This window comes from Ralstonia flaminis (assembly GCF_958415495.1).
Taxonomy (GTDB): domain Bacteria; phylum Pseudomonadota; class Gammaproteobacteria; order Burkholderiales; family Burkholderiaceae; genus Ralstonia; species Ralstonia flaminis.
In genome coordinates, this window is sequence record NZ_CATZLL010000018.1 from 1 (window position 1) to 56,617 (window position 56,617).

General features: G+C 63.8%; 55 protein-coding genes and 1 tRNA gene (1 of these 56 cut by a window edge). 36 read left to right on the plus strand and 20 right to left on the minus strand.

The genetic code is table 11. The features are described from left to right. The first annotated feature begins 355 nt into the window (after positions 1-355). Together R2N11_RS22815 and R2N11_RS22820 are read left to right on the plus strand one after the other, a co-directional pair. A complete protein-coding gene (locus R2N11_RS22815; RefSeq protein WP_316682474.1) occupies positions 356-2,008 on the plus strand; it encodes a DEAD/DEAH box helicase in 1,653 nt (550 codons plus the stop codon). 13 nt (positions 2,009-2,021) lie between these two features. Beyond that, on the plus strand, positions 2,022-3,056 hold the full coding sequence (locus R2N11_RS22820; RefSeq protein ID WP_316682475.1) for a serine/threonine protein kinase: 1,035 nt from the start codon (positions 2,022-2,024) through the stop codon (positions 3,054-3,056). A 38-nt stretch (positions 3,057-3,094) separates the two neighbouring features. Here R2N11_RS22820 and R2N11_RS22825 read toward each other — a convergent pair whose 3' ends face one another. Beyond that, entirely contained in the window at positions 3,095-3,991 is an 897-nt protein-coding gene (locus R2N11_RS22825; protein ID WP_316682476.1) for a pirin family protein, read from the minus strand. Between the two features lie 152 nt (positions 3,992-4,143). Between R2N11_RS22825 and R2N11_RS22830 the strand changes: the two genes are divergently transcribed. The 3 genes from R2N11_RS22830 to R2N11_RS22840 all read left to right on the plus strand — a co-directional run bounded on the left by R2N11_RS22830 (position 4,144) and on the right by R2N11_RS22840 (position 6,694). Continuing rightward, positions 4,144-5,061, plus strand: coding sequence for a LysR family transcriptional regulator (locus R2N11_RS22830; RefSeq protein WP_048934065.1), 918 nt, complete (start codon positions 4,144-4,146; stop codon positions 5,059-5,061). 472 nt (positions 5,062-5,533) lie between these two features. Next, a complete protein-coding gene (locus R2N11_RS22835) occupies positions 5,534-6,274 on the plus strand; it encodes a response regulator transcription factor (protein WP_199032088.1) in 741 nt (246 codons plus the stop codon). A gap of 123 nt (positions 6,275-6,397) precedes the next feature. Next, entirely contained in the window at positions 6,398-6,694 is a 297-nt protein-coding gene (locus R2N11_RS22840; RefSeq protein WP_021196586.1) for a cupin domain-containing protein, read from the plus strand. A 15-nt stretch (positions 6,695-6,709) separates the two neighbouring features. Here the strand turns inward: R2N11_RS22840 and R2N11_RS22845 are convergent, their stop codons facing one another. Then, positions 6,710-7,267 (minus strand): hypothetical protein, encoded by a 558-nt coding sequence (locus R2N11_RS22845; RefSeq protein WP_199032099.1) that lies wholly within the window; start codon positions 7,265-7,267, stop codon positions 6,710-6,712. A 20-nt stretch (positions 7,268-7,287) separates the two neighbouring features. Beyond that, entirely contained in the window at positions 7,288-8,484 is a 1,197-nt protein-coding gene (locus tag R2N11_RS22850) for an FAD-dependent oxidoreductase (protein WP_316682477.1), read from the minus strand. A 121-nt stretch (positions 8,485-8,605) separates the two neighbouring features. On the opposite strand from R2N11_RS22850, the gene R2N11_RS22855 reads away from it, so the two are divergent. The 3 genes from R2N11_RS22855 (at position 8,606) to R2N11_RS22865 (ending at position 12,026) form a co-directional block, all read left to right on the plus strand. Next, positions 8,606-9,517: a LysR family transcriptional regulator gene (locus R2N11_RS22855; protein WP_316682478.1), complete on the plus strand. Its 912-nt coding sequence runs from the start codon at positions 8,606-8,608 to the stop codon at positions 9,515-9,517. 146 nt (positions 9,518-9,663) lie between these two features. Beyond that, positions 9,664-10,995, plus strand: a complete 1,332-nt coding sequence (locus R2N11_RS22860; RefSeq protein ID WP_316682479.1) for an MFS transporter — start codon at positions 9,664-9,666, stop codon at positions 10,993-10,995. A 44-nt stretch (positions 10,996-11,039) separates the two neighbouring features. After that, positions 11,040-12,026, plus strand: a complete 987-nt coding sequence (locus R2N11_RS22865) for a M14 family metallopeptidase (protein WP_316682480.1) — start codon at positions 11,040-11,042, stop codon at positions 12,024-12,026. Positions 12,027-12,032: 6 nt separating this feature from the next. On the opposite strand, the gene R2N11_RS22870 is transcribed toward R2N11_RS22865, so the two are convergent. Next, a complete protein-coding gene (locus tag R2N11_RS22870; RefSeq protein ID WP_430715469.1) occupies positions 12,033-13,196 on the minus strand; it encodes an MFS transporter in 1,164 nt (387 codons plus the stop codon). Between the two features lie 137 nt (positions 13,197-13,333). Here R2N11_RS22870 and R2N11_RS22875 point away from each other — a divergent pair, with 137 nt between their 5' ends. Next, complete coding sequence (locus R2N11_RS22875; RefSeq protein WP_316682483.1) at positions 13,334-13,702, plus strand: ArsR/SmtB family transcription factor; 369 nt, start codon at positions 13,334-13,336, stop codon at positions 13,700-13,702. Between the two features lie 38 nt (positions 13,703-13,740). On the opposite strand, the gene R2N11_RS22880 is transcribed toward R2N11_RS22875, so the two are convergent. Further along, positions 13,741-14,388, minus strand: a complete 648-nt coding sequence (locus tag R2N11_RS22880) for a TetR/AcrR family transcriptional regulator (protein WP_316682484.1) — start codon at positions 14,386-14,388, stop codon at positions 13,741-13,743. A gap of 96 nt (positions 14,389-14,484) precedes the next feature. Here R2N11_RS22880 and R2N11_RS22885 point away from each other — a divergent pair, with 96 nt between their 5' ends. The 4 genes from R2N11_RS22885 to R2N11_RS22900 all read left to right on the plus strand — a co-directional run bounded on the left by R2N11_RS22885 (position 14,485) and on the right by R2N11_RS22900 (position 18,843). Further along, on the plus strand, positions 14,485-16,035 hold the full coding sequence (locus tag R2N11_RS22885) for a flavin-containing monooxygenase (protein ID WP_430715468.1): 1,551 nt from the start codon (positions 14,485-14,487) through the stop codon (positions 16,033-16,035). Positions 16,036-16,052: 17 nt separating this feature from the next. After that, the gene (locus R2N11_RS22890; protein ID WP_316682485.1) at positions 16,053-17,027 is read left to right on the plus strand and encodes an alpha/beta fold hydrolase; all 975 of its coding nucleotides are present in this window, start codon (positions 16,053-16,055) and stop codon (positions 17,025-17,027) included. A gap of 215 nt (positions 17,028-17,242) precedes the next feature. Then, entirely contained in the window at positions 17,243-18,160 is a 918-nt protein-coding gene (locus R2N11_RS22895) for a PilZ domain-containing protein (RefSeq protein WP_316682486.1), read from the plus strand. Between the two features lie 302 nt (positions 18,161-18,462). Next, a complete protein-coding gene (locus tag R2N11_RS22900; protein WP_199032374.1) occupies positions 18,463-18,843 on the plus strand; it encodes a cytochrome c in 381 nt (126 codons plus the stop codon). A gap of 255 nt (positions 18,844-19,098) precedes the next feature. On the opposite strand, the gene R2N11_RS22905 is transcribed toward R2N11_RS22900, so the two are convergent. The 5 genes from R2N11_RS22905 to R2N11_RS22925 all read right to left on the minus strand — a co-directional run bounded on the left by R2N11_RS22905 (position 19,099) and on the right by R2N11_RS22925 (position 23,701). After that, a tRNA-Met gene (locus tag R2N11_RS22905) sits at positions 19,099-19,175 on the minus strand. Between the two features lie 61 nt (positions 19,176-19,236). Further along, positions 19,237-20,940: an MFS transporter gene (locus tag R2N11_RS22910; RefSeq protein WP_199032373.1), complete on the minus strand. Its 1,704-nt coding sequence runs from the start codon at positions 20,938-20,940 to the stop codon at positions 19,237-19,239. A 199-nt stretch (positions 20,941-21,139) separates the two neighbouring features. Continuing rightward, positions 21,140-21,445 (minus strand): DUF4212 domain-containing protein, encoded by a 306-nt coding sequence (locus tag R2N11_RS22915; RefSeq protein WP_199032372.1) that lies wholly within the window; start codon positions 21,443-21,445, stop codon positions 21,140-21,142. After that, a complete protein-coding gene (locus R2N11_RS22920) occupies positions 21,442-23,001 on the minus strand; it encodes a sensor histidine kinase (RefSeq protein WP_316682487.1) in 1,560 nt (519 codons plus the stop codon). Before R2N11_RS22920 ends, R2N11_RS22915 begins: the two co-directional genes overlap by 4 nt. Continuing rightward, a complete protein-coding gene (locus tag R2N11_RS22925; protein WP_316682488.1) occupies positions 22,994-23,701 on the minus strand; it encodes a response regulator in 708 nt (235 codons plus the stop codon). The genes R2N11_RS22920 and R2N11_RS22925 overlap by 8 nt, the downstream gene beginning before the upstream one ends. A 279-nt stretch (positions 23,702-23,980) precedes the next feature. On the opposite strand from R2N11_RS22925, the gene recA reads away from it, so the two are divergent. The 10 genes from recA to R2N11_RS22975 all read left to right on the plus strand — a co-directional run bounded on the left by recA (position 23,981) and on the right by R2N11_RS22975 (position 33,779). Then, positions 23,981-25,042, plus strand: coding sequence for a recombinase RecA (gene recA, locus R2N11_RS22930; RefSeq protein ID WP_021196603.1), 1,062 nt, complete (start codon positions 23,981-23,983; stop codon positions 25,040-25,042). Positions 25,043-25,138: 96 nt separating this feature from the next. Next, the gene (gene recX / locus R2N11_RS22935; RefSeq protein ID WP_316682489.1) at positions 25,139-25,618 is read left to right on the plus strand and encodes a recombination regulator RecX; all 480 of its coding nucleotides are present in this window, start codon (positions 25,139-25,141) and stop codon (positions 25,616-25,618) included. A gap of 287 nt (positions 25,619-25,905) precedes the next feature. Beyond that, complete coding sequence (locus R2N11_RS22940; protein WP_316682490.1) at positions 25,906-26,532, plus strand: DUF2889 domain-containing protein; 627 nt, start codon at positions 25,906-25,908, stop codon at positions 26,530-26,532. A gap of 66 nt (positions 26,533-26,598) precedes the next feature. Next, the gene (sucC, locus tag R2N11_RS22945) at positions 26,599-27,765 is read left to right on the plus strand and encodes an ADP-forming succinate--CoA ligase subunit beta (RefSeq protein ID WP_316682491.1); all 1,167 of its coding nucleotides are present in this window, start codon (positions 26,599-26,601) and stop codon (positions 27,763-27,765) included. A gap of 84 nt (positions 27,766-27,849) precedes the next feature. Next, positions 27,850-28,731 (plus strand): succinate--CoA ligase subunit alpha, encoded by an 882-nt coding sequence (gene sucD / locus R2N11_RS22950; protein WP_021196607.1) that lies wholly within the window; start codon positions 27,850-27,852, stop codon positions 28,729-28,731. Between the two features lie 167 nt (positions 28,732-28,898). Further along, entirely contained in the window at positions 28,899-29,597 is a 699-nt protein-coding gene (locus tag R2N11_RS22955) for a TerC family protein (RefSeq protein ID WP_316682492.1), read from the plus strand. A gap of 184 nt (positions 29,598-29,781) precedes the next feature. Next, positions 29,782-30,291, plus strand: a complete 510-nt coding sequence (locus R2N11_RS22960; RefSeq protein WP_316682493.1) for a pilin — start codon at positions 29,782-29,784, stop codon at positions 30,289-30,291. A gap of 351 nt (positions 30,292-30,642) precedes the next feature. After that, on the plus strand, positions 30,643-31,119 hold the full coding sequence (locus R2N11_RS22965) for a pilin (RefSeq protein WP_430715470.1): 477 nt from the start codon (positions 30,643-30,645) through the stop codon (positions 31,117-31,119). Positions 31,120-31,349: 230 nt separating this feature from the next. Continuing rightward, complete coding sequence (locus R2N11_RS22970; RefSeq protein WP_316682495.1) at positions 31,350-33,116, plus strand: PglL family O-oligosaccharyltransferase; 1,767 nt, start codon at positions 31,350-31,352, stop codon at positions 33,114-33,116. A 150-nt stretch (positions 33,117-33,266) separates the two neighbouring features. After that, entirely contained in the window at positions 33,267-33,779 is a 513-nt protein-coding gene (locus R2N11_RS22975) for a pilin (RefSeq protein ID WP_316682496.1), read from the plus strand. A 62-nt stretch (positions 33,780-33,841) separates the two neighbouring features. Here R2N11_RS22975 and moaC read toward each other — a convergent pair whose 3' ends face one another. Continuing rightward, positions 33,842-34,318, minus strand: a complete 477-nt coding sequence (moaC, locus tag R2N11_RS22980) for a cyclic pyranopterin monophosphate synthase MoaC (protein ID WP_316682497.1) — start codon at positions 34,316-34,318, stop codon at positions 33,842-33,844. Between the two features lie 104 nt (positions 34,319-34,422). Between moaC and R2N11_RS22985 the strand changes: the two genes are divergently transcribed. Further along, on the plus strand, positions 34,423-36,126 hold the full coding sequence (locus R2N11_RS22985) for a beta-barrel assembly-enhancing protease (protein ID WP_316682498.1): 1,704 nt from the start codon (positions 34,423-34,425) through the stop codon (positions 36,124-36,126). A gap of 26 nt (positions 36,127-36,152) precedes the next feature. On the opposite strand, the gene R2N11_RS22990 is transcribed toward R2N11_RS22985, so the two are convergent. The 5 genes from R2N11_RS22990 to R2N11_RS23010 are packed head-to-tail and all read right to left on the minus strand — an operon-like array spanning position 36,153 to position 39,622. After that, positions 36,153-36,734, minus strand: a complete 582-nt coding sequence (locus tag R2N11_RS22990; RefSeq protein WP_316682499.1) for a DUF2946 family protein — start codon at positions 36,732-36,734, stop codon at positions 36,153-36,155. Beyond that, positions 36,727-37,824, minus strand: coding sequence for a YheT family hydrolase (locus tag R2N11_RS22995; RefSeq protein WP_316682500.1), 1,098 nt, complete (start codon positions 37,822-37,824; stop codon positions 36,727-36,729). Before R2N11_RS22995 ends, R2N11_RS22990 begins: the two co-directional genes overlap by 8 nt. Before the next feature lie 36 nt (positions 37,825-37,860). After that, complete coding sequence (locus R2N11_RS23000) at positions 37,861-38,301, minus strand: YybH family protein (RefSeq protein WP_316682501.1); 441 nt, start codon at positions 38,299-38,301, stop codon at positions 37,861-37,863. Between the two features lie 45 nt (positions 38,302-38,346). After that, positions 38,347-39,372 (minus strand): lipopolysaccharide heptosyltransferase II, encoded by a 1,026-nt coding sequence (gene waaF, locus R2N11_RS23005; protein WP_039600698.1) that lies wholly within the window; start codon positions 39,370-39,372, stop codon positions 38,347-38,349. Between the two features lie 52 nt (positions 39,373-39,424). Then, positions 39,425-39,622 carry a zinc-finger domain-containing protein gene (locus R2N11_RS23010; RefSeq protein WP_048934100.1) on the minus strand — a complete coding sequence of 66 codons (198 nt, stop codon included), beginning with the start codon at positions 39,620-39,622 and terminating at the stop codon, positions 39,425-39,427. A 339-nt stretch (positions 39,623-39,961) separates the two neighbouring features. Between R2N11_RS23010 and R2N11_RS23015 the strand changes: the two genes are divergently transcribed. From R2N11_RS23015 to rarD, 3 genes are read left to right on the plus strand one after another with little or no spacing between them, the layout of a single operon-like run. Further along, positions 39,962-40,756 (plus strand): AzlC family ABC transporter permease, encoded by a 795-nt coding sequence (locus R2N11_RS23015; protein ID WP_316682502.1) that lies wholly within the window; start codon positions 39,962-39,964, stop codon positions 40,754-40,756. Further along, positions 40,753-41,076 (plus strand): AzlD domain-containing protein, encoded by a 324-nt coding sequence (locus tag R2N11_RS23020; protein WP_199031555.1) that lies wholly within the window; start codon positions 40,753-40,755, stop codon positions 41,074-41,076. Before R2N11_RS23015 ends, R2N11_RS23020 begins: the two co-directional genes overlap by 4 nt. Then, positions 41,073-41,987: an EamA family transporter RarD gene (gene rarD / locus R2N11_RS23025; RefSeq protein ID WP_199031556.1), complete on the plus strand. Its 915-nt coding sequence runs from the start codon at positions 41,073-41,075 to the stop codon at positions 41,985-41,987. Before R2N11_RS23020 ends, rarD begins: the two co-directional genes overlap by 4 nt. Here the strand turns inward: rarD and R2N11_RS23030 are convergent. Then, a complete protein-coding gene (locus R2N11_RS23030) occupies positions 41,973-43,868 on the minus strand; it encodes a M66 family metalloprotease (RefSeq protein ID WP_316682504.1) in 1,896 nt (631 codons plus the stop codon). The genes rarD and R2N11_RS23030 overlap by 15 nt on opposite strands. 179 nt (positions 43,869-44,047) lie before the next feature. Here R2N11_RS23030 and R2N11_RS23035 point away from each other — a divergent pair, with 179 nt between their 5' ends. The 8 genes from R2N11_RS23035 (at position 44,048) to R2N11_RS23070 (ending at position 52,925) form a co-directional block, all read left to right on the plus strand. After that, on the plus strand, positions 44,048-45,259 hold the full coding sequence (locus R2N11_RS23035) for a phosphoglycerate kinase (protein ID WP_316682505.1): 1,212 nt from the start codon (positions 44,048-44,050) through the stop codon (positions 45,257-45,259). A 59-nt stretch (positions 45,260-45,318) separates the two neighbouring features. Next, on the plus strand, positions 45,319-46,758 hold the full coding sequence (gene pyk, locus R2N11_RS23040; protein ID WP_316682506.1) for a pyruvate kinase: 1,440 nt from the start codon (positions 45,319-45,321) through the stop codon (positions 46,756-46,758). A gap of 72 nt (positions 46,759-46,830) precedes the next feature. Continuing rightward, the gene (gene fba, locus R2N11_RS23045) at positions 46,831-47,895 is read left to right on the plus strand and encodes a class II fructose-bisphosphate aldolase (RefSeq protein WP_199031560.1); all 1,065 of its coding nucleotides are present in this window, start codon (positions 46,831-46,833) and stop codon (positions 47,893-47,895) included. Positions 47,896-48,008: 113 nt separating this feature from the next. Beyond that, positions 48,009-48,932 (plus strand): phosphoribosylaminoimidazolesuccinocarboxamide synthase, encoded by a 924-nt coding sequence (locus R2N11_RS23050; protein ID WP_199031561.1) that lies wholly within the window; start codon positions 48,009-48,011, stop codon positions 48,930-48,932. Positions 48,933-48,948: 16 nt separating this feature from the next. Further along, entirely contained in the window at positions 48,949-49,458 is a 510-nt protein-coding gene (gene purE, locus R2N11_RS23055) for a 5-(carboxyamino)imidazole ribonucleotide mutase (protein WP_147214432.1), read from the plus strand. Between the two features lie 19 nt (positions 49,459-49,477). After that, entirely contained in the window at positions 49,478-50,713 is a 1,236-nt protein-coding gene (locus R2N11_RS23060; protein ID WP_199031562.1) for a 5-(carboxyamino)imidazole ribonucleotide synthase, read from the plus strand. Between the two features lie 16 nt (positions 50,714-50,729). Continuing rightward, positions 50,730-51,734, plus strand: coding sequence for an L-threonylcarbamoyladenylate synthase (locus R2N11_RS23065; protein ID WP_199031563.1), 1,005 nt, complete (start codon positions 50,730-50,732; stop codon positions 51,732-51,734). A gap of 147 nt (positions 51,735-51,881) precedes the next feature. After that, positions 51,882-52,925, plus strand: a complete 1,044-nt coding sequence (locus R2N11_RS23070; RefSeq protein WP_199031564.1) for an SGNH/GDSL hydrolase family protein — start codon at positions 51,882-51,884, stop codon at positions 52,923-52,925. A 70-nt stretch (positions 52,926-52,995) separates the two neighbouring features. Here the strand turns inward: R2N11_RS23070 and R2N11_RS23075 are convergent, their stop codons facing one another. From R2N11_RS23075 to dacB, 3 genes are read right to left on the minus strand one after another with little or no spacing between them, the layout of a single operon-like run. Beyond that, complete coding sequence (locus tag R2N11_RS23075) at positions 52,996-54,225, minus strand: tetratricopeptide repeat protein (RefSeq protein WP_316682507.1); 1,230 nt, start codon at positions 54,223-54,225, stop codon at positions 52,996-52,998. Between the two features lie 21 nt (positions 54,226-54,246). Further along, positions 54,247-54,783 (minus strand): molybdopterin-guanine dinucleotide biosynthesis protein B, encoded by a 537-nt coding sequence (gene mobB / locus R2N11_RS23080; RefSeq protein ID WP_316682508.1) that lies wholly within the window; start codon positions 54,781-54,783, stop codon positions 54,247-54,249. Further along, positions 54,780-56,327 (minus strand): D-alanyl-D-alanine carboxypeptidase/D-alanyl-D-alanine endopeptidase, encoded by a 1,548-nt coding sequence (gene dacB, locus R2N11_RS23085; RefSeq protein WP_316682509.1) that lies wholly within the window; start codon positions 56,325-56,327, stop codon positions 54,780-54,782. Before dacB ends, mobB begins: the two co-directional genes overlap by 4 nt. Before the next feature lie 249 nt (positions 56,328-56,576). On the opposite strand from dacB, the gene R2N11_RS23090 reads away from it, so the two are divergent. Then, positions 56,577-56,617 carry the beginning of an MFS transporter gene (locus R2N11_RS23090; RefSeq protein ID WP_316682510.1) on the plus strand. It continues 1,153 nt past the right edge of the window, so 41 of the gene's 1,194 nt are visible here — the first part of the coding sequence; it begins with the start codon at positions 56,577-56,579; the stop codon falls past the right edge of the window.

The window sequence follows — 56,617 nt, forward strand, 5'->3', positions numbered from 1 at the left end:
GCTGGAGCTTGACGGGCGGTGGGGCTGGTGTGGGCGGCGTGGATGAGGGTGCGGGCATCGGTTACGCAAATCGCAGAACGACAATTTGCGCACGATCGGCGAGCTACTGCTGAATTGATATCAGCAAAATCTGATTTTCTTAGATGCCCACCTCCCTGTAAGGAGAGAGGCTGTCAATACCAGTGTTCGGTCCGCCACTTTGCATGGTCCGCCACCATCACCTGTTAAACTACGGCCCTTCTTGCAGTTCATGCAGTCCCCGGGGTCCAGTCGCCCCGTCACCTACCTAGGCTTGGCCCACGATTGGCGCACGAACGAATGCGCGGGGCATGCCGGTTCAAGTTTCTCCGTTTCCATGTCGTTTTCCGAACTCGGCTTGTCAGACAAGCTGGTACGCGCCGTGGCCGAACTCGGCTACACCGAACCCACTCCGATTCAACGCCAGGCCATCCCCGCCGTTCTCAAGGGCGGTGACCTGCTCGCCGGTGCACAGACAGGCACCGGCAAGACTGCCGGTTTCACGCTGCCGCTGCTGCATCGCCTCTCTGCCACGCAGCCGAACAAGGTGCAGACGCCCAATGGCATGCGCTTTCCGATCCGCGCGCTGGTGCTCACCCCCACGCGTGAACTCGCCGCGCAGGTGGAAGAGAGCGTGCGCGCCTATGGCAAATACCTGCCGCTGAAGTCGATGGTGATGTTCGGCGGCGTTGGCATCAACCCGCAGATCGATGCGCTCAAGCGCGGCGTCGATATCGTCGTGGCTACGCCGGGCCGTCTGCTGGACCATGTGGGCCAGCGCACCATCGACCTGTCGCACATCGAACTGCTGGTGCTGGACGAAGCCGACCGCATGCTTGACATGGGCTTCATCCACGACATCCGCAAGATCCTCAACATCCTGCCGCCCAAGCGCCAGAACCTGCTGTTCTCGGCCACGTTCTCGGACGATATCCGTGAACTGGCCGATCGCCTGCTCGATAAGCCCGCGCTGATCGAAGTCGCCCGCCGCAACACCACGGCCGAGACCGTTGAGCAACGCATCTACCCGGTAGACCGCGAGCGCAAGCGCGAACTGCTCGCCAAGCTTGTGCGCGACAACGACTGGCATCAGGTGCTGGTCTTCACGCGCACCAAGCACGGCGCAAACCGCCTGGCCGAACAACTCACGCGCGACGGCATTCCGGCGCTGGCAATCCACGGCAACAAGAGCCAGTCGGCACGCACGCGTGCGCTGTCAGAGTTCAAGGCAGGCACGCTGCGCGTGCTGGTCGCCACCGACATCGCCGCGCGCGGCATCGACATCGACCAACTGCCGCATGTGGTCAACTTCGACCTGCCGAACGTGCCGGAAGACTACGTGCACCGCATCGGTCGCACAGGCCGCGCGGGTGCGCAGGGCGAGGCGATCTCGCTGGTCTGCGTGGACGAGCACGGCCTGCTGCGCGACATCGAGCGCCTGATCAAGCGTGAATTGCCGCGCACCGTACTGGAAGGCTTCGAGCCGGACCCGACGATTGCGCCGGAGCCGATTCCGAATGGACGCAACAATGCGCGTGGCGGCCGTCCGGGTGGTGGGCGCGGTCAGCCGCGTCAGGCCAGCGGCAACACTGCGCCGCGCGAGCCGCGCGCTCCGCGTGAGCCCCGCGAACCGCGTCGTGAGTCGAGTGGCAATGGGCAGGCGCAGGGTCAAGGTCAGGGCCAAGGCCAGGGTCGCAATGGTGGCGGTAACCGCCAGCGCCAAGCACAAGGACAAGGCCAGCGCGATGGCCAGGCCGCACCGAAGCTGCAGAATGGTCACCGGGGCAACGGCGGTGGCAACGGCCAATCGCAGTCGCGCGGCCAGCGCCAGGGGCAAGCCCAAGGCAACAACGGGCAGGGTGGTCATCAGCGTCGTTCGTCGAACACGCAAGCCGCACAGCCGGCTCAGAAGGCTGCGCAACCGGCCAAGCAACCGTTCAACGGCCTGTTCGCCAAGGCCGCTGCATTGCTCGGCGGGCGTAAGGCTTAAGGACCACCGGTTCATGCACGACGACGGCCAACCCGCATCCGCTGAAGCCCCGTACGACGGCCTGACGCCCGACAGCATCCTCGATGCACTGGCGCAGGTCGGGCTGATGCCGGACGGCCGCATGTTTGCCCTCAACAGCTACGAAAACCGCGTCTACCAGGTCGGCGTGGAAGACAGCGCGCCGGTGGTGGTCAAGTTCTACCGCCCCGGCCGCTGGAACGACGTGCAGATCGTCGAGGAACACGCCTTTACCGCTGAACTCGCGGCGGCGGAGATTCCGGTGATCGCACCGCTGGAGATCGACGGCCGCACGCTGCATGCGTTCGATCGATGGCATTTTGCGGTTTTCCCGCGCTGCGCCGGCCGCGTGCCCGCCATCGACCGCGAAGACACGCTCGAATGGATGGGCCGTTTCCTCGGCCGCATCCATGCCGTGGGCGCGCAACGTCCGTTCACGGCGCGGCCTGCGCTCGACATCGACACCTTTGGCGTGCAATCGCGCGACTGGCTGCTCGAACACGACTTCATTCCGCCCGATCTGCTGCCCGCCTGGCGCAGCGTGGCCGATGCCGCGCTCGACGGCGTACGCCGCTGCTACGACCGCGCGGGCGATGTGTCTCTGCTGCGTCTGCATGGCGATTGCCACGCCTCCAATGTCCTCTGGATTGAAGAGGGCGACGCCAAGCAAGGCGACCCATTGCGCAGCGCAGGCCCGCACTTCGTCGATTTTGACGACAGCCGTACCGGCCCCGCCGTGCAGGATCTGTGGATGCTGCTCTCGGGCGATCGCGCATCCATGCAATCGCAGCTCGCCAGCGTGCTGGCCGGCTACGAAGACTTCTGTGAATTCGATACGCGCGAGCTGTCTCTGGTGGAAGCACTGCGCACGCTGCGCCTGCTGCACTACAGCGCGTGGCTGGCGCGTCGCTGGAATGACCCGGCGTTTCCTGCCGCGTTTCCGTGGTTCAACACGCAACGCTACTGGCAGGACCGAGTCTTGGAATTGCGCGAGCAGATCGCGCTGTTGGACGAACCGCCGCTCTGGTGAAACCGAGCGGCGGTTTTTCTTTGGTGTCGCGCTAAGGCTTAGGCAAACTTGCCGGCCTGGAAATCACGCACGGCCTGGAAGATCTCTTCCTGCGTGTTCATTACAAACGGGCCGTACTGCGCGATCGACTCGTTCAGCGGCTTGCCTGCCACTACCAGCACGCGTGCCTCTGCATCACCCGCGCGGATGACCACGCCGTCACTGCCTTCCGTGTTGGCGAGGATGGCCATCTGCTTGTCGTCCACGCGCTGCAGACCGGCGTTGCCCGGTGCTTCAGCATCGCCCACCAGCGCACTGCCGCGAAACACGTAGACGAACGCGTTGTGACCCACCGGCAGCGGCTGCGCGAACGACGCACCCGCCGGCAGCGTGATGTCCAGATACAGCGGCTGCGTTGCTTCACGCGTCATCGCACCCTGCACGCCCTGCGATTCACCGGCGATCACGCGCACGGCCACGCCGTCTTCTGTCGTGAACTCGGGAATCTCGTTCGACGGAATATCGCGGTACCACGGTGTCGTCATCTTGTCGCGCGCGGGCAGGTTCAGCCAGAGCTGGAAGCCTTCCATCACGCCGTCTTCCTGCTCCGGCATCTCCGAGTGCACGACGCCGCTGCCGGCGGTCATCCACTGCACGCCGCCGTGTTGCAGCAGGCCTTCGTGGCCGGCGCTGTCGCGGTGGCGCATGCGGCCCGCGATCATGTACGTCACCGTTTCAAAGCCGCGGTGCGGGTGATCGGGAAAGCCGGCCAGGTAGTCGTTCGGATCATCGCTGCGGAACGCGTCAAGCATCAGGAACGGATCGAGCCGGCGTTGCAGGTTGTTCGTCAGCACGCGCGTGAGCTTCACGCCCGCGCCGTCCGAGGTGGGCCGACCGGTGACGATGCGCTCCACACGACGAGCGCGTTGCACACGAGGTTGCACGAGGGTTTCCATGTGCTTCTCCTGAAATTGGGGATTTGTCATACCCACAATGTAGGGTGGTTGCCCTGTTCGCACTAGTCGGTTATCGTGGGAAAAAATGTTGCTCCTGGCGGGACAATGACAACCATAGGCCGGCGAGCACAACCACAGGAGGAGGAAACCACGTGGATTTGAACCAATTGTCGCTGTTCGTGCGCGTTGTCGAGGCGGGAAGCTTCACTGCCGCTGCCGCACGCCTGGATTTGCCCAAATCGTCCGTCAGCCGAGGCATTGCCGCGCTGGAACAGGATTTGAACGTACGCCTGTTACAGCGCACCACACGCACGCTGCATCTGACCGACGCAGGTCAGAGCCTGTATCAGGTGGCGTCGCATGCACTGGAAGACATTGAGCGGGCGACAACCTGTGCGGGTGAACTGCAGGACACTCCGCGCGGCAAAGTGCGGCTCACGTCTTCCGAAGACGTGGGGCGCCTGCTGGTGGCGCCGGTGGCCGCGCGTTTCATGCAGCAATACCAGGACATCGACCTGGATGTTGTGCTCTCACCGCGCAATGTCGATCTGGTGCAGGAAGGGTTCGACCTTGCCGTGCGTGTTGGCCGGCTGGCCGACAGTTCTCTCGTGGCGCGGCCGTTGGGCGTGCTGCGCATCGGGCTGTTCGCCTCGCCAGAATACCTGCAGCGGCGCGGTGTGCCCCAGACGGTGCAGGAACTGGCCGATCACTGCTGTCTCGACTTCCGCGGCACTGGCCGTGGCGAGACGCAGTGGCGTCTGGTTGGTCCCGACGGCCTCAAGACCGTGGCTGTGCGCGCGCGCCTCAATGCCGACAGCCTCATCTACCTCGAAACGCTCATCGCCTCCGGCACCGGCATTGGCCCGCTGCCCTTGTACGCGAGCGGCATTGCCCGTGCGAATGCGCCGTTGCCGCGCCTCGTGCGCGTGTTGCCCGACTACGCCACCAGCGGTGAGCCGATCAACCTTGTGACGCCATCTGCGCGTTTTGTGCCCAAGCGGGTTCGTCTGTTGATCGACATGCTGACGGAGTCGATCCGGCAGGAGCTGGAGAACGCTGATCCCACCTGAGGCGTCGCCACCGGGCATGGTGGTCCGTTAAATGTTGTGACGAATGATCCGGACACACGCATGGCGCGGCATCATCCGCCCCACGTTTGCCGGACAACTACGTCTACCTCCTTGACGTCACCCCCGTGAAACGTTGCAGTGCGTCCCCCCGGTGTGCTGCAGCGTGTCCGGCATACGCGACCCTTGGGTGTTTCTGATCCCGTCACGTTGTGAGAAACACCGCCGCCCGGACCTCGTTTGTCCGGGCTTTTTTTTTTGTCTGCGTTGCTCATGTTGTCGCTAGCACGTGCCAAGGCGGGCTTGGAAGTGTCTCCACAAATTAGGACTCTTCTCATGGTTCGCGGCACACCTTGCCAACAAAATTGCATGGAAATAACACATGCAACGGATCGCACGAGCACGCGACCGTTCGGGCTGCGTAGGCGCCCGCGCCATCCCGGCACGCATGTGCGCATCTTTCATGGAACCGAACATGCGTATCGCCTTGCTTGAAGACGATCCTTTCCAAAGCGAAGTCATCGTCCAGATCCTCTCCCAGTCCGGCCACGACGTGGTCACCTATACCGACGGCGCCACGCTGCTGCGCATGTTGGGCCGCTCTTCGTACGACATGCTGATCCTCGACTGGCACACGCCGGGTATGCTCGGCATCGATGTGCTGAGCGTTGTGCGCAGCCGCCACAAGGATGTCCTGCCGATCCTGTTCGTGACGGCTGAAGAGAGCGAGAAGGGTCTGGTACGCGCGCTCACGCAGGGCGCGGATGATTACATCACCAAGCCGTTCCGCATTCCTGAGCTGCGCGCGCGCGTTGATGCGCTGCTGCGTCGTGCCTATCCGATTCCGTACGGTCGTCTGCCGTTTGACGTGGGCCCGTTCCACTTCAATCCGCAGCGCCAGCAGGTCACGCTGCACGGCGAGCCCATCACGCTGACGGGCATCGAGTTCCAGCTCGCGCTGCTGCTGTTCTCGAACGTGGGCCGCACGCTTTCGCGTGACCATATCTTCGGGCAGGTGTGGGGACGCAACTCATCGGAGTACACGCGCACGATCGACAGCCATGTCTCACGTATCCGCATGAAACTGAACATCGAGCCGGTGAACGAGGTGCGCCTGGTGGCGGTGTACAAGCACGGCTATCGACTGGACCACCTGAAGCCCGTGGAAGAGGGGGGTGCGCTGGCCGGGATGGCGGACGAGGTCTACGAGTCGTAAGACACGACCGGGCACCGTTGTGCCCATGCAGATGGGGCGACGTCGCGACATGTGGCGTCGCCCTGTTTGTTTCTGCAGCCGCTGGTATGCTCGGCGCTTCCCCATTTGCTGGTCGAGGCCGTCGTGTCGCTGGTCAATCTGAATGCGTTTGCGCAGGCGCTGCCGAAAGCGTGGTCGTCCCGCGTGCTGGAGCGTTTTGGCGGTGGCAACTTCAAGGTGCTGCGCATGGATGGCACGCCATATCCCGATGAAGTGCACGACTATGCCGAGGGCTTGCTGGTGGTCGACGGCGAGCTGCGCCTGCGCATTCATGGCGAGGCGGTGACGGTCTCGCGCGGTGAAGTCTATGTGGTGCCGGCGGGCGTGCCGCACAGCGTGGACGCCGGCAGTGCCGGCACGCTGGTCATCCTCGACGTGTAAGCGGAATTTTGCGGACTATGCGCGTGCCTCGGCCAGTTGCTTGATGCGCTTGAGCATCATGCGGCGGATCAACCCACTCGGGATGCGGATGAGTAACCAGTAGGGCGTGAAGCGGCGGCGCGAGGCGTCGTCCGGGCAATGCACGCAGGTGCGGGTGGTGAGCAGCGTGCCGCCTGCGCCGTCTGGCTGGGTCACGAACGTCATCACCAGCTTGAGCACGCCGGCTGCGGAGAACGAGCGGAATTCGCTCGCCTGCACATCAATGAGCCCACCGGCGGGCTCCCAGAACTTGCCGACCAGACCAAGCGCGCGTTCACGATCGCCATCTCGGCCCAGCTCGATGAAGTCATGCAACCCGAACCCTGCGTCGACGCGGCGGTCGCTGTGCTTGCCTGCCAGCGCGGCAAGGCGCGCCGGCACCGCGCGCAGATGCAGGAACAGCTGCGCCAGCGGAAAATCGCTGATATCCAATCGAGACACCATATCGAGCACACGCCCGGGAGCGGCATCGATGCGGATCTGATGCTGCTCGCTGAACTGGTACTCAGGCAAAAGGCTGTGCAGCAACGGCATGCTTGTGGATGAGGTCAGGTTCATGCTTGCGTCTCTTCACTTGCAGGTGTGGCGGTGAGGGCTGCATTGCGCGCGGGCGGTTCGGCTAGGCTGCGTTTCATGAGCCATGCCACGCCGGGAATGCGTAGGCCGGTGGTGAACACCATGTCGCGCGCCCAACCGCCGTACTGGGCCTGGAAGCACGGCGTGAGCGCGCGGCTGAGGGTTTGGTAAGCCTGTACGGTACGCAACCGGCGTACGTGATAGACGAGGGCGCCGTCGACGGGGCCGTGCTCCTGCACAGCGGAGGCCAGCGCCAGCGCATCCTGCGCGGCCAACGTGGTCCCCAGGCCGAGCTGCGGGCTCATCGCGTGGGCTGCGTCGCCGATGACGCAGTAGGGTGGCTTGGCCAGCGCGCGTGGCCATGTGTGGCGATAGACGGCGAAGGGCAGGTCGTCGTGCGAGCGGATCTGTTCGATCACGGGGGCGGCTTGCGGCCACAAGCTCAGCACGTGGGCTTTCCACTGGGCGATGTCGCCCTGGCGCCAAGCGTCGACGGTATCGCCACGCAGGCTCCAGAACATCGACAGGCGTGTGCGCGCACCATCTACGTCGGTGGGCAGCAGGCCCATCATTTCGCGCGTGCCGCGAAAGCGTTGCTGCAACACGCGCGCATCCCAGCCTTCGACCCACGCTTGGAACCATAGCGTGCCCCAGCGGTAGGTGCTCGACGGGCCCGCCAGGCCAGCGGGTTCGCGCAGCGAGGAGGCCGCACCGTCGGCAATCACGAACAGGTCGAAGGCCGATTCACCTTGTGCGTGGGTCACGCGTGCCTGCTTGCCGTCACGCCGCAATTGCTGGATGCCGCAGTCGAAGTGGAAGGCTGCACCCGCGCGCAGTGCAGCGTCGTACAGCATGGATGAGAGCGCGTGGCGCGTGACCGCACGGCCCGGTGCGTCGGTGTAGTCGATGTCGAGCAGGCGCCAGCCCCGATGGCTCAGGCCGATCAGGCGGTCGATCGGTGCGCCGATGTGCTCCAGCTCACGGCCCATGCCGAGCGCCTCCAGCGCGCGAATACCCTGCGGCTGGATCAGCAGGCCCGCGCCCATGGCGGTCAGTTGCGGGTGCTTTTCGTAGATGTGGACATCATGTCCCTGGCGGGCAAACGCAATGGCGGCGGCCAGGCCGGCGTTGCCGGCGCCTGCAATGCCGATGGACAGCGGGCGAGGTGCAGTCATGAGTGCGTGGCAGATCGTTTGTTCAGGATGATAACGATACGGCACGCAGGTTAAGGCCGTTCGTGCGGGCAGCGGAGATAATGCGCTGACCCCACCGCCCAACACTCCACCCGGACGTGCCATGCAGATCAAATGGCTGGAAGACTTCAAAGAATTGGCGAAAACGCGCAGCTTCAGCCGTGCCGCCGAGAACCGCAACGTCACGCACCCTGCGTTCGGGCGGCGTATCAAGGCGCTGGAGGAATGGGTGGGCACCGCGCTGGTGGAGCGCAGCGAACACCCCGTCAAGCTCACGCCTGCGGGCCGGTTGTTTCTGGATGCGGCGGCCAATGCGGTCGATGGCTTGAACGATGCGCGCCTGCTGCTGCGTGAGGCGCAATTGCCCGTGGCGCTGAAGATCGGCACGGGGCGTACGCTGGCACGCACCTTTGTCCCCGGCTGGTATGAAACGCTGGCGCGCCAGCGCGGCGTGTTTCCGCTGACGGTCACCACCGGCGGCACGCAGGAGGGCGTGCTGGCGCTGGCCGACGGCACGGTCGACCTGCTGATCGCCTATGCCAGCCCGCAGGCCGATGCGCTGCTCGACCCGCGCAAGTACGACAACTGCCTGCTCGGCAGCGAGACGCTGGTGCCCGTCAGTGCCCCTGACAAGCGCTGCCGAGCACGTTTTACGCTGCCCGGCACCGCCGCTGCGCCGCTGCCGTGGTTGGCCTTTGCGCGCGGGCTGACGTTGCGGCAGATGCTCGACAGCCATCTGGCGGCAGCCGACCGTAAGGCGCATCTGCAGCCTGTGTTCCAGGCCGACTTCTATGAGGCGGTGGAAGAGATGGCCCTGCGCGGGTTCGGCATGGCGTGGCTGCCGTATCGCCTGGCCAAGCCGCATCTGAATGCCGGTGAACTGCGCTCCGCTGGCGATGAGGCCTGGCACATCCACGTCGACATCCGCATGATGCGCGTGCGCAGCAACCAGAGCGCGCTGCTCGATGAGGTGTGGCAACTGGCTGTTGCCAACGCGCAGACCGGGGCAGCCTGAGGCCACGTCACCGCAAAAAGCCCAACCTTGTGCCGAAACGGCACAAGGGCCTCAGGCGCGCCGCCTAGACTCCCCCGCAACCTTCACCCGCCCCGGCTGTTCAACCAGCCAACCGGCGGATCGGCACAGACCACGGGGAGACAACCTTGCCAGCCCATACCCTCAACGCGAGCGGCGCACCCGCGCACGCGGCTACCGACACACATCGACACCCCGCACCCTGGCGCGCCGTGCTGGCCGCCAGCGTCGGCAATGCGCTCGAATACTACGACCTGCTGATCTACGGCTACTTTGCCATCACCATCGGCAAGCTGTTCTTCCCGACGGGCGATGCGTGGAGCTCGCTGTTGCTGTCGGTCGGTACGTTTGGCGTGTCGTTCATCATGCGGCCGCTGGGCTCGATGGTGCTCGGCAGCTATGCCGACCGCGTCGGCCGCAAGGCGGCGCTCACGTGGTCGATCCTGCTGATGATGCTGGGCACCGCGATGATCGCGTTTGCGCCCACGTATGCGTCCATCGGGCTGTGGTCACCCGCTATCGTGATCGTCGCGCGGCTGCTGCAGGGCTTCTCCGCTGGCGGCGAGTTCGGCTCGGCCACGGCCTTCATGATCGAACACGCCAACGGCAAGCGCATGGGCTACAACGCGAGCTGGCAGGCGGCCACGCAGGGCTTGGCGACCTTGCTGGCGGCGGGTTTGAGCGCATGGCTCACGTATGCGTTGACCACCGCGCAGGTGGAGTCGTGGGGCTGGCGCGTGGCGTTCTTGTTCGGTTTGCTGATCGGCCCCATCGGCGTCTACATCCGCCGCCACACGCCGGAGACGCCGGAATTCGTTGCCATGCAGGCAGAGGCGCCGCCAGCGCTGCAGGAGCGCTCACCGCTGCGCGACACGCTCACGCAGGGTCTGCCCGGGCTGCTGCTGGGGGCCGGCGTAGTCGTGGCCGTCACTGCCTTCAATTACGTGCAGAAGGTCTACATGCCGACCTACGCCATCAACCAATTGCACATCGCCACCAGCGCGTCGCTCGTCTGCACGATGATCACCGGCGCCATGCTGATGGTGATGGCGCCCGCGTTCGGCTTGCTGGCGGATCGCTTTGGCAGCATCCGAGTGGTGTCGATCGCGATGGTGGTGATTGCACTGTCGACGTATCCGATGTTCGCCACGCTGGTCGCGCAGCCGACGTTCTGGACGCTGCTGGTCATGCAGGCGATCGTGGGTGTACTGCTGGCGGCCATCCTGGCGCCGCTGCCGGCATTGCTGGCCGACATCTTCCCGACGCGCACACGCGGCACGGGTCTGGCGTTGAGCTATAACTTGTCGGTGACGATCTTCGGCGGGTTCTCGCCGCTCATCGTCACGTGGCTGATCGGTGTCACGCACATCAAGACGTCGCCGAGCTTCTACGTGTTTGCGACCACGCTCATCAGCCTGGCCTCGCTGTGGATGCTGCGCGGCCGTGCGCGGGCATGCTGAACCTGAACTGATTTTTCGTTCCCGTCTCTACCCAAGGATTTCGCATGATGACCCTGGAGGCGCTGCGCGCCACGCTGCCTGTGTACCCGATCGAGCTGCAGAAGCCCGACATTCGCCCCTGGAAGACCGGCACGCATGGCGTGGACTACGTACACACGTTCGACAGCGGTGTGCCTGGTCCGCACGTCATGATCAACGCGCTCACGCACGGCAACGAACTGTGCGGTGCGATTGCGGTGGATGCGCTGCTGGCCGCCGGTGTGCGTCCGGCGCGTGGCCAGCTCACGCTGTCGTTTGCCAATGTCGAGGCGTATGAACGCTTCGATATCAACGACCCTGACGCCACGCGCTTCATCGACGAAGACCTGAACCGCGTGTGGTCCGCCGACAAGCTCGACGGCCCCGGTAACACGCTGGAACTGTGCCGCGCACGCGAGTTGTGTCCCGTGATCGACACGGTCGATTACCTGCTCGACATCCACTCGATGCACGAGAAAGCCGAGCCGCTGATGCTGACCGGCCCGCTGGAGAAGGGTGTCGCATTCGGCCGCCAGGTTGGCGCGCCTTCACACCTGATGATCGACGCAGGCCACGCCGCTGGCCGACGCCTGCGCGACTACGCCGGTTTTGGCGATGCAGGCAGTGCGAAGAACGCGCTGCTCATCGAATGCGGCCAGCACTTCGAGCGCGTGAGCCGCGATGTGGCGCTGGATGCGTGCGCGCGCTTCCTGGTGGCGCTGGGCACGGTCGACGCATCGGTCGTGTCGGCGTGGCTGGGGATTGCACCCGCGCTGCAGGTGCGATGCATTCGCGTGACGGACCCGGTGGTCGCCAAGTCCACGGCCTTTCGGTTTGCGCACGACTATCGCGGTATGGAGACTATCGCCCGCGCCGGCACCGTCATCGCCACCGATGGTGATGCGCAGATCGTCACGCCGTACGACAACTGCGTGCTGCTGCAGCCATCGTTGCGGCACCTGGCACCTGGCGTGACCGTGGTTCGGCTGGGGCGCCCGGAAGGCGCCGCCTGAATCGACTCAGTTGCCACTGCGTGCCAGCGATCGGAAGACCAGGCTGCCTGAGCCGAGCGCGATGAGCGCCAGCGTCACGGCAAAGGCAGTGGCACCGGTTGCCAGACCAAACGCATCGATTGCGTAGCCGGTCATCACGGGCAACAACCCCGCAGGCATATAACCACCGAGGTTCATGACAGCATTGGCTTCGGCCCGGCGCGTGTCCAGCACGTGCAGGCTGATGAGCGTCAATCCGCCGAGCTGGCCGAGCCCTTGTCCCGCCCCCGCCAACAGCGCAGCGATGACCAGAAGGGGTGCCGATGACGCATGCACCGCTGCGCACAGCGCGCCCATCGACAGCGTGGTCGCGGCCGTGCCTGCCAGGAACAATGTCCGCACCGAATGACGCCGCGCGGCAAACTGGACGCCGGTTGCGGTCAGGAACATCGCGCATGCCATGCCGCCGGCCACCAGCGGGCTGCGCACGTCAAGCAGGCGCGCCAGCAGGGATGGCCCCAGTGCGAGCACGAACGACGTCGCCGTAATGCCGGGGCCAAAGACACCGATGCCGCTGGCGACATGGCGGCGGTTCTGCGCGGGAACCGACGGCAGATGCAGCGGGGCAGTCTCACTGTCATGCGGCTTGGCTGGCCGGGCCAGCGGCAACCGCCATGCAATCACGAAGACGCTGAGCAGTACCACGGCCTCGAAGCCGAACACGGTCATGACCGGATGCGCGAGCACTTGTCCGGCGCCGCCGGCCAGCAGCGGCCCGAGGCCAGCGCCGAGCACCATTGCCACCGAAGCCAGCAGCGCGGCATCACGCTTGCGTGCGCTGCCGCCCAGGTCTGCCACCGACGCCATCCCCGCCGACACGATGACACCCACTGCAATGCCGGTCAGCAACCGGGCCACGGCAAGCATGGCGGTGGACGATGCGCAAGCAAACAACCCGCACGCGACCAACGCGGCTGCAATGCCCGGTAGCAGCACTGGCTTGCGCCCGTAGCGGTCGGACAACTGACCGGCCACCAGCAGCGTGCCCAGCAGCCCGGCGATGTACAACGCAAAGATGACGGTCAGGGTGCCGGACGAAAAGCCCAGCGTGCGCTGCCAGACCACATAGAGCGGCGTTGGCGAGTTGGACAGCATGAATACAGCGGTGACCATCCCGGCGGCACGCCACATGTCGGTGGTAATGCGGGCGGGTGTGCCGCAGGAGGGAACTGCAATGGAGGAAGACGACACGATACGGGTCCTTGTACGAGTTTTCTCGAACTATATGTTAGTTCGAGAAAATTCGTACAAGTGATACAGTGGCACGGATGAAACGCACCTCTTTGCCCAAGGCAGCCGCTGAGTCGGCTGACCTTCCTGAGCCGTTGCCAGAACCGGCCCTGGAAGATCTACAGTTGGACGCCATCTTTGGCGCGCTGGCGGACCCATTGCGCCTGACCATCGTGCGCAAGCTGATGCTGGAATCCGAGGCGTACGACCACCCGTGCGGCTGGTTCGGCTTCGATCGGCCGAAATCGTCGCTGACCCACCATTTCAAGGCGTTGCGAGAGGCCGGCGTGCTGCGCCAGCGGCAATACGGGCTGGAGCGACGCAGCCGCGTGCGCACCGAGGATCTTGACGCCAGGTTTCCCGGCCTGCTGCAACTGGTACTTGCGTGGGAGCCGTCCGACGCATAGAGGTGGACAGCCCCGGTGGGGTGCTTGAGGCGGGGCTGCTAGCGTGCCGCCATGGCCTGCAACGTGCCGAGCAGCACCTGCCGGCAGTTGCGCACCATCTTCTCTTCCGGATCTCGGTACCCGGTCAGCAGCCAGGCTGCGCCCACATTGGTCATGGCGCCCACGAGCGCGAGGCCGAGGATCCGGTGGTCCGCGCGCAGGTCGGCGTTGTCGGTGCCGAGCGGCTGCACATTCGCCATGATCTGTTTGCCGAACTCCATCAGGTTGCGCTGGTAGGTCGCGTCGGTCTCCGGGCTCACACCCATCACCTCGAGCAGAAGCACGCGCGCCGCGCACGGGTCACGCAAGAAGGTGAAGAACGCGTGCAGGCCGGCGTCGACGCGCGCTTCCAGCGTGCCGTCCACGGCAGCCGTGGCTTGTGACACCTGCGCGCGCAGGCCTTCGGCATGTTGCTGATAGGTTGCGCGCAGCAGCGCTTCCGTGCTGTCGAACGCTGCATAGAAGTAACGATCGTTCAGCTTCGCCTCCTGGCAGATCGCCCGGACCGTCGCTTTGCGGAAGCCCACCGTGCCGAAGACGCACGTGCCGGCGCGGATCAGCGCTTCGCGGCGCTCTGCTGCGCGTGCTTCTGGCGCCACCCCGCCATACGGGCGGCCCTTCTTGGCCGTTTCAAATGTTTTCTCCATTTCGCTATTTGACGTCAGGACGCTGAAAAATTAAAGTGGTGACAACGTACACCATATTTAAGGCGAAAATCGCCAAGCCGCCAACCAGGAGGGCGCATGGAGACGACGATCGAAAGGGCAGCCGCCGCGCAACCGCCCCGAAGCCGTGCCACGGCATCGGATACGGAGTTCGATGTGCTGATCGTCGGTGCCGGCCTGTCCGGCGTGGGTGCGGCTTACCACCTGCGCGAGCGTTGCCCATCGGCCCGCTTCGCCATTCTGGAGAGCCGCGCGACCATGGGCGGTACGTGGGATTTGTTCCGCTACCCCGGCATCCGCTCCGACTCCGACATGTTCACGCTCGGCTACAGCTTCCGCCCGTGGCATAGCGACAAGGCCATCTCCGACGGCCAGACTATTCTCGATTACATCCAGGACACGGCGCGCGTGTTCGGCATCGACAAGACGATCCGGTACCAGCACAAGGTCACGGGTGCCAGTTGGGATTCGGCTACCGCACGTTGGACCGTGCGCGTGCTGCGCACCGAGGGTGATCGACAGGAAACGCTGCACTACACATGCAAGTTCCTCTACATGTGCAGCGGCTACTACGACTACGAAGAGGGCCACGCACCTGCCTGGGCGCAGATGGAGCAGTTCCAGGGGCGCATCGTCCATCCGCAGCATTGGCCACAGGACCTGGATTACGCCGGCAAGCGCGTCGTTGTGATCGGCAGCGGCGCAACTGCGGTCACGCTGGTGCCTGCAATGGCCGATACCGCACAGCACGTGACGATGCTGCAACGCTCACCTACGTACATCGTGTCGCGTCCGGAGCAGGACGCCGTGGCCAACACGCTGCGCCGCTGGTTGCCAGCGGGGCTTGCGCACCGGCTCGTGCGTACCAAGAACGTGCTGCTGACGATGTACTTCTACGGCCTTGCGCGCCGCAAGCCCCGTGCGTTCAAGGATTTCATCATCCGCATGGCCGGCAAGCAGATCGGGCCCGATTTCGATGTGCGCAAGCACCTCACGCCGCGCTACAACCCGTGGGACCAGCGCCTGTGCCTGGTGCCCGATGGCGATCTGTTCAAGACGATCCGCTCGGGCCGCGCCTCGATTGCAACAGACGAGATCGAATGCTTCACGCCCACCGGCCTGCAGCTCAAGGGCGGGGAGCATCTCGATGCCGATGTGGTCGTCACCGCCACTGGGCTCAAGCTCAAGGTGCTGGGCGGCGCGGGGGTGACCGTCGATGGGCGGCCCGTAGACCTGTCGCAGACGGTGTCGTACAAGGGCATGATGTACAGCGGCATTCCGAACCTTGCCTCGTCGTTCGGCTATACGAATGCCTCGTGGACGCTCAAGGCCGAACTGATTGCGCAGTACGTGTGCCGGCTGCTCAACCACATGCAGGCCAACGGCTATGACGTTTGTGTGCCCCGGCTCGACGATGACGCGATGGGCCTTGAACCCGCTGTCGACCTGACTTCGGGCTATATCCAGCGTGCGGCGGGCATTCTGCCCAAGCAGGGCACCAAGCAGCCGTGGAAGTCATATCAGAACTACGCACGCGATCTGATGATGCTCAAGTTCGGGTCGCTTGCCGATGATGCGATGCAGTTCGAGCGCCGCGGCCAACCGGTCGGCGCCCGGCAAACCGCCTAAACCACTTTGGGGGCACTGTGACCAGCACCATCCTGACTGTCGTCGCTATCCTGATTGCGGTGATCGCCGTACTGGTGGCGTTCACGTTTTTCACTGCGCGCCGCGTGACCAAGGGGTTTCCGCCGGAAGGCAAGTTCATCGATGTCGATGGTGACCGCGTGCACTACACCGATCAGGGCAGCGGTCCGGCCATCGTGTTCGTGCACGGCCTGTGTGGAAACCTGCGCAACTTCGCCTATCTGGAACTCGAGCGGCTGACGCAATCGCACCGCGTGATCCTGATCGACCGGCCGGGGGCGGGGCGCTCGCTTCGCGGGGATGCAACACCGGCCAACGTCTATGCACAGGCACGCACGATCGCGCGGTGCATTGAAAAGCTTGGGCTCGACAAGCCCGTGCTGGTGGGGCATTCGCTGGGTGGAGCGATTGCACTGGCGGTTGGGCTCAATCATCCCCAGGTGATCCGCAGGCTTGCGTTGATCGCCCCGCTCACGCATGCGGAGAGCACGCCGCCTGGCGCATTCAACGGCCTGGTGCTGCCTTCGCCGCTGGTGCGCCGGCTGGTCTCGTGGACGCTGGCGATTCCCCTGTCGATCATCAGTTCGCGCAAGGCGGTCGAGGCTGTGTTTGCACCCGAAGCCATGCCACAGAGCTTTCCGTTCAAGGGCGGTGGCCTGCTGGGGCTGCGTCCGCACGTGTTCTACGCGGCGTCGTCTGACTTGGTCTGCGCGCCGCAGGATCTGCCGGACATGGAGCGTCGCTACGCGTCGATGACGGTGCCGGTGGATGTGCTCTACGGCAAGGGGGATCGCATCCTCAATTACACACGCCAGGGCGAAGCACTCAAGCAGAAGCTCGACCGCGTGAACCTGCGCATCGTGGCAGGCGGCCACATGCTGCCTGTCACGCAACCGGGGTTGACGACGGATTGGGTGTTGGGGATCGCGGCATCGGAACTGACGCCCACGCAAGCCACTGCGCTGGCAGGGTAGGCAGGTAGTCGACATGGCAACAAGCCCCGTTTGATGCGGGGCTTTGCTGTTTCTGCCGTCCATGCTGGGGTGTGCTTTTTGAGTCACTTATTACCGCGTGGTGCACATGCGGTGTGTAGCCGCGTCCCCCGCGCAAGGGGTATCGCACCCGGACGAGGTGCGCGGCACACTCCTCGCGGCCACGCAGCCGCGCGCAACCCTCGTCAAGAACAACCATGCTCATCAAGCTCGCTTCCGGCGATCTCCGGCTTGACAGGCCTATCGACTTCGCCATCTACAACGCTGACGGTGCCCTGCTTCTCCAGAAGGGGCAGGTGGTCACGTCCGACATTCTGTTGCAGCGGCTGTACCGTCTCGGCTATCGGCGCAACACAGTGCATGCCGGAAGGTTTGGGTTGAAGCCTGTCCACGCATCGACCGCAGAGAAACATCCGTCGCAGGCCTCAAGCGGGCAGGAAGCCGAGGGTGTTGCGCCAGGCAGCGATGCCGAACCGTTGCTCACCAAGCCTTCATCGTTGCCGAATCTCACGCAGAAGGTGGAGTTCTTCCACCTGACGGCCGGCGATGCCAAGGATGTGCTGCGCGTGGAGCTGGTGGGCGTGATACCTGGGCAAGCGTTGATCGTGCAATGCGTGGCGGACGAGAACGCCCTCGCATTGACGGAAGGCGTGCCGTACGACGCCCGGCTCTTCACCGGCTCGCGGCTGTTCAAGTTTTCGACGGCGTTGCTGCCGGAAGCGGCGGGGCCTTTCGGCTGCTACTTCCTGCGCTATCCGGAGGCCGTCGCGCAGGCGCTCGTGCGCAAGCATCAACGCGTGATCACGGCGTTTCCGGGTGAGTTGTCCTCAGGCGAGTATCAACGTGCCGCTGTTGATGTGGTGGTCGAGAACGTCAGTACCACGGGCGCAGGTGTGTCGGCCAAGGAGGATTTTCTGATCGTGGGGCGCACCGCGCGGCTCAGGGTGGATCTGGCCATCGAGCATCGCACGCGGCCCATCACGGTATTCGTCGAGGTTCGCAATCGCCGGCAGGACGGCGAGCGCTTCGTCTACGGCCTGGAGTTCTCTCGGATGCCCGAAGAGACGCGGCGCGATATCAAGGACTTCGTGTTGGAAAGCCTTGCGCTGCAGTAGGGGGCGCTGCGCGGGTGCGCAGACAAACAAAAGCCGCTCTTACGCAAGCAATGGTGACCTTTCTGACATTCGGTGGTGAATCCGGGGTGTTCAACGGTTTGACAAAACCCCTTTTCCCATCAACAATTCGCTCCGAAAAATGTGAGTTGATTTATAAAGTGGGGCAAAAAAAAGTGTCTCATATTCGCCCCAACAGGTAGCCCAATTGCAGAAGGTGAAAGTTGAAGGCAGTGGGCCCGTCACAGTAATTCCACAACGCAAAAATGCGGATCTGAGCTGATCCCGATGAAAGCACGGAATGTATGAGAGCTAAAGGAAATTTCATCGCAGCGTTGATGCTGCTGCTTCTAACGCCATCGATATCCTTTGCGGACAGTATCAATGGAGAGCGGATTTTCGTGAAGAGATGCGCCATGTGCCATGGTGTGGATATTAAGGGCACAGGGCCGTTGGCCAACAAGAGCAGCCCTCCAACACCGGATCTCACAACGCGAGCGTTCAAAAAACGCCTAGCCGATTATCCGGGGGTCATTGTGTCATCTGTCATACTTCGCCCAAACGGGGATTTGATTCCGAAAACTCTGCGGGAGAATGGCGTAAAACTGGCCCCATTCACGTGGACGGTTAAAGATTTTCGCGACCTGAATGAGTATATGACGGGCGTAATCTCAAAAACGAATTGACGGCGTCGCCGCGCAATGTTTCGAGATCATCCAAAAAATTTAGAGTGAAAGTCAGAAGTCAGCGCCAACAAAAAAGCACCCCAAAGGGTGCTTTTTTTATGCCATCAAACTGTTGCGCATGACGATCAAGTCGTACCCACAGTGGTGTGACTATTGGCGCAGTTGGGGCAACTTGCGGGTGGGGATGCCCACCAAGTGACCCACCGAACGAGAAAAAGGCTCTGCAACCTGTTGATTGCAGAGCCTTTCTGAAGATGGTGGCGAATCAGGGACTCGAACCCCGGACCTGCGGATTATGATTCCGTCGCTCTAACCGACTGAGCTAATTCGCCGAAGAAACGAAATTCTACAGCCTTCGACGAATCTGTCAAGCCCCTTGATTCGTCATGTTGCTCAGTCGTTCTTGTAGATGTCCACGTCCTTGGTCTCCCGTACGAACAGCACGCCAATCACGAAGGTGATGGCTGCGATCCAGATCGGGTACCACAGCCCGTGATAGATGTTGCCGTTCTGGGCCACCAGGGCGAACGAGATGGTCGGCAGCAGCCCCCCGAACCAGCCGTTGCCGATGTGATACGGCAACGACATCGACGAGTAGCGGATGCGTGTGGGGAACATTTCCACCAGCATCGCCGCGATCGGGCCATAGACCATGGTCACGTAGATCACCAGGATCACCAGGATCACCAGCACCATGACCGTGTTCATCTGTGCCGGATCGGCCTTGGTCGGGTAGTTGGCGGCCTTGAGCGACTCGCTCACCTGCTTCTTGAAGTCGGCAATCTTCGCCTTGCTCTCCGCGTCGAAGCTCTGGCCGTCCGCCGTGCGGGTGGCGTTGAGCGAGGCGATCTGCTTGCCTGCGATCGAGACCGAGGCAACCGTACCGGCCGGGCCTTCCACCGTTTCGTAGCTGGCCGACGATTGCGCCAGCGTGCGCTTGGCGATATCGCATGACGAGCGGAAGTCCACCTCACGGGCAATCGGGCTGCCCTGGAACGAGCACTCCTTGGGGTCGACCGTGATGGTGATCTGCGCGGTTTGCTGGGCACGCTCCAGCGCCGGGTTGGCGTAGTGCGTGAGCGCCTTGAACAGCGGGAAGTAGGTCAGCACCGCCAGCAGGCAGCCGGCCATGATGATCTTCTTGCGGCCGATGCGGTCCGACAGCGAGCCGAAGAACACGAAGAACGGCGTGCCGATGGCCAGCGCCACGGCAATCAGCACGTTGGCCGTGAACGCGTCCACCTTCAGCACCTGGGTGAGGAAGAACAGCGCGTAGAACTGGCCCGTGTACCACACCACGGCCTGGCCCGCGGTCAGACCGAGCAGCGCCAGGATCACGATCTTCAGGTTACGCCACTGGCCGAAGGCTTCCGTCAGCGGGGCCTTGGAGGTTTTGCCCTCGGCCTTCATCTTCTGGAATGCCGGCGATTCGCTCATCGACAGGCGGATGTACACCGACGTCGCCAGCAGCAGGATCGACACCAGGAACGGGATACGCCAGCCCCAGTCGTCGAACGCCTTGCCGGTCAGTTCGCGCACCACCAGGATGACGACCAGCGACAGGAACAGGCCCAGCGTGGCCGTGGTCTGGATCCACGAGGTGTAGGCGCCGCGACGGCCATGCGGCGCGTGCTCGGCGACATACGTGGCAGCACCACCGTATTCACCGCCCAGCGCCAGACCTTGCAGCATGCGCAGCGCGATCAGGATGATCGGTGCGGCCACGCCAATCGTGCCGTAAGAGGGCAACAGGCCGACGATAAACGTCGACGTACCCATGATCACGATGGTGACCAGGAACGTGTATTTGCGGCCGATCATGTCGCCCAGCCGGCCGAACACCAGCGCGCCAAACGGGCGCACCAGGAAGCCGGCGGCAAAGGCCAGCAGTGCAAAGATGAAACCCGCCGTTGGATCCAGGCCCGAGAAGAACTGCTTGGCGATGATTGCCGCCAGCGAGCCGTAGAGATAGAAGTCGTACCACTCGAACACCGTCCCGAGCGACGAAGCGAAGATGACTTTCTTCTCCTCCTTCGTCATGGGCGCAGGCTGGACACGCCCGGCGGGCGCGTTCGGTGCACTTTGCACGGTTGCCATGTTGTCTCCTGTTTTCGTAGGTCGTCCCGCTGGGCATGGACATGACAACGCAAAGCAATCGCCCGCGGAATTGTGAACGATTGTGGGAAGCGAAACTTACTGCGTTCTGACACGAACACCCCATCAACGGGGCAATTTCGTCGGGGTATACACGAGGATGTGCGCGTTGCGTTGCAGCGCAATTTGCTGCTTCAGCGCATCAAATGGAAGGCGGTGGAGAGGGCTCGGTGGCTTCGTGATGCGATGCCTCGTCATCCTGCGATGCAGCATCCGCAGCGCGGTTGGTGCGCCACGCATACAGCACGGTGATCAGCACATAGACGATGGGTGCGCCTTGCCCTGCCACCCAGTAAGCGAACGGCCAACCGAAGAAGCGCATCGACAGATCGCGCGCGAAAAACGCCACCACATAGGTGACGACAAACCACACCCCCAACAGCGCGGCGATCCAGCGCATGTTGGCGATCCAGCGTTGGCGTGCGGGCGTTCCGGGCGTGATGCTCATGCGGTGGTTTCCCCATCCGGTGCGCAGCGATGCAGCGTGATGCGAAAGCGCGCGCCCGCCACGCGTGGCGATGTCTGGTGGACGTTGTCGAGCACCTCGATGTCGCCGCCGTGCTGCTGCACGATCTCACGCACGATGGCCAGGCCCAGTCCGCTGCCCTCGGCCTGCGTGCCGAGAATGCGATAGAAGCGCTGCATCACGTGTTCACGTTCTGCCACGGGGATGCCGGGGCCGGTGTCGTCCACGTCGATGAACACGAACGGCTCGAACGGTGCGGTGGTCACGCGCACCGTGACATGACCGCCATCGGGCGTGTAGCGGATGGCGTTGTCGAGCAGGTTGTTGAGCATCTCGGCCAGCATCGTGGCGTTGCCGGACGTCATGACCGGTGGGCCAGGCTCTTCGAAGCCGAGGTCGATCCGCTTGGCCCACGCTTTCTGCAGCCAGTCAGCCACCACCTGCCGCGACAGCGCGCAGATATCGAGCGGCACCATGCCGTCGGTTGCGCCCATGTTCTCCATGCGCGCCAGCGAGAGCAATTGCTTGACAAGGTGCGCCGTCCGGTCCGAGCTGTCGGCGATGTGGGCTAGCGTGCGGCGCAGCTCGTCGGGCGACTGTTCACGCTGCGCGAGTTCCGCCTGCATGCGCAGGCCGGCCAGCGGCGTCTTCATCTGGTGTGCGGCATCGGCAATGAAACGCTTCTGCGTCTGCACCGATTGCTCCAGCCGCCCGAGCAGGTCGTTGAACGATGCCACCAGTGGCGTCAGCTCCTGCGGGGCGGCGCCTTCGTCAATGGGGCTGGTATCCCCCGGGTTGCGTGCGCGGATGCGCTCCTGGATCGCATTGAGCGGTGCCAGCCCGCGTGTGAGCCCGAACCACACCAGAATGACCGCCAGCGGCAGGATCACGAACTGCGGCAGGATCACGCCCTTGATGATTTCGTTGGCCAGTTGCGCACGCTTGTCGAGCGTTTCGGCCACTTGCACCAACGCGGGTTTGCCGCCGGTCATGCCGGGGCGCTGCACAAACGTATACGCCACACGGATCTCTGCGCCATGGATGTGGTCGTCGCGCAGCTGCACGAGACCACCGGCGTTGGCGTCTTCCTCAGGAGGCAGCGGCAGATCGCGATCGCCCGAGACGAACTCGCCGCTCTCGCCGAGCACCTGGTAATAGATGTTGTCGGTCTCGTCGGCGCGCAGGATCTCGCGCGCGGAGATCGGCAACTGCAGCGTCACGCGTCCGTTCACCTCACGCAACTGCTGGCTGAGTACGATGGCGCTCGATTCCAGCGCGCGGTCGTACGGCGCATTCGCAATCGACTTGGCCACGAGGTACGTCACCGCAATGCTCATCGGCCAGAGCAGCAACAGTGGCGCGAGCATCCAGTCGAGAATCTCGCCAAACAGCGATCGCGCGACGGGCCCGGTGGCGTCGTCTTCGAGATGGGGGAGGGTATCGGCGAGGTCGCGGTCGTCGGCCTGGGGTGCAGCGCTGGTACGCGGTGCGCGCGGTATCCGGTGGCGACGCCACGGCCAGGCCAGCCGATCAGCCATGGGCAGCAGCAGGGTTGGCGGGGGTGGCGGCGCGCTCCAGGCAATAGCCCAGTCCGCGTACGGTGGCAATGCGGATGCCATCCACCTCGATCTTCTTGCGCAAGCGGTGGACGTACACCTCGATGGCGTTGTTGCTGACTTCTTCGCCCCAGCCGCACAGGTGGTCGACCAACTGCTCCTTCGACACCAGCCGGCCCGCGCGCGCCAGCAGGATTTCCAGCAGCCCGATCTCACGCGCTGACAGGTCGATCATCTGGTCATGGATATAGGCGATGCGGCCAACCTGGTCGAACGCCAGGGGGCCGTGCCGGACGAGCGTGGCGCCGCCGCCGGTGCCGCGTCGTACCAGCGCACGCACGCGTGCCTCCAGCTCGGACAGGGCGAAGGGCTTGGCCATATAGTCGTCTGCGCCCAGGTCCAGGCCCTTGACGCGGTCTTCCACGCTATCTGCGGCGGTTAGGATCAGCACCGGCAGCATGGCCCCGCGCGAGCGCAGGCGTCTGAGCACCTCCAGCCCCGACAGGCGCGGCAGCCCCACGTCGAGGATCAGGAGGTCATAGGTCTGGGCCGTCTGTGTGGCAAGCGCCGCATCGGCGGCGGCCCCGTCTTCTGCCCGGTCGACGGCATAGCCGGCCTGGCGCAGCGAACGGGTCAGCCCGTCGGCCAGGGTGGCGTCGTCTTCGGCTATCAGGATGCGCATGCGTGTCTCCCCGCGATGCTGGGCAAGGGTCTGGCTCGCCCATCCCGCCCGCTACATTGTTTACACGCGTGTTGTTGCGCAATCGCTGCGCTGGAGACTTGTCAAAACCACTGGTTTTTTATACAGTACTCCGAATTCGCGGTGCTGTAGTCTTGGCGGCGCTAAAGTATCAAGATTGGTTCCAGCGTCAGGCCGTGCAGCTGATTGCTGTTGCGAACAAACGCAGGAATCATCGGCCCTTGCGGCCCATTTATACACCAAATCGCACGAAGGACGACCATGGAAGACGGCAAGAAGGCAGCCACGATGAGCGCAGAAAAGCAGAAGGCGCTGGCTGCCGCACTCGCGCAGATCGAAAAGCAGTTCGGCAAGGGCTCCATCATGAAGATGGGCGATGCCGAGGTAGAGCCGGTCCAGGTCGTGTCCACGGGCTCGCTGGGGCTGGACGTGGCGCTGGGCGTTGGTGGTCTGCCGCGCGGCCGCGTGATTGAGATCTACGGTCCGGAATCGTCCGGTAAGACCACGCTGACACTGCAGGTGGTTGCCGAGATGCAGAAGCTGGGCGGCACCTGCGCCTTTATCGACGCGGAACATGCGCTTGACGTCACTTACGCTGACAAGATCGGCGTGAGCGTGCCGGACCTGCTGATCTCCCAGCCGGACACGGGTGAACAGGCCCTGGAAATTGCCGACGCGCTGGTGCGTTCGGGCTCGGTCGACCTGATCGTGATCGACTCGGTGGCTGCCCTGGTGCCCAAGGCTGAAATCGAAGGCGAAATGGGCGATGCGCTGCCCGGCCTGCAAGCCCGTCTGATGAGTCAGGCGCTGCGCAAGCTCACCGGCACGATCAAGAAGACCAACTGCATGGTGATCTTCATCAACCAGATCCGCATGAAGATTGGTGTGATGTTCGGCTCGCCTGAAACCACCACGGGCGGTAACGCGCTTAAGTTCTATGCTTCGGTGCGTTTGGATATCCGCCGCATTGGCTCGATCAAGAAGGGCGACGACGTGGTCGGCAACGAAACCAAGGTCAAGGTCGTCAAGAACAAGGTGGCGCCGCCGTTCCGTGAAGCCATCTTCGACATCCTCTACGGCCAGGGCGTGTCGCGCGAGGGCGAGATCATCGACCTGGGCGTTGAGGCCAAGATTGTTGAGAAGTCCGGCGCCTGGTACAGCTACGGCGGCGAGCGCATCGGCCAGGGCCGTGACAACTGCCGCGAATACCTGCGCGAGAACCCCGACCTGGCCCGCGACATCGAGAACAAGGTCCGCGAAGCGCTGGGCGTGACCCCGATGAGCGCCGTCGTGGCGGCCGCAGTCGAGGTTGAGGAAGAGTAATTGGGTTGGCCGCCGGCGCAGATCGGCGGCTTTATCGAGCTTCATACGCCTGCCGTCCCCCAACGGCGGGCGTTTTTCTTTGGGGCGTGAAACCACATGCCGTTGCCGCGTCAACCGCTATCACTCAAGGCGCGCGCGCTGGGCTATTTGTCCCGGCGCGAGCATAGCCGTGCCGAACTGCGCCGCAAGCTGGCGCCGCACGCCGAATCTGCAGAGGAGGTGGACGCGCTGCTGGATTGGTTGGAGGGTGAGAACTGGCTGTCCAATGCGCGCTTCGCGGAAAGCGTGGTGCACCGACGCGCTGGCCGCTATGGCACAGCCCGGTTGATGCAGGAACTGAAAACGCATCAGCTCGGCGAAGAAACGCTGGGCGAGGTGAAGGCCCAACTGCAAGGTACCGAGGTGGCACGAGCCAAGGCACTCTGGGACAAGCGCTTCGGCCGCCCACCGGCCAATCTGGCCGAACGCGCCAAGCAAGTCCGCTACATGATGGCGCGCGGATTCTCCCGTTCGGTAGTCTCGCGCATCATCTCGGGCGCAGACGAATTGCTGGGCGAAGGTGACGAATCCGACTGAACGTCGGCGATCTCCCAACAATTTGCGCGGACAATCCGTTTGCGTGCCGATCCAAGGGGTTGCACCCTGATCGGTCGTTGCAACCCTTCCGGCACCGCATTGCAGCATACGACGCAGTACAGTCGTAACGACGTGTTAAAATCCATGGCTTTGATACCGTCTGCTACTTCGGTGGCGAGGCGGTTGTGTTCGTGTGTGGTGGCTGATGCGCTGCTACATACGTCCCGTAGGCGATGCGCGAGATCCGCGTGCGCCGCCTTCATCGGTCCTATCGGTCTGTCTGGTCCATGCCTCTGTCTGCTCCCGTCCCGCGCGTCATGCGCCACCGCCGTGCCATCACGGTGGAAGCCTATTTGCGGGAAGACGGTCTGTGGGACATCGAAGCGCGCCTGACCGACACCAAGCCTCGCGATATCCCGTTGGCCAGCGGCGGCGTCCGCCCCGAAGGCCAGCCGCTGCATGACCTGTGGCTGCGCGTGACCATCGATACCCGCATGAACGTCGTCGACGCCGAAGCGTGCTCCGACTGGGTGCCGTATCCCACACACTGCGACACAATTGGCCCAGCCTATCGCAAGCTCATCGGCCTGAACCTGATGAAGGGTTTTCGAAAGGCCTCGCGTGAGAGACTAGGCGGCGTGGCGGGCTGTACGCACCTGACCGAGCTGTGCGGCGTGCTGCCGACCGCCGCCATCCAGGCGTTTGCGGGCGATGTCTTTCCGGTGCGCGACAACTCCAACGACCTCCGACCGATCGAGCCCGGCGAAAAACCGCCATATCAACTCCATGGCTGCCATGCCCTGCATCTTGAGGGCGAGGTGGTCCGCAAGCACTATCCGCGCTGGTATGCCTACCAGCCCGAAGCCAAGATCCAACCGCCACGCACCGAGCCGTCGCCAGAGCCCTCGTCCTGAAGGGCGCCGCACTGCTCGCGTTTTCAACACTCATCACACTCACTCTGCCTAGCAAAGGAAACACGCATGAATATCCATGAGTACCAAGGCAAGGAAATCCTGCGCAAATACAATGTGCCGGTTCCGCGCGGCATTCCGGCCTTCTCGGTCGAAGAAGCCACCAAGGCTGCTGAAACCCTGGGCGGCCCGGTGTGGGTCGTGAAGGCACAGATTCATGCGGGCGGCCGTGGCAAGGGCGGCGGCGTGAAGGTTGCCAAGAGCATGGACCAGGTCAAGGAATACGCCAGCAGCATCCTGGGCATGACCCTGGTGACGCACCAGACTGGCCCGGAAGGCAAGCTGGTCAAGCGCCTGCTGATCGAAGAAGGCGCGGACATCAAGAAGGAACTGTACGTGTCGCTGGTGGTGGACCGTGTGTCGCAGAAGGTCGCGCTGATGGCCTCGAGCGAAGGCGGCATGGACATCGAAGAAGTCGCTGAATCGCACCCGGAAAAGATCCACACGCTGATCATCGAACCGTCGACCGGCCTGACCGACGCTGACGCTGACGACATCGCCCGCAAGATCGGCGTGCCGGATGCTTCGATCGCGCAAGCCCGCCAAGCCCTGCAAGGCCTGTACAAGGCATTCTGGGAAACCGACGCTTCGCAAGCTGAAATCAACCCGCTGATCCTGACCGGCGACGGCAAGGTCATCGCCCTGGACGCCAAGTTCAACTTCGACTCGAACGCGCTGTTCCGTCACCCGGAAATCGTCGCTTACCGCGATCTGGATGAAGAAGATCCGGCCGAAATCGAAGCCTCCAAGTTTGACCTGGCCTACATCTCGCTCGACGGCAACATCGGCTGCCTGGTGAACGGCGCCGGCCTGGCCATGGCCACGATGGACACCATCAAGCTGTTCGGCGGCGAACCGGCCAACTTCCTGGACGTGGGTGGCGGTGCCACCACCGAGAAGGTGACCGAAGCCTTCAAGCTGATGCTGAAGAACCCGGACGTGAAGGCCATTCTGGTCAACATCTTCGGCGGCATCATGCGTTGCGACGTGATCGCCGAAGGCGTGATCGCCGCGGCCAAGGCTGTGTCGCTGTCGGTGCCGCTGGTCGTGCGCATGAAGGGCACCAACGAAGACCTCGGCAAGAAGATGCTGGCTGACTCGGGTCTGCCGATCATCGCCGCTGACACGATGGCAGAGGCCGCCGAGAAGGTCGTGGCCGCAGCCGCCGGCAAGTAAGCCGCCCGCTGAACCAACCATACGCGAACGCGAGTTGCGCTTATTGAGGCAACTCGCTGCCAAAAGGCCAAAAAGGATTACAGCATGTCGATTCTGATCAACAAAGACACCAAGGTCATCACCCAGGGGATCACCGGTAAGACCGGCCAGTTCCACACCCGCGGCTGCCGCGACTACGCCAACGGCAAGGCCGCCTTCGTGGCCGGCGTGAACCCGAAGAAGGCCGGCGAAGACTTCGAAGGCATTCCCATTTACGCCACCGTCAAGGACGCCAAGGCGCAAACCGGCGCAACCGTGTCGGTGATCTACGTGCCGCCCGCAGGCGCTGCTGATGCGATCTGGGAAGCCGTTGAAGCCGAGCTGGACCTGGTGGTTTGCATCACCGAAGGCATCCCCGTGCGCGACATGATGATGGTCAAGGACAAGATGCGTAAGGCCGGCAGCAAGACGCTGCTGCTGGGCCCGAACTGCCCGGGCCTGATCACGCCGGACGAAATCAAGATCGGCATCATGCCGGGTCACATCCACCGCAAGGGCCGCATCGGCGTGGTGTCGCGCTCGGGCACGCTGACGTACGAAGCCGTGGGCCAGCTTACCGCGCTGGGCCTGGGCCAATCGTCGGCAGTCGGTATCGGCGGCGACCCGATCAACGGCCTGAAGCACATCGACGTGATGAAGATGTTCAACGACGATCCGGAAACGGACGCCGTGGTCATGATCGGTGAGATCGGCGGCCCGGACGAAGCCAACGCGGCTTACTGGATCAAGGACAACATGAAGAAGCCGGTGGTTGGCTTCATCGCTGGCGTGACCGCGCCTCCGGGCAAGCGCATGGGCCACGCCGGCGCGCTGATCTCGGGCGGTGCCGACACCGCGCAAGCGAAGCTGGACATCATGGAAGAATGCGGCATCAAGACCACCAAGAACCCGTCGGAAATGGCGCGTCTGCTCAAGGCGATGCTGTAATCGGCAAGGTTTGAGGTTGTGCGAGAACGGGAGCTTCGGCTCCCGTTTTTGTTTGCGCGCGAGTCATGAGCGATGCAGCGTGCGCACGAGGCGTGACCTGTGTATAAGCAAAGACGCGGTCTCTTGCCTGTTATCCCTATCCAACAAGAACATCTTTGGGAACATTCATGGTGCTTACGTCCAGCGCATTCTGGTTTGCGCTTGGTTCCATCATCCTGACCAATGTCGTGCTGTCGGGTGACAACGCGGTCGTTATCGCCCTGGCCGCGCGCAATCTGCCGCAGCGGCAGCAGAAGCAGGCGATCTTCTGGGGCAGTGCCGGCGCCATCGCGCTGCGTATCGTATTGACCATCCTGGCGGTGAAGCTGCTGGCCTTGCCGTATCTGAAGACGATTGGCGCAATGCTGCTGGTCTACATCGGCATCAAGCTGTTGGCTGAGGTCGATGAAGGCGACGCACACGGCCGCCACCAGCGCGATGGTCTGTGGCCCGCCGTTCAGACCATCCTGATTGCCGATCTGGTGATGTCGCTCGACAACGTCGTGGCCGTGGCCGCAGCGGCAGAGAAGGGGCCGCCGGGCACAGTCTTCCTGCTGCTTGTGCTGGGCCTCGGGCTGTCGATTCCGTTCATCATCTTTGGCAGCACGCTGCTGGTGGGGGTGATGGCGCGGTTTCCGATCATCGTGACGCTCGGGGCGGCATTGCTCGGCTACTTAGCGGGCGACATGCTCGTCACTGATCCGGTGGATGGCGCGTGGTTCGCGCATGCGGTGCCGCGTGCCGACATCGTGGTCGGCTGCGCGGGCGCGCTGCTCGTGGTTGCCGTGGGCTGGTGGTTGAGCCGCCGAACACTTCGCCAGGCCTAATCCGAAAGGTTCCCCCCGAAAGTAGGTGATGACGCGATTTGTCCAGAGTTCTGTCAAGAACGGTCAGATTTGCGTTCGAAATCTCGTCACAGTGCGCCAGTTTTCGCCCGTTAACACAGTGTGTGCCTTGGCATAGTCTCTGCACTGTGGCTTCCCACAACAAAATGCCTTTTGGGGAGAGGTCATGGGCTTCAAGCACAGCACGGGAACGAGGCGCCGCGCGCGCGGCTTCACATTGATCGAACTGATGATCGTGGTGGCGATCATCGGAATTCTGGCAGCGATTGCATTGCCGGCATACACCAACTACATGACGCGGGCGAAGTTGACCGAGGCTGTGACGACGCTGGATGCAGCACGCGTTGCGGTCAACGAGGCGTACTCGTCGAGCGGAGGTACATTCCCGAGCGCGAGTTCGCCTCCTATCATCACGCAGGCTGTCGCCAGTAACGCGCAATATGTGACATCTATCAAGTACAACCCGGGTGTGGCCTCGACCGTTGGGGTAGTCGTTACGCTTGGCAAGACTGGTATTGCACAAGTCGATGGCAAGTTCCTGGGGGTGTTCGGCACGGGCATGGCAGACGGTTCCGTCAGTTGGATTTGCGGTACCGCAAACACCGCCAATGACACTGCGTCTGGTGCTGGTGTGCAATCGATGTATCCGTACCTGCCTACAGCTTGTCAACACTGATATCGATGATCCAGGTTGATCGACCTTGCTAAAAGACGGGCAACAAGGTTTCTTGTTGCCCGTCTTTCTTTTGTCTCTCGTGCTTCGAGTGGGGGGCGGTTGAATGCCGCCCTTAAGTAACTCCGACCGCATCCGGACTTGGGGCAAATTCGACACCAAAATGTGATCTTAGAGCCACAAATGTAACGCCTTCTGTCACGGATGGTTGAAAGTTGACAATTGTTGTCACGACGACTGCCCAATTCGGGCGTTTTGGAGGGGCGAAACACGCGAAATAGACCTGGCACGGTCCCTGCTGTTACTAACTCGCTTCACCTTTAACCAAACATTCCGGGGGATTACATGAAGTCGATGCGTATCAACAAGCGTGTCCAGAAGGGTTTCACGCTGATCGAACTGATGATCGTGGTTGCGATCGTCGGTATCCTGGCTGCTATCGCGCTGCCGGCATACAACAACTACATGATCAAGTCGAAGCTGGTGGAAGCGACGACCGATCTGGACGCAGCTAAGGTTGCTGTGGCTGAGCAATACGCTTCGAACGGTGGTCTGGTGGTCGCAAGCTCGCCGATCGCACCGCTGGCTGCCAATGCCAAGTACGTCAGTGGTATTAGCTATAACACGACTGGCTCGAATGTGGCCGTGGTAGTGACGCTGAGCGGTACCGGCGCCAGCGCAATTGACGGTAAGTTCATGGGTATCTTCGGCGCCGGCCAAACTGACGGCACGATCAAGTGGCAGTGCGGCACCGCTGGCACCGCGAGCGCTACCAGCGTGGGCAACGTCCCTGCGATGTTCCCGTACCTGCCGTCTGCTTGCCAGAACTGATCACTATATTCTTGTTCTGGCCAGTCGCGTGTAATGGCTGGCTTGCCAAGGAATAAGAGAATTGCAAGGGCGCCTGTGGGCGCCCTTTGCTTTGTGCGGGTGCGCTGAGCGGGGTGGCATGTACGGAAAGCCATCAAGCTTAATTTGCGGTTCGTTCAACTACACTCGCGGACGTTGTAAGCGGCGCCTCGGTTGCGTCGCCCGACTCCCGTTTTCTCGCTGATTTGCGCATGCTTCGATCCCGACTTCAGTACATCCCGCTCTGGTTTGCTTTGGCCATATGCGGCGCGCTTCCCTTCCTGTTTGCACCGCATACGCTGCCGATGCCGACTTTCTATGCGGAATATGTCACGGCCATCTGCTGGATAATCTTCGCGATCGCCGTACTGGCGGTGACATGGAGAAGCAAGATCGGCCTGCCGCGGATCGCACTGGCGCCGCTCGCATTGATTGCCGCCTTGTTCGCGCAGTTGCTGCTTGCGCCGCCGCTGAATCCGTTCTTCTCGCTCGCCGCGACGGTGTTCCTGTTGGCCACTGCCGCCGCGTGTAGTCTGGGCGCCCGCAGCCGAGAACTACCCGGTGTTCTCGAGGCGTTGGCGATTGGCTTGATTGTCGGCGGCCTCGCAACGGTGGCGATTGAGTTGGTGCAGCTATTGCGCGTGCCGGATTTGTCGCCAGTGTTCATTGCTGCGTCTCCCGAACCCCCTCGCCGGCGCCTATGGGGCAACATGAACCAGCCTAACCATCTGGCGTCGTATCTTGCGTTCGGTTTGGCAGCCAGCATGTTCCTGGCACTACGTTGCCGTCGCGCGCGGTGGCCGCTGGCGGTGGTCGTTGTGCTCTTCCTGATCGGGATCTCTCTGACGTTCTCGCGGATGTCGTGGCTGCACATCATTGCGGTGGGTGGGCTGATCGGGATGGCCTGGACGGCGGATCAGCGCGGCTGGCGTCGCTGGATGCGCGCGTGTCTGCCGGTTGTTTTACTGGTGGTGACATACCAACTGTGCAGTTGGCTGGTCGAGTACGCCAACGCACTCTGGCATCTGGAGTTGTCCGCATCGACGGTCGACCGGCTGGGCGAGGGCACGGGGCGGACGCAGTTGTGGCTGCATGCATGGCACATGTTCGTCGCGCATCCGTGGCTGGGTGGCGGCTGGGGTGACTACGCCTGGAATCAGTTTGTACAGACCGAAGTGCTCGGCCCCGTCACGATGTCGCTGAATGCGCACAACATCGTTCTGGATCAACTGGCTAAGGTCGGCTTGCTTGGGTTGCTTGCCATTGCACTACCCATGCTCGGCTTCCTGTGGAGTTTGCGAAAGCGCAGGATGACGCCGGAGCTGGCATTCCTGCTTTCCATCGCGGCGGTCATGGGCGTGCATTCGATGTTGGAGTATCCGCTGCACTACCTGTTCTTCCTGCTGCCGTTAGCCTTTGTCCTGGGTTATGCGGATGAGTGCAACTTGCGGGTGCCTTCCAGCGGCATGGTCTTTGTATCTACCGCCGCGATTTCCATCGGCGGTATCGCCTTGATGGTGCATCTGTGGAGTGACTACAAGGCTGTGGAGCGCCTTCACTACGCGCCCGACGGGGCGCAGAAGGAAATCGCCAGGTATCGTGGGCATGGGCCGACGTTGCTGCTGCCTTACGAGAATCTCGCGTTCGCGATTCAGTGGAACGTGACCCCAGAGATGGCGTCATCCTTGGAGAAGCTCGAATTCCACGCCATGCAGTTCTATCCGGGGTCGCTCACGGTTCAACGCTACGTGCTCGCACTCGCGTATCTTGGGCGGACCGATGAAGCCATGGTGTACGCGCGTCGTATGCGCGGCAGCTATCCGGCCGACTACGCAACGCAGACTTGGATGCTCGCGCAGGCCTGTGAAAAACAGGGAGATGGCAAGCTGAAGACGCTTTGTACTCGGCTTAAGTCCGAAAACCTGCTCGCCCTGGCAGCAAAACCATTGGTTAAAGAAACTCCCGCCACGTCGCAATAGTGAAAGCGCCCTTTGGGCGCTTTCTTATTGGAAAAATCAAAAATCGTTGCGTCTTATATGGAGCTTCATCTGTTCGCTTAGTCTTCTTCCTCTCAAATGCCGAAAGAAAGCGGCAATTGAATATCTGAAATAACGATTAAGGAGGAGTCAATGCGTCTGAAGCGCTGTGTCGGCAAGCAAAACCAAGCGGGTTTTACCCTGATTGAGCTAATGATCGTTGTCGCCATCGTCGGTATTCTGGCGGCGATCGCCGTTCCGGCATATCAGGACTATGTGGCACGTTCACGTGTGACCGAGGGGCTGACATTGGCGGCAACGGCCAAGACGGCTGTGGCGGAGAACGCGACCACAGGCATGGCGCTGGATCAAGGCTATGCCTCAAATACATCGGCAACGCGCAATGTGCTTGCTGGAGGCATCACGATCAGCCAAGCAACAGGTGAAATTCAGATTGCCTATGCATCCAATGTGGCCCCTGATGGGGAGAATACGCTGGTTCTCAAGCCGACGGTGAATGGCGAACAACTCGCCATGAACACGCGACCCACGGGCCCAATTCGGTGGGACTGCTACGCGAGCGGTGTCGCTGCACGTGCGAATTCGGTGGCGCCGGCGTCGACGCCAACCCTGGATGCGAAGTACGCCCCCAGCGAGTGCCGCTGATTTCCGCGTACCCAAACAAAAGAGCGTCTCAGGACGCTCTTTTTCATTGGGGTATGAGCTCGTTAAGCGGCCACCCAATCCCCAGACTTCCCCCCGTGCTTCTCCATCAACCGCACATCCCCAATCACCATCCCCCGATCCACGGCTTTGCACATGTCGTAGATCGTCAGTAGCCCCACCAGCACGGCGGTCAGCGCTTCCATTTCCACACCTGTCTGCCCACGCGTCTCAGCGCGAACGGTGCAGCGGACACTGTGAGCCGCTTCATCCAGATCAAACGCCACCGCCACCTTGGTCAACGCCAACGGATGGCACAGCGGGATCAGGTCAGACGTCCGCTTCGATCCCTGAATCGCCGCAATACGCGCGATCCCCAGTACATCGCCCTTCTTGGCTGTGCCATCGCGCACCAGCGCAAACGTATCGGGCAGCATGCGGATCGTGCCGGTAGCCACCGCCACGCGGTGCGTGACGGCCTTGTCGCCGACGTCGACCATATGGGCTTGTCCGGCGGAATCGAAGTGGGTGAGTTGCGACATAAGTGACCGCAGGATTGCGGAGCAGAAGACGAAGCGTTTTATGATAGCAAGCGCCCGGCGGTTCCCGATGCCGCAGGGCTGATCCTGCACACTGCGCTTTCCGTATGACGCATTCCCTCTTCCGGCCGCGCGCTCGCAAGCTGACGGCCGTTGTGTTGTTGTCGACGTGGCTGGTGCCATTGCCGCTGCCTGTGCTGGCGCAAGTGCCGGCTTCTGCGCCGGCGGCCTCGGCCAATCTGGGTTTAGGCTCTGCTGCGCAGGCGGACCAGGTGCAGAGCAACCTGAACCGCAGCGTGCAGATCGGCCGCCAGTCGCCGTATCTGCAGAAAGACCCGACCGTCATTGATGCGCCAACGTACGAATTGCCCGACATGGGCGATCCGTCCACAGCGGCGCTGTCGCCAGACATGGAGCGCAGGTTGGGCGACCGTGTGATGCGTGAGATCCGGCGTGATCCGGACTACGTGTCCGATCCGTTGCTCAGCGATTACCTGAACACCATCGGCTACAAGCTGATCGAGGCGGCGCGTCGGCAACACGTGGCGGGCAGTACGTCATCGTCTAGCTTCGAGCTGTTTGCGGTGCGCGATCCGGCCATCAATGCGTTTGCGCTGCCGGGTGGCTATATCGGCGTGAACACCGGCACGCTGGTGGCGACCGAGAGCGAGTCGGAACTGGCCTCCGTGCTCGGCCACGAAATCGGCCACGTGCTGCAGCGGCATATCGCGCGCGGCATCGACAAGTCGGGCGAGTCGATGTGGATTGCGTTGGCGTCGCTCCTGCTGGCGGGCCTAGCAGCCACCAAGAGTGGCGATGCGGCGCAGGCGCTGGCGATCGGCGGGCAGGCGGCAGCGGTGTCGAACCAGCTTTCGTTCTCACGCAGTGCCGAGCGTGAGGCGGATCGTGTCGGTTTTACGCTGCTCACCGGCGCCGGCTATGACCCGGAGGGCATGCCGGACTTCTTTCGCCGCATGCAGCGGGTCACCAACATTGCGGATACCGGTGTGGTTCCCGGCTATGCGCGCACGCACCCGCTGACCGGCGAGCGTATCGCCGATATGGCCGACCGTGCACGCGGCCTGCCGCATCCACGCCAACCACGCCGGCCGGAGTTCGGCTTTGCCAAGGCGCGTGCGCGTGTATTGCAGGAAACGTCGACCAGTTCCTACATCGATGTGCGCAATGCTATGCAGTCGCAGTTGACTTCGGCACCGGATGCGCCAGTCGAGAAGCGCGCCGCGCTGTGGTACGGCATTGCGGTGGCCAACCAGATGGCAGGGCGCCTTGACGAAGCCGAGCAAGCGCTGCTGGAGGCGCGTCGCCTGTACGGCAACATCCCCGGTATTACCTCAGGCAGCGTTGATCTGGACGTGACCGCCATCGAGCTGGCGCGCGCCCGCAACCGCACGCCCGAGGCACTGACCTTGGCACGTGCGGCACTTGCTGCGTATCCGTTGTCGCGCGCCGCTGGTATGACGTATGCGCAGACCTTGCTGACGGCCGGCCGGATCGATGACGCCATTCCGTATCTGAAGGACAAGACCCGAGAAGACACGGCGCAATCGATCTGGTGGGACATGCTCGCGCGTGCCTATGCCGACAAGGGCAAGCGCCTGGAGCAGCACCGCGCGCTGGCCGAGAAGTACGCGCGTGACGGTGCATGGGGTTCTGCGGTGGAGCAACTCAAACTGGCTCGCGAAGCAGGCGATGCGGATTTCTACACGCTGTCCGAAGTCGATGCGCGGCTGCATCAGATGGAGCGGCAGTACAAGGAAGAGAAGGCCGAGGACAAGGCGCTACCGAAGTAGTCGGGTGACGCAGTCTCCGGTGATCGCTACGGTGCGGGATGCGGCACGAATCCATAACGCCGTGCGACTTCTGCGCGACGAATCGGCTCGATGTCGAACGTGCGACTGCCGATGGTGAGTGTGCCGAGTGCGGCGCCGCATGCGTCTCCATGCCATTGCGCCAGCGATGAGAACGGCTCCAAGTCGTGATCGTGCAGCGCGGCGATGCTGTCTTCGGCATCCCACCCCGCCACGAGGCCAGACAGCAGCACGTTGCCTTGCTCGTCGGCAAAACAGCCGTTGGGCGAGAAGGCCGCGCCCGTGGTGGTCGTGAAGGCCGGCACTGCGCCATCGGGCACCAGCCGGACAATCCACGGCGTGTACTCCAACTCCACAAACACGCGTTGCGGCCCATTCTGGAAGAACCACTGCCCCGCATCATCGTGCGCGTAGTTGCGCACGATGAAGTCGACCAGCGACGGGTGACGGATCGGATCACCCGACAGCTTGTTGGCCTGCGCAAACTCGTTGCGCATGCGCCATTGGCCGCGTCGGTCCAGCGCCAACCAGCCGAAGCAGTTCGGCACGTTGGGCCATTTGGCCATCGCCTGGCGGACGATCTCATCCATGGGAATCCAAGCCTCCGGGCTGCGCCTGGCGACCGAGCACGTCGTCGAAGAAGCGCAGCACGCGTGCGGGCATCCAGTCGATGCGGCCGGCCATGTTGCGCAGGCCGCTGTCGTGGCGCAGCAGGAAGCCGACGTGGCCGCCATGTTGCGGCTGGTCCAGCACGACGTCCGGTGAGACGTCGGCGGGGCCGGGCAGGTGCTGACCCGGCAGGAATGGATCGTTGCGCGCGTTGAGCACCAGCGCCGGCACGCGCACGTCGCGCAGGATCGGCTTGGACGACGCGCGCGTCCAGTAGTCGAGCACGTCGCGATAGCCGTGCAGCGGTGCAGTGACGAGGTTGTCGAATTCGCCTAGCGTGCGCGTGGCCATCATGGCGGCACGGTCGTACAAGCCCGGGTGCTGGTCGAGCTTGGCGTTGGCCTTGGACTTGAGCGTGCGCAGGAACATGCGCGTGTACACCATGTTGAAGCCGCGAGACAGCGCTGCGCCACCGGCACGCATGTCAAGCGGCGCAGAAACTGTTGCGGCTGCGCTCAGGTGCCGTGCGCCGGTACCGTGCTCGCCCAGATAGCGCAGCAGCGCATTGCCGCCCAGCGAGATGCCCACGGCCAGCAACTTGCGGCCCTGGGGCTCGCAGACCGTCCGGTAAAGCCGCTCAAGAATCCACGCGATTTCAGCACCGTCGCCGCAGTGGTACATGCGCGGGGCGCGGTTCATCTCACCCGAGCAGCCGCGGAAGTGCGGGATCACGCCAGGCCAGCGGCGCGCGCGCAGCGCATCCATCAGCAGGCTCGCGTAGTGGCTGCGCGAATCACCCTCCAGGCCGTGGAACATGACGACGAGCGGCGCGTGCGCATCCGTGTCGTGTGTAGTCCAGTCGAGATCGATGAAGTCCTGGTCGGGCGTGTCCCAGCGCTCGCGCCTGTAGGTGATGCGCGGAAAGCGCCAGAGGCGTGCCGGCACGATGGTCTGTGCGTTGCCGCCGATAAGCCACCACGGCGAGCGGAACGCGTGCGGCTCGAACGGCCCCGCCAGCATGGCGCCGAGGTTCAGTTCAACGGGGGCAGCTTGGCGGAACGAGCGTGTCATCGGACGAATGCATCAGCCACGCCCAGCGCGGCTGGTTTAGTGCAGGGAGTGTGTGGCGCTGGAGATGGAGGCTGCCACACGTTCTTCCGCCGCCTGGCTGGAGTGCACGTGGGCGATGCGCCAGCCTTCGTGGTTCTGCATCAGCACGTAGGTCGTGTGCACATACAGGTCAGCTTCAGTGGCGGTGGCGGAGAAGCGCAGCGCTTCAGTCGCTTCGAAAATCGACACGCCCAGCGATGAGTGCACCTGCTGCGAGAGACATTCGATCCAGACCGGATTCTTCTCGACCAGCGCGTCGAGGCAGCCGCGCAGTTGTTCGTGACCGTTCAGGCGTTGACCATCGGGCAGGATGAAGCTCACGGAATCCTCATCCAGCCACAGCCTGAGCGCGCCATCGGCATCGCGGCGCTTGAGTGCATCGCGATAGGCTTCGAGGATGTCCTCGGCGGCTTCGAACAGGCGGGCAAATCGTGGCATGGCGGCTGGGCGTTCAGGGAAGGACTGCGGACAAGCGTAACGAATCTAAGCCGGCTGCAGCAGCCGGCGCAACTCATGAAACACCATCTCGGGGCCGATGTCGCGCAGGCAGCGCAAGTGGCCCAGCGGGCATTCGCGCGCAAAGCACGGACTGCACTCCAAGTGGAGCCACATGATACTCGCAGCGGGCGACAGGGGCGGCGTATGACGCGGGTCGCTGGAGCCGAACACGGCCACCTGCGGTCGCCCCAGGGCGGCCGTTACGTGCATCAGGCCCGAGTCGTTGCAGATGGCTGCCTCTGAGCGGGCGAGCAGTTCGATGGCCTCATCGAGCGAGGTCTCGCCGCACAGGTTGCGCACAAAGGGCGCACGTTCGACGATGGCGTTGGCCATCTCACGGTCCTTGCCCGAACCGAGCGCGACGATCTGCGCATACGGGAACGAGCGCCGCAGCATCTGTGCAAGCTCGGCAAAGTGCTCGGCAGGCCAGCGCTTGGCGGGGCCATATTCGGCGCCGGGGCAGAAGGCGACCAGACGTGCGTTGCCGGGTATATCGAACTTGGCCGAGGTGGCGGCCACGCGCTGCACGTCAACGTTCAGCTTCGGGTCGGGCAGGGCGTCGGGCAGCTTGGCGCCGGGCTTGAAGGCCAGCGCAGCATAGTGCTGCACCATCGGCGGGCGGGCATTCTTGGGCGGATTCGGGTAGCGCACGTTCAGCACGCCCAGGCGCGACTCGCCCTTGTAACCGATGCGCAGTGGAATGCCGGCCAGCCATGGGATCAGCGCGCTCTTGAACGAGTTCGGCAGCACGTAGGCCGCGTCGAACGTCTCGTTCTTGAGTTGCTGGGCAAACATCGTGCGGCTGCCGAGCTGCAGCTTGCCGTGTGCGAGGTCGGTTGGCAGCACGCGGGCAATCTCGGGCATGCGCGCGAGCACCGGCGCCACCCACTTGGGCGCGATGGCGTGAATCTGCGCACGCGGGTGGCGCGCCTTGATCTGCGCAAACAGCGGCTGCGCCATCAGCGCATCACCGATCCAGTTCGGGGCGACAACGAGGATCTTGCGCATCATCGATTCGCCGGACGTCCGTTGCGACCAGCGTCGTACTGCGAGTGAAGACGGCTCAATGGTGGCCCTTCAGTTCAACGCCGGGAGCCAGCTTGTAGACGGTGCCGCAGTACGGGCACTTGACCTCGCCGGTGTCGGCGATGTCGAGGAACACGCGCGGGTGGTAGTTCCAGGCCGGGGTCTTGGCGGTCGGGCAGTGCAGCGGCAGGTCGTCTGCGCCGATTTCGATTGTGGGTGCAGTTTGCGTGGTCATGATGGGTAGGATTGCCGGCGCGGTCTGAGCAGGTCAGCCGTGCCTTGGTATGGGCCGCAAATTCAAATGCCGAAAATTTCGACGAAGAGGCGAAATTGTAAGGCGTGGGCGCGGGCACGCCAACGCCGATTGTTGCACCGCGTGGCGCCCGGCACGAATCGTTGCGCCGTGGCTGGGCGCGTGCCCATTGGCGTTAAGCGGGCGCTTAACATCAAAAGTATAATCGTGCGTTTCCTACGAGCCACTCATGTCGCCCCCGACGCATCCGCGCCCGCGCGCTGCCGGCAGCCTTTGGCCGGACAATAAAAAAGAGACGAATGCGCCGCTTGAGGGGGCGTCATGGTACTAGCCCGCTGGAGTGCTGCGCTACAACGCCGCTGGCAGGCCATCGACCCTGCGGAACGCGCCGGCTTCTTTGCCGGCATACGGGCGTACATGCCGTCGCTGCCGCCGGTGTTCACCTGGGGCGTGGTGACGGGCGTGGCGATGAGCAAGTCAGTGCTGACCATTCCGCAGGCGATCGGTATGTCGATCTTCGTGTATGCGGGGTCGTCGCAGCTGGCGGTGCTGCCACTGCTGGCGGCTGGGCTGCCGATCTGGACGGTGCTGCTGACGGCGTTCATCGTCAACGTGCGCTTCATCATCTTCAGCGCGGGGCTCGCGCAGCATTTCGGGCATCTGCCGTTCGTGCGGCGGGTGGTCCTGGGCGTGGTCAACGGCGATCTGCCGTTTGTGCTGTTCACCCAGAAATATCCCTCCGCGGCGCCGGAGGTGGGCAAAGAAGGGTATTACTGGGGCATGGTCCTGCTGAGCTTCGTGGCCTGGCAGGTGTCGTCCATCCTGGGCATCGTCGCGGCGAGCCTGTTTCCTGATGCGTGGGGCCTGGCGCTGGCCGGGACGCTCGCGCTGATTCCTGTCATGGTGTCGACCATTCGTAGCCGGGCCACCCTCATGGCGGTGGCCGTGGCGGCGGTGCTGGCGCTGGTTGCCTTCAAGCTGCCGTATCGATTGAGCCTGGTGATTGCCGTCACCGGCGCCATGGCGGCAGGCCTGGCCGCCGATGAGGCCGCCGCGCGCCTGCAATGGCAGCGCCGCCGCGCGGCACAGAAGACGGCCAAGGAGGGGGACGCATGAGCGCGCTGGAGATCTGGCTGGTCATCGCCGGCATGACGGTGGTGACGATCGTTACGCGTTCGCTGTTCCTGATCGTGGGCGACAAGGTCGCGTTGCCGATGCGTTTGCAGCACGCACTGCGCTTTGCGCCGGCGGCAGCGCTCATCGCCATCGTGCTGCCTGACCTGCTCTGGAATCAGGGTCATTTTGATGCGACCTGGACCAACCCGCGCTTGATGGCGGGCGTTGCGGCCACCGCCTTCTATGTGGTGACGCGGCGCATGCTGGGCATGATCTTCGTCGGCATGGGGGTGTTTACCGTGCTGCGCCTCTGGGGATGAATGTGTCGGGTTCCGCTTCCACACGCAATGGTGTGATCTTTGCCTTCCTGGCCTACACGATGTGGGGCCTGTTTCCGCTGTACTTCAAGCTGCTCAAGGCCGTGTCGCCGGTGGAGATCCTGTCGCACCGGGTGATCTGGTCGCTGGCGGTGATGGTGGTGATCCTGCTCGTCAAACGCCACTGGGCGTGGTTGTGGGCGCTGCGCACACAGCCGCGCGTGGTCGGACGCTATGCGGCCAGCACCGCATTGCTGGCGGCTAACTGGCTGACCTATATCTGGGCGGTCAACCATGACCATGTGCTCGACGCAAGCCTGGGCTACTTCATCAACCCGCTGGTGGTGGTGATGCTGGCCTCGCTGGTGCTGGGCGAGCGGCTGCGGCCGGTGCAGTGGGTGTCGGTGGCGCTGGCCGCGGCCGGAGTGGCATGGCTGACCTGGCAGGCCGGTACGCTGCCGTGGATCGCGCTGGCGCTGGCGTTTTCGTTCGGGTTCTATGGCCTGCTGCGCAAGACTTCGCCGCTGGGCGCGCTGGAGGGGCTGACGCTGGAGACGCTGCTGCTGTTTCCGCTCGCGCTGGCCTACCTGGGCTGGCTCGCCGCGCAGCAGCAGAACGCTTTCCTGGTCGCGTCGCCCGGCATGCAGTTGCTGCTGGCGCTGGCCGGCCCGCTGACGGCGTTGCCGCTGCTGTTGTTCGGCGCCGGGGCGCGGCGCATTCCGCTCTCATTGCTGGGGCTGCTGCAGTATGTGAGCCCCACGCTCCAGTTGCTGCTGGGCGTGTGGCTCTACAACGAGCCGTTTGCCGGGCCGAAGGTGGCGGGCTACGTGCTGATCTGGATCGGCCTGGCGGTCTACAGTGCCGAGAGCGCGCTGCGCCTGCAGCGGCGCCCCCAGGTATTACCGGCTAAGTAACACGGTCGGCGTGGCGGGCACTCCGTTCCACGCCATTGGCGTATCGAGCAGCTCCACCTTGGTGATGGCCTTGTTGCCGGGCACGTTGATGGTCCACAGCTTGAAGCTGTCGCCGCTGGTCGGGTCTGCCGTGCTGGTGGCCGGCGTGCCGGTCGGGCTGAACCACGGGCGGAAGCCGCCTTGCAGCACTCGCGTGATCTGCGAGTTGTCGGCGTAGGTCACGCGCACGGTGTAGTCGCAGCCGCTGGCGTGGCAGTACCACGCGTACGTGCCAGTGTTGGGCACGATGGCGGCGCGGTCGGCAGCGCTGGTCGGGTCAAACGTCTGGATCAGGTTGCCGGTGAAGGGCAGCGGCGGATAGATCTGCGAAACCCCCGCCGTGCCTGCGCGGCTCAACGTGATGGCGATGGCGTACACCGGCACGTTGGTCTGCGTCGGCAAGTTCTGGTTGATGCCGTACAGGCCGTTGCTGGTGGTTGTGGGCGTGTAGGCCACGCGCGCCTGGGTGGCCGCATTCCACTGGCTGTAGCCGGTGGGGGACGCCGCGTCGACCAGGATGCGGCCCTGCAGCCAGGCCTGCATCTTTCCTGTATTGAAATCCGAGAACGTGGCGAACTTGTAGCCCGGCGATTGATCGCCCGCGCCGCCCTGCATCGGGTCTTGCTTGATGCAGCGGTTGGCGGAATCGGTCTGGTGGCCGCTCGCACAGTTGGCGTAGCTGCTGGCTGTGGTCGGCACGCGGGTGTCGAGGAACTGGTTCTTGTTCGGGTCGTAGCCCCACACCGAGCCCGTCAGGCTGCCGCTGGCGTACGGATACGTGCCGGCGGTGTAGGCATCGCCCGCATGCGGCAGACCGAACGCGTGGCCTTGCTCGTGGATGAAGATGCCGGTGTAGTTCTGGTCGCCCACGCCCGCATTGCCGCCACCCAGGCCGCCACCGAGGAACACCGGCTTGTTCGTCACCGGATCGACCGGCAGGATCGGCGCGTAGTACTGGTTGTTGGTCGGGCCTTCGCCGTTGGCGTTGCGCAGGCTCTGGATCAGGCTGAGCACCGAGCTCATCACCGCGTAGCCCTCTTTCTGCTGGCTCATGGCCGTGACCACGTAGGCCGGCTGCGCAACGTTGCCACTGTCCGCACGCGGCGCGATCACCATGCTCGGCCACGACACGCGCCCGATCGGGTGGTTGGCTGCCGTCAGCGCCGAGACCGGCCACTTGGCGAAGATCTCCTGCTGCGTCACGGCGTCCGGCGCCTTGACGGTCGACAGCGGCGTCGTATTCGAATCGTTCGCGCCAAAGAGGTAGAACGGCAGCACACGCAGCGTGATGTCCGCATTGGTGCCGAAGCTGGGTGTGTGGCTGGTGCTGGCGGTGTAGTTGGCTGCCGATACGCGGAATGTCGTGCCGGGCACCATCCACGCGGCGGGCACGGTCGCGCTCCAACGGTCGGTTGCGTACGGGCGGCCGGCAGATTCCGTCGGCGGCAGGGCGCTGGGCGCATTCAGCGCTAGGCTACCGACCAGCGCGCCGTTGCGCCAGGCTTCCAGCTTGGGTTGCTGAACATCCGCCTGCCCGATCGACGCCAGCGCCAGCGCGCCCCGATTGCCGGTGAGCTGCAGCGTGCCGGTGGTGTTCGGCAGCGTCCAGGTGAGACCGCTCTCGGGCAGCACGTGCGTCTGCGCAAACTCCAGCATGTTCAGCGCGAGCGGGCCGGCGGCCGGCGTGGTGGGTGAGGTTGGGGTGCCGGTCGATCCGCCGTCCGGCTGGGTGCTGGAAGTGGCGCCTGTGGAGGCTCCGTCGCCGCCGCCGCAAGCGGTCAGCAGCAGGGTGGTCAAGGCGGCCGCCAGCGTGGCGCGGCCCAGAGTTGGCGCTTGGCTCATATCAAACTCCCGACGTATTTATGTTTATTGGCGCGCACATTCTAGCTTTGTGGAGGATTGTGAAGATAGGCGCGCTCCCCTGGTCAGGGGATTCGGGGTTTCGTTCGTCCGTTTTACGGCGAGCGTGCAAGGGTGATCAGGTAAAATCGTCGTTTTCCGCGATTCCTACTGTTGCTGCCATGCCTCACGTTCTGCGTCTGTCCGATCTCATCTCCGAAGGCAAGCTTGCCGGCAAGCGTGTGTTTATCCGCGCCGACCTCAACGTGCCGCAAGACGACGCCGGCAACATCACCGAAGACACCCGCATCCGCGCTTCCGTGCCGGCCCTCGAGGCTGCGCTGGGCGCGGGTGCCGCCGTGATGGTCACGTCGCACCTGGGCCGCCCGACCGAGGGCGAGTTCAAGCCGGAAGACTCGCTGGCACCCGTTGCCAAACGCCTGTCCGAGCTGCTGGGCCGTGACGTGACGCTGGTGCAGAACTGGGTGGATGGTGTGGACGTTGCGCCCGGCCAGGTCGTGCTGCTGGAAAACTGCCGCGTGAACAAGGGCGAGAAGAAGAACAGCGACGAACTGGCCCAGAAGATGGCCAAGCTGTGCGACGTCTATGTCAACGACGCCTTCGGCACCGCCCACCGCGCGGAAGCCACTACCCACGGTATCGCCAAGTTCGCTCCTGTCGCCTGTGCCGGCCCGCTGCTGGCCGCAGAACTCGATGCGCTGGGCAAGGCACTGGGCCAACCGGCGCGTCCGCTGGTGGCGATCGTGGCCGGCTCCAAGGTGTCGACCAAGCTGACCATCCTGAAGTCGCTGGCCGACAAGGTGGACAATCTGATCGTCGGCGGCGGCATCGCCAACACGTTCATGCTGGCTGCCGGCCTGAAGATCGGTAAGTCGCTGGCCGAAGCCGATCTGGTGGGCGACGCCAAGACCATCATCGACCTGATGGCTGCACGCGGCGCGTCGGTACCCATTCCCGTGGATGTGGTGTGCGCCAAGGAATTCAGCGCCACTGCTGCCGCTACCGTCAAGGATGTGAAGGACGTGGCGGATGACGACATGATTCTCGATATCGGACCGAAGACGGCCGCCATGCTGGCTGACCAGCTCAAGGCCGCCGGCACGATCGTGTGGAACGGCCCGGTCGGCGTGTTCGAGTTCGACCAGTTCGGCAACGGCACCAAGGTGCTGGCCGAGGCCATCGCTGCCTCGTCGGGCTTCTCGATTGCAGGCGGCGGCGACACGCTGGCGGCCATCGCCAAGTACACCATCGCTGACAAGGTGGGCTATATCTCCACTGGCGGCGGTGCGTTCCTGGAGTTCCTGGAAGGCAAGACGCTGCCGGCCGTGGAAATTCTGGAACAGCGCGCCCAGAACCAGGCCGCACTGGCCTGATTGCGCCGCTTGACTCCACATCGCTCGCATTACCCCACAACACCAACGAGACACCGCCCATGACCCGCGCCACCAAGATCGTCGCCACGCTCGGCCCCGCGTCCAGCACGCAGGAAGTCCTGACCCGCATGATCTCGGCCGGGGTGGACGTGGTGCGGCTGAATTTCTCGCACGGCACCGCGCAGGATCACATCGACCGCGCGCAGCTCGTGCGTGAGGTGGCGCGCTCGGTGGGGCGCGAGGTCGCCATCATGGCCGATCTGCAGGGTCCGAAGATCCGCGTCGGCAAGTTCGAGACCGGCAAGATCACCCTGACCCCGGGCGACCGCTTCACGCTCGATGCGCGTTGCGAACTGGGCAACCAGGAGCGCGCTGGCCTCGACTACAAGGAGCTGCCGCGCGACGTCGGTCCTGGTGATTTGCTGCTGCTCAATGATGGCCTGATCGTGCTGCAGGTCGCGCGCGTGGTGGGCGAAGAGATTGAAACCATCGTCAAGATTGGCGGCGAGCTGTCCAACAACAAAGGCATCAACCGCCAGGGCGGCGGGCTGTCGGCCCCGGCGCTGACCGCCAAGGACATGGAAGACATCAAGACCGCGATGGCGCTGGGCGCCGACTACGTTGCGGTCAGCTTCCCCAAGAACGCCACCGACATGGAAATGGCGCGCCAACTGGCCGTGGTGGCGGGGCAGCCGCACAACCACAAGCCGCGCATGATCGCCAAGATCGAGCGCGCCGAGGCGATCCGCCCGGGCGTGCTCGAAGAGATCCTGGCCGCGTCCGACGGCATCATGGTCGCCCGTGGCGACCTGGCGGTGGAAGTGGGCAACGCGGCCGTGCCGGCGCTGCAGAAGCGCATGATCAAGCTCGCGCGCGAAGCCAACAAGCTGACCATCACCGCCACGCAGATGATGGAATCGATGATCGTCAACCCGGTGCCGACGCGCGCCGAGGTGTCGGACGTCGCCAACGCTGTGCTGGACGGCACCGATGCCGTGATGCTCTCCGCCGAGACCGCCGCCGGTCGCTACCCGGTCGAGACCATCGAAGCCATGGCAGCCATCTGCGTGGAAGCCGAGAAGTCGCAGCCGGTGCACCTGGACACGGACTTCCTCGAACAGACTTTCAGCCGCATCGACCAATCGATCGCCATGGGGGCGCTCTTCACGGCCTACCATTTACAGGTGAAGGCGATTGCCGCGCTGACCGATTCCGGTGCCACCGCGCTGTGGATGAGCCGTCACGGTATCAACGTGCCGATCTATGCGATGACGCCCAACGTGGGCTCGCAACGCAAGATGGCCCTGTACCGCAACGTGCAGGCGCTGCCACTGGCCACCAGCACTGACCGCGACGAGGCGCTGCATCAGGCGGAAGAACTGCTGGTTGCGCGCGGCGTCGTGCAGCGCGGCGACTTCATCGTCCTGACCGTCGGCGAGCCGATGGGGCAGGCGGGCGGTACCAACACACTCAAGATTGTCCGCGTCGGCATGCACTGACGCCCATGACGGAACGCTGTTTGCTAAAAGCGTTCCTGAGACCGAATACAGATCGACCCATAGGAGAAAACCATGCCACTCGTTTCCATGCGCCAACTGCTGGACCACGCCGCTGAAAACGGCTACGGCCTGCCGGCATTCAACGTGAACAACCTGGAGCAGGTCCAGGCCGTGATGGAAGCGGCCAAGGAAACCGGCGCGCCGGTGATCCTGCAAGCCAGCGCAGGCGCCCGCAAGTACGCCGGCGAGGCTTTCATCAAGCACCTGATCCAGGCCGCCGTTGAAGCCTATCCGGAGATCCCGCTGGTGATGCACCAGGATCACGGCCAAAGCCCGGCCATCTGCCAGGGCGCCATCGACCTGGGCTTCGGCTCGGTCATGATGGACGGCTCGCTGATGGAAGACGGCAAGACGCCGTCGAGCTTCGACTACAACGTGGACGTCACGCGTCGCGTGGTCGACATGGCGCACAAGGTTGGCGTGACCGTCGAGGGTGAACTCGGCTGCCTGGGCAACCTGGAAACCGGTGATGCCGGCGAGGAAGATGGCATTGGCGCTGCCGGCAAGCTGGATCACAGCCAGATGCTGACCGATCCGGAAGAGGCTGCTGTGTTCGTCAAGGCCACCCAACTGGACGCTCTGGCCATCGCCATCGGCACCAGCCACGGCGCCTACAAGTTCTCGCGCAAGCCCACCGGCGACATCCTCGCGATCAGCCGCGTGAAGGAAATCCACGCGCGTATCCCGAACACCCACCTGGTGATGCACGGCTCGTCCTCCGTGCCGCAAGAGCTGCTGGCCATCATCAACCAGTACGGCGGCAAGATGAAGGAAACCTACGGCGTGCCGGTCGAGGAAATCCAGGAAGCCATCAAGTACGGCGTGCGCAAGATCAACATCGACACCGACATCCGCCTGGCCATGACCGGCGCCGTGCGCAAGTTCCTGGCCGAGAACCCGGACAAGTTCGATGCCCGCGAATGGCTCAAGCCCGCGCGTGAGGCGGCCAAGCAAGTCTGCAAGCAGCGTTACATCCAGTTCGGCTGTGAAGGCCAGGCTGGCAAGATCAAGCCGGTCAGCCTGTCGGTGATGGCCGCTGACTACAGCAACGGCAAGCTGGCGCAAGTGGTGCAGTAAGCATTTCGCGTCACCACGAGCAAACGGCTGGCACTGCGCCAGCCGTTTTGCATTGCATGGGCCACGTATAATGCTGGCCTTCCACGTTTTCTCATCTCCTCTCGGGTTCCGCCGTGTCCGCCACCCCTGCATCCACCGCCCTTTATGAATCGTCGATCACTAGCCTGCCGTTGCTCGGCCGTGGCAAGGTGCGCGAGAACTACGCCGTCGGCGACGACAAGCTGCTGATGGTTACTACTGACCGCCTGTCGGCGTTTGACGTGATCCTCGGTCAGCCGATTCCGGACAAGGGCAAGGTCTTGGCACAGATGTCGGATTTCTGGTTCAACAAGCTGCGCCACATCGTGCCGACGCACGAGACGGGCATCGCACCGGAAACCGTGGTGGCTCCGAACGAAGTCGACCAGGTGCGCGGCCGCGCCATCGTGGTCAAGCGCCTGAAGCCGATCCTGGTGGAAGCCGTGGTGCGCGGCTATCTGGCCGGCAGCGGTTGGAAGGACTACCAGGCGACCGGCGCCGTGTGCGGCGTGCACCTGGCCCCCGGCCTGCAGAACGCGCAGAAGCTGCCCGAGCCGATCTTCACCCCCGCCGCCAAGGCTGACGTGGGCGAGCACGACGAGAACATCTCCTTCGATGAAGTCGAGCGCCGCATCGGTGCGGATCTTGCCGCACAGATCCGCGACGTGAGCATCCGCCTGTACAAGGAAGCCGCCGACTTTGCCGCCACGCGCGGCATCATCATTGCTGACACCAAGTTCGAATTCGGTCTGGATGAGAACGGCACCCTGACGCTGATGGATGAGGCGCTCACGGCAGATTCCTCGCGCTTCTGGCCGGCCGATTCGTACCAGGTGGGCACCAACCCGCCGTCGTTCGACAAGCAGTTCGTGCGCGACTGGCTCGAAGCCGTGCGCATCGACGGCAAGCCGTGGCCGAAGACCGCTCCGGCGCCGCAACTGCCGGCCGACGTGATCGAGAAGACTGCCAGCAAGTACCGTGAAGCACTGACCCGCCTGACCGGCGAGTCGCTGCGTTAAACCAGGAGCGACGACGATGACCGCACAGCAATCTGCTCCGCTCGTTGGCGTGGTGATGGGCTCCAGCTCCGACTGGGAAGTCATGCGCCACGCTGTGGACATGCTCACGCAGTTCGGCATTCCGTTCGAAGCGCAAGTTGTCTCGGCGCATCGCATGCCGGACGACATGTTTCGCTACGCCGAAGCTGCACGCGGCCGGGGTTTGCGCGCCATCATCGCCGGTGCCGGCGGGGCAGCACACCTGCCGGGCATGATCGCCGCCAAGACGATCGTGCCGGTGTTCGGCGTGCCGGTGCCATCCAAGTACCTGCGCGGCGAAGACTCGCTGCTCTCCATCGTGCAGATGCCCAAGGGCATTCCGGTGTCGACATTTGCCATTGGTGAAGCGGGTGCGGCCAATGCGGCGCTCGCGGCCATCGCCACCATCGCGACCACCGATGCAGCGCTGGCCGACAAGCTCGAAGCCTTCCGCGCGCAACAAACCGAAGTGGCACGCGGGATGACGCTCCCCGTGCACGGCGCCTAAGCAACCTACGACCTGATTCATGGCCGACGACCTGAACCCGCGCCTGGCGCAAGCTCATACCCCGGAATCCCGCGCGCTGAACGTTCCCAACGCGATCCTGCCCGATGCCTGGCTGGGCATGCTGGGCGGCGGCCAGCTTGGCCGCATGTTCACGCACGCTGCGCAGGCGATGGGCTACAAGGTCTGCGTGCTTGATCCGGACCCGAACAGCCCCGCCGGCACCATCGCCGAGCGCCACCTGTGCGCGGGTTACACCGATGAAGCCGCGCTGGCTGAAATGGCGGCGCTGTGCCCAGCCGTTACCACTGAATTCGAAAACGTGCCGGCACTCGCGCTCGACCGCCTGGAGCAACTGGGTGCGTTTGTCGCACCGCGCGCCAACTGCGTGTCGATCGCCCAGAACCGCATCGCCGAAAAGAAGTTCTTCGCGCTGTGCGCTGCCCGCACGGGTATCCACCCGGCACCGAGCTGGGTGATCGAGCACGAAGCCGACATTGAGCAATTACCTGCGGACCTGCTGCCCGGCATCCTGAAGATTGCCCGCATGGGCTATGACGGCAAGGGGCAAGCGCGCGTCTCGACGATTGAAGAACTGCGCGCCGCCTGGGGCGCCATGCAGCACGTGCCGTGCGTGCTGGAGAAGATGCTGCCGCTGGCGTACGAGGTGTCTGTGCTGGCCGCCCGTGCCGCCGATGGCAGCACCGCCACCTGGCCGTTGGCCGAGAACGCCCACCGTGACGGCATCCTGTTCTCGACCATCATGCCCTCGCGCAGCGTGTCGGATGACATTGCCACGCGCACCCGCGCGGCCGCCGCGATGATCGCTGAGGAGATGGGCTACGTCGGCGTGCTGTGCGTCGAGTTCTTCGTGCTGCAGGATGGCTCGCTGGTGGCCAACGAGATGGCGCCGCGCCCGCACAACTCCGGCCACATCACCATGGATGTGTGCGAGACCAGCCAGTTCGAGCAGCAGGTGCGCGCCATGGCCCGCCTGCCGCTGGGCAGTACGCGCCAGCATTCGCCGGGGCGTATGCTGAATGTGTTGGGCGACGTGTGGTTCGAATACGGTCTGGAACGTACGCCTGCGTGGCACGAGGTCATGGGCCACAGCGGCGCCAAGGTCCACCTGTACGGCAAGGCCGATGCGCGCCCAGGCCGCAAGATGGGCCACGTGAACTGCGTCGGCACCTCGCCGGAGGTGGTGGACGAAGCCTTCCGCCACGCCGCACACGTGCTCGGTCTGCAGCCGGATTAAGCGAGCACGCATCATCATGCACAAGTCGACCACGCCCTACGTCATGCCTTCGCGCGAGCGCCTGGATGAGGCCGCGCGCAAGCTGGAGGCGGGCGAGCTGGTCGCCTTCCCGACCGAGACTGTCTATGGTCTCGGCGCCGATGCCGAAAACCCACAGGCCATCGCCAAGATCTACGCGGCCAAGGGGCGGCCATCCAACCACCCCGTGATCGTGCATGTGGTGGATGGCGCGGACATCTCCTACTGGGCGGATGACGTGCCCGGCATCGCGCTGCAACTCATCGAAGCCTTCTGGCCCGGACCGCTGACGCTGATCCTGAAACGTGCGCCGCACATTCCGGCTGCAGTGGCGGGCGGGCAGGACAGCATCGGGCTGCGCTGCCCGTCGCATCCGGTGGCGCAGGCGCTGCTCTCGCGCTTCAAGCGCGGGCGTGGCGGCATTGCTGCGCCCTCGGCCAACAAGTTCGGCCAGGTCAGCCCGACGACCGCGCAGCATGTGCGTGACGAATTTGGCGATGCCGTGTTCGTGCTCGAAGGTGACGGCGTGGACGTGGGCATCGAGTCCACCATCATCGATCTCTCTCGGCTGGACCAGGGCATCGGCCCCGTGCTGCTGCGCCCAGGTGCCATCACTCCCGACGACATTGAGCGCGTGACCGGCGAGATGCCCGCGATGCCCGATGCTGCCGCGCCTCGTGCCTCTGGCACGTTGAAGGCGCACTACGCGCCGCGCACGCCGCTGTATCTGCTCTGCGCGGCTGAGGTGCCCGCCCGCCTGGCTGCACTGCCTGCCGGCAAGCGCATCGTCTGGCTTGGCGCGCCCGTGGCATTGCCAGCAGGCTGCGACCAGCAAGCCGCGCCGGTCACACCAGCGGCCTACGCCAACGCGTTGTATGCACTGCTGCGCGAGCTCGATCGCGGCGGCTACGACGCCATCTGGGTAGAAACCCTAGCCGATACCCCCGCCTGGGCAGCCGTCAACGACCGCCTGCGTCGCGCCGCCGCCGCGTTCGCCGCTTAGTTCGAGTTGGGCCTCTAATTCTTAGGCTGCACGCGTTCGCCGTGCACCTGCCAACCTCGCTACACTTGGGCGTTGTGTCGTCTGGCGTGCTTCAAACGCACGGGCAACGCACCACAGATCAAAAAAATTCCATACGGGAGACAGACCATGAAGTTGCGTCAATGGATGGGGCTCGCATCGGCGGCCCTTGCCTTGGGCCTGGCCGCTTGCGGCGGCGAATCCGATCAAAGCGGTAACAGCAGCAGCGCCCCCAAGGTTCAGCGCGTGGTGGTGTTCGGCGACAGCCTGAGCGACGCTGGCACCTACACACCGGCAGCGGCCGCTGTGGGCGGTGGCAGGTTCACCACCAACCCCGGCCCGGTGTGGGCGGAAACCGTGGCATCGCAACTGGGCGTGGCGCTCACGCCGGCAGTGATGGGTTACGCGAACCAGGTGCAGACCTGCCCGAAACCCGGTTGCTTTGACTATGCGCAAGGCGGTTCGCGCGTGACCGATCCGAACGGCATCGGCCACAACGGCGGTGCAGGCGCGCTGACCTATCCGGTCAAGCAGCAGCTCGCCAACTTCTACGCGGCCAGCAACAACACGTTCAACGGTAGCGGTGACGTGGTGTTCGTGTTCGGTGGCAACAACGACATCTTCTACTGGGCTGCCGCTGTCGCCACGCCGAACTCGGGCGTGACGCCGGCCATCGCCACTGCGCAGGTGCAACAGGCTGCGACCGATCTGGTCGGTTACATCAAGGACATGATCAGCAAGAACGCGACGCAGCTCTACGTGTTCAACCTGCCGGACAGCAGCCTGACGCCGCAAGGCGTGGCGGGCGGCCCGCAAGGCCAGGCACTGCTGCATGCGCTGGTGGGTACGTTCAACACCACGCTGCAAGCCGGCCTGACGGGTACCACCGCTCGCGTGATCGACTTCAACTCGCAACTGACCGCCGTGATCCAGAACGGCACGCAGTTCGGCTTCAGCAATACCAGCACGCCGGCTTGCGATGCGACCAAGATCAACGCACTGGTGCCGGGCGCTGGCGGTAGCTCGCTGTTTTGCTCGGCCAACACGCTGGTGGCGGCCGGTGCAGACCAGTCCTACCTGTTCGCCGACGGAGTGCACCCGACCACGGGCGGCCATCGCCTGATCGCGAGCAACGTGCTGCAGCGTTTGCTGGCGGACAGCCTGATGCACTGATCCAGCAAGTACCGGTTCAAGCAAAGCGCCCGCGCAAGCGGGCGTTTTTATTTGCGGGGCGATGCGTGCACTACTGCGCTGTCGGCGCCGGCAACACTACTGCCAGGCGGGCCAGGGTCGCCTTCAGTACATCGCTCTTCGGCCAGATGTCGAGGCCTTGTTTGAAGACCTCCTGCGCTTCGTCGGTCCGGCCGAGTTTCCACAACACCTCGCCCTTGTGTGCGAGACCTTCCGCACGGGCCTCACGTACCAGGTCGTCGCTGATGCCATAGTCGCCATTCGGTTGATTGAAGACGGCGATGGAGCGGTCGAACGCGCTGAGCGCCTCTTCATTGCGGCCCAGCCTGTATAGCGCCCAGCCCCTACTGTCGAGGGCGAACGGATCGTCCGGGTGTTGTGCCAGATAGGTTTCGATCATGGACAGGCCGCGCTCCACACGCAGCCCTGCGTCGGCGAGTTCATAGCCGTAGCTGTTGAGCTTGTCGTCAGGCACCGGGCGCACGTCAAGTGCGAGGTCGATGTGTTCTGGATTGCGCTCGGTAATGGCCAGTGACATCAGCTTGCGCGCGATGCGGTCCTGAAAGCCTTCGCTGAGCTTTGCACTGTTGGCGATCATTGCACCCAGGTACTGCGCATAGAGCGCCGACGGGCTTTGCGTCTCGTCTGCATTGGCGATGGCTCTGCCGGGGCCGGCGCACCAAGCGTAGTCCTCGGGCGTGAACTGCATGTCGGTATCGAGTTGGACGGTGCGTGGTTCCCGTGACTGCGCGTAGTACGAATAGCCCTCGTCATTGGCGCGGCCGCAGATCAGGTATTCGTCCGTGACATCCAGCAGGTACGGGAAGTGGCTCAGCGAGACGTCATCGAATTTGCTGACCAGGTGAAAGGATTCACCAAACTCGCCCTGCCCGATGATCGGGTTGAGTATCCAGCGCTTGGCCGGGTAGCGCTTGTGCAGGCGGACCTTGACCGTGCGCCCCGCACCATCGGTCGTGCCGAAGATCACGCTGTCGTCTTCATCTTTCTTGGGCGGTTTCCCTGCGATGGTGTGACCCGGTAGGAACAGACGGTAGCGCGCGTTAGGCATCGGCTTCCCGGTCGAGGGATCGATCAGCACGAACTGATGGACCTGTGCGCCATGGCCGAGTGTGGCCGTCGGGGGGATCCAATCACGCGCGGTGGCGGGCAGCGCCGCGCAAAAAAATGCCGCGCTAAGAAGCGCGGCTGAGAGACGGGAAAGCATATTGTTGGGAGGGGGGCTGGCGAAAAAATTCAACGCCCCATCATAGCCAAGCTGCATCGCCCGGATGTTAAGAGTGCTTCATGTGGATGCTTTTGCAATCTGCTGCATGGCAAACCGGTAGACCGCGTCGACATCATTCAGGTCGAGCACGGTCACGTGTTCAGGTACCTGAACGGCATCCGTTGCATCCGTGGCGACGGCCACCACGCCGCCGATTTCCGGCCACAGTGGCGCACGCCCAAGCGCGGGACGGAAGACCTCGATCTTGGGGAAGTCACTGCGCTTGTAGCCCTCCACGATCACCACGTCGGTCTCGGGGGACAGCAGTGCCAGCACGTCGGTCAACTCGGGTTCTTGTGTCGGGCCGAATTCGCGCATCAGTACGAGGCGCTCGCCGCCCACCAGCACCACCTCGGCGCTGCCGGCCGAGCGCATGCGGTGCGAATCCTTGCCCGGCGTGTCGAGATCGAAACCATGATGCGTGTGCTTGATGGCGGCCACGCGGCGCCCATCGCGCACGAAGCGGGCAATGAGCTGCTCGACGAGCGTGGTCTTGCCGCTGCCCGAGGTGCCTGTAATGCCGAGAAGCGCCGCGCGCGTGTTCTGCCGGGTCATCGCGGCGCGCCCTGGTAGATCCATTGCAGCAGTGCGTCGTGTGCGGCCTGGCCTGCGCTGGCGTTCGGGTGGTTGATCATGCTGACCACCACGAAGCGCTCGCCGTTCTCGCCTTCCACATAGCCGGCAATGGCGCGTACGTCATTGAGCGTGCCGGTCTTGATCTCGGCGTTGCCGGCCACACCGGCGCGCGTGAGCCGGTTGCGCATGGTGCCGTCCACGCCCACCACGGGCAGTGCGTCACGCAGGATGCCGCCGTTCGGGTTGGCGTCGGCCTGTTGCAGCAGGCGCCCCATGTTGCGCGCGCTGATGCGCTCGACGCGCGACAGGCCCGAGCCGTTCTCCAGCACCAGCTCCGGCATCGTCAGGTTCTGCTTGGCAAGCCAGCGGTTGATGACGTCCGTCGATTGCGGCACCGAAGCAGGCTTGCGGCCGATCTCTGCCCCAATGGTGAGGAAGAGCTGGCGTGCCATCACGTTGTTCGAATACTTGTCGATGTCGTGCACGACCTCCGCCAGCGTAGGGCCGTAGTGCGTGGCCAGCAGCACGGCCTGGCGCGGCACCTTGCCCTCACGCAGGCCGGGCGTGAAGCGGGTTGTACCGCCCGCTTGTTGCCACAGCGCCAGGAAGCCGCCCCAGATGAAGTCGGCATGCGTGAGCGCGGCGATGTTGTAGACGCGTTCTCCACAGGCAGCCGCATAACGGCCGTCGAAGCTGGCAAGCACGTGGCCATCGGTCTGCGTCGTGATGTTGGCGCCGGAGGCCGTCTTCCAGTCGCCGCAGCCGCCGCGCGTGGTGCGCAGCTGGTTGTCGATCTGCAGTTGCGCCAGCGGTGGCGACACATCGATGTTGACCGCGCCGTTGCCGGCGTCAGGCGTGAGCGTGAAGGTGAGCGTCTTGAACGAATACAGCAGCGCATCGGGTGCCACGTTGTAGGCGCGTCCGCTGTCGCCGTCGAGCGGTGGCGCTTCCGACAGGCCGTTCTCGAAATACGTGCGGTCCAGCACGATGTTGCCGGCCAGCTCATCCACGCCGGCGCGGCGCACATCGCTCACCAGCTTGACCAGCTCTTCGGGAATCAGCTTCGGATCGCCCTGGCCGCGCAGGTAGAGGTTGCCGTTGAGCGTGCCGTTGACGGGCTGGTTGTCGGCGTAGGCCGTGGTCTTCCAGCGGAAGTTGGGGCCCAGCAGGTCCAGCCCGGCAAAGGTGGTCAGCAGCTTCATGGTCGACGCCGGGTTCATGCCGGCATCGGCGTTCCACTGCAGGATGGGCGTGGCGGTGCCAGTGCGGATCACGAACACGCTCACCGCGTCGAGCGGGATATGCGCACGGAAAAATGCCAGTGCCACATTGGCAGGCAACCCGGCGGGATTGCGTGCAGCCTGACGCTTCTGTGCCGCGCTCGCGGCGGGCGTGGCTTGTGCGGCGTGGGCTTTGGGTTTCTTGGCATGCGCCAGCGGTGCAGCCGTGAGGGCGAGGAGCGTAGCGCAGACAAGTGCGCTGCGCGACAGGTTCAACAAACAGGTCGAGCGAATTCGGGCCATCGGGCGGGGAGCAGAGTGGGGCACACGTGCGTGCGCCGAGTGCGGATGCAGGCATGTTAACGCAGTGACCCCATGCTTCGGACGACAAGCAATGCGACGTTCACCGTCCAATTCCTGAAGAATCATCCGCGTGTGACGGCGGCGACATCGCCCGGAGGACCATGCGCAAAGCAGTGATCAGCTTGGCGCGGTAGCATGGCGCCTTTGCCACGCGACGTTCGTGCGGCAAACGCATTCCACGTGGTCCTCATGTCTTCCGAATTCGTGCAATCTGCCGGCGTACTGCAGCC

Coding starts and splice junctions, on each gene's coding strand:
- R2N11_RS22815 (WP_316682474.1), top strand. CDS start 356: ATGTCGTTTTCCGAACTCGGCTTGTCAGACAAGCTGGTACGCGCCGTG.
- R2N11_RS22820 (WP_316682475.1), top strand. CDS start 2,022: ATGCACGACGACGGCCAACCCGCATCCGCTGAAGCCCCGTACGACGGC.
- R2N11_RS22825 (WP_316682476.1), bottom strand. CDS start 3,991: ATGGAAACCCTCGTGCAACCTCGTGTGCAACGCGCTCGTCGTGTGGAG.
- R2N11_RS22835 (WP_199032088.1), top strand. CDS start 5,534: ATGCGTATCGCCTTGCTTGAAGACGATCCTTTCCAAAGCGAAGTCATC.
- R2N11_RS22845 (WP_199032099.1), bottom strand. CDS start 7,267: ATGCCGTTGCTGCACAGCCTTTTGCCTGAGTACCAGTTCAGCGAGCAG.
- R2N11_RS22850 (WP_316682477.1), bottom strand. CDS start 8,484: ATGACTGCACCTCGCCCGCTGTCCATCGGCATTGCAGGCGCCGGCAAC.
- R2N11_RS22855 (WP_316682478.1), top strand. CDS start 8,606: ATGCAGATCAAATGGCTGGAAGACTTCAAAGAATTGGCGAAAACGCGC.
- R2N11_RS22865 (WP_316682480.1), top strand. CDS start 11,040: ATGATGACCCTGGAGGCGCTGCGCGCCACGCTGCCTGTGTACCCGATC.
- R2N11_RS22870 (WP_430715469.1), bottom strand. CDS start 13,196: ATGTGGCGTGCCGCCGGGATGGTCACCGCTGTATTCATGCTGTCCAAC.
- R2N11_RS22875 (WP_316682483.1), top strand. CDS start 13,334: ATGAAACGCACCTCTTTGCCCAAGGCAGCCGCTGAGTCGGCTGACCTT.
- R2N11_RS22880 (WP_316682484.1), bottom strand. CDS start 14,388: ATGGAGAAAACATTTGAAACGGCCAAGAAGGGCCGCCCGTATGGCGGG.
- R2N11_RS22885 (WP_430715468.1), top strand. CDS start 14,485: ATGGAGACGACGATCGAAAGGGCAGCCGCCGCGCAACCGCCCCGAAGC.
- R2N11_RS22895 (WP_316682486.1), top strand. CDS start 17,243: ATGCTCATCAAGCTCGCTTCCGGCGATCTCCGGCTTGACAGGCCTATC.
- R2N11_RS22900 (WP_199032374.1), top strand. CDS start 18,463: ATGAGAGCTAAAGGAAATTTCATCGCAGCGTTGATGCTGCTGCTTCTA.
- R2N11_RS22910 (WP_199032373.1), bottom strand. CDS start 20,940: ATGGCAACCGTGCAAAGTGCACCGAACGCGCCCGCCGGGCGTGTCCAG.
- R2N11_RS22915 (WP_199032372.1), bottom strand. CDS start 21,445: ATGAGCATCACGCCCGGAACGCCCGCACGCCAACGCTGGATCGCCAAC.
- R2N11_RS22920 (WP_316682487.1), bottom strand. CDS start 23,001: ATGGCTGATCGGCTGGCCTGGCCGTGGCGTCGCCACCGGATACCGCGC.
- R2N11_RS22925 (WP_316682488.1), bottom strand. CDS start 23,701: ATGCGCATCCTGATAGCCGAAGACGACGCCACCCTGGCCGACGGGCTG.
- recA (WP_021196603.1), top strand. CDS start 23,981: ATGGAAGACGGCAAGAAGGCAGCCACGATGAGCGCAGAAAAGCAGAAG.
- recX (WP_316682489.1), top strand. CDS start 25,139: ATGCCGTTGCCGCGTCAACCGCTATCACTCAAGGCGCGCGCGCTGGGC.
- R2N11_RS22940 (WP_316682490.1), top strand. CDS start 25,906: ATGCCTCTGTCTGCTCCCGTCCCGCGCGTCATGCGCCACCGCCGTGCC.
- sucC (WP_316682491.1), top strand. CDS start 26,599: ATGAATATCCATGAGTACCAAGGCAAGGAAATCCTGCGCAAATACAAT.
- sucD (WP_021196607.1), top strand. CDS start 27,850: ATGTCGATTCTGATCAACAAAGACACCAAGGTCATCACCCAGGGGATC.
- R2N11_RS22955 (WP_316682492.1), top strand. CDS start 28,899: ATGGTGCTTACGTCCAGCGCATTCTGGTTTGCGCTTGGTTCCATCATC.
- R2N11_RS22960 (WP_316682493.1), top strand. CDS start 29,782: ATGGGCTTCAAGCACAGCACGGGAACGAGGCGCCGCGCGCGCGGCTTC.
- R2N11_RS22965 (WP_430715470.1), top strand. CDS start 30,643: ATGCGTATCAACAAGCGTGTCCAGAAGGGTTTCACGCTGATCGAACTG.
- R2N11_RS22970 (WP_316682495.1), top strand. CDS start 31,350: ATGCTTCGATCCCGACTTCAGTACATCCCGCTCTGGTTTGCTTTGGCC.
- R2N11_RS22975 (WP_316682496.1), top strand. CDS start 33,267: ATGCGTCTGAAGCGCTGTGTCGGCAAGCAAAACCAAGCGGGTTTTACC.
- moaC (WP_316682497.1), bottom strand. CDS start 34,318: ATGTCGCAACTCACCCACTTCGATTCCGCCGGACAAGCCCATATGGTC.
- R2N11_RS22985 (WP_316682498.1), top strand. CDS start 34,423: ATGACGCATTCCCTCTTCCGGCCGCGCGCTCGCAAGCTGACGGCCGTT.
- R2N11_RS22990 (WP_316682499.1), bottom strand. CDS start 36,734: ATGGATGAGATCGTCCGCCAGGCGATGGCCAAATGGCCCAACGTGCCG.
- R2N11_RS22995 (WP_316682500.1), bottom strand. CDS start 37,824: ATGACACGCTCGTTCCGCCAAGCTGCCCCCGTTGAACTGAACCTCGGC.
- R2N11_RS23000 (WP_316682501.1), bottom strand. CDS start 38,301: ATGCCACGATTTGCCCGCCTGTTCGAAGCCGCCGAGGACATCCTCGAA.
- waaF (WP_039600698.1), bottom strand. CDS start 39,372: ATGATGCGCAAGATCCTCGTTGTCGCCCCGAACTGGATCGGTGATGCG.
- R2N11_RS23010 (WP_048934100.1), bottom strand. CDS start 39,622: ATGACCACGCAAACTGCACCCACAATCGAAATCGGCGCAGACGACCTG.
- R2N11_RS23015 (WP_316682502.1), top strand. CDS start 39,962: ATGGTACTAGCCCGCTGGAGTGCTGCGCTACAACGCCGCTGGCAGGCC.
- R2N11_RS23020 (WP_199031555.1), top strand. CDS start 40,753: ATGAGCGCGCTGGAGATCTGGCTGGTCATCGCCGGCATGACGGTGGTG.
- rarD (WP_199031556.1), top strand. CDS start 41,073: ATGAATGTGTCGGGTTCCGCTTCCACACGCAATGGTGTGATCTTTGCC.
- R2N11_RS23030 (WP_316682504.1), bottom strand. CDS start 43,868: ATGAGCCAAGCGCCAACTCTGGGCCGCGCCACGCTGGCGGCCGCCTTG.
- R2N11_RS23035 (WP_316682505.1), top strand. CDS start 44,048: ATGCCTCACGTTCTGCGTCTGTCCGATCTCATCTCCGAAGGCAAGCTT.
- pyk (WP_316682506.1), top strand. CDS start 45,319: ATGACCCGCGCCACCAAGATCGTCGCCACGCTCGGCCCCGCGTCCAGC.
- fba (WP_199031560.1), top strand. CDS start 46,831: ATGCCACTCGTTTCCATGCGCCAACTGCTGGACCACGCCGCTGAAAAC.
- purE (WP_147214432.1), top strand. CDS start 48,949: ATGACCGCACAGCAATCTGCTCCGCTCGTTGGCGTGGTGATGGGCTCC.
- R2N11_RS23060 (WP_199031562.1), top strand. CDS start 49,478: ATGGCCGACGACCTGAACCCGCGCCTGGCGCAAGCTCATACCCCGGAA.
- R2N11_RS23065 (WP_199031563.1), top strand. CDS start 50,730: ATGCACAAGTCGACCACGCCCTACGTCATGCCTTCGCGCGAGCGCCTG.
- R2N11_RS23070 (WP_199031564.1), top strand. CDS start 51,882: ATGAAGTTGCGTCAATGGATGGGGCTCGCATCGGCGGCCCTTGCCTTG.
- R2N11_RS23075 (WP_316682507.1), bottom strand. CDS start 54,225: ATGCAGCTTGGCTATGATGGGGCGTTGAATTTTTTCGCCAGCCCCCCT.
- mobB (WP_316682508.1), bottom strand. CDS start 54,783: ATGACCCGGCAGAACACGCGCGCGGCGCTTCTCGGCATTACAGGCACC.
- dacB (WP_316682509.1), bottom strand. CDS start 56,327: ATGGCCCGAATTCGCTCGACCTGTTTGTTGAACCTGTCGCGCAGCGCA.